We start from the raw sequence: 55939 nt of genomic DNA, 5'->3' as shown, positions 1-55939 counted from the left end.
GCCTAGAGATTTTTGCAGGGCGATCCATGACAGCGTGAGCGCCGCCCTTCCCCGGACGAGGTCGGTTGCCGCTTGCTCCTGTTTGCGAAGCGTGCGATTTAAGTCGGCGTGCGAGATCACTCCGCTGGCAAATCGTTGTCGATCGAGATCGGCTGCGCCATCTGCCTGGGACTTGATCTGCGCGAACGCCACAAGGGCAGAGCGCTGCTGGCCAAAGCGCGACAACGCACGCTCGGCGTCCTGAAGTGCAGAAAGCACTGTCTGTCGATAGTTGGCAACTGCCTCGGCACGTACGGCGCTCGCCTGATCGACCGCGGCATCGACCCTACCGAAATCGAGGAAGTTCCACTGCAGCTGCGGTATAGCGAGAATTGACGGGTTGCTGACATCAAATAGATCGTCTGGTGATGTTCCGCCGAGTCCCAAGATACCCATGAATGACAGTTTCGGAAATCGTGCAGCCTCCGCAACACCGATCCGAGCCGTTGCTGCCGCCAGGCTACGTTCGGCCGCGCGGATGTCGGGCCGACGTGCGACAAGGTTTGAGGGGTCGCCCACGGCGACCTGTTCCGGCGGGAGGGGAACATCGAATATCTGTTTCAGCGCTTCGTCCGTTGTCCCGGGGAACTGTCCAGCGAGAATGGCAAGCGCATCGAGCAATACCGCCGTGTCAGCTTCGGCCTCGGCGAGCTGCGACTTGAGCAACTCGAGCTCGGCATTTGCATTGCCGAGAGGGAACAGGGGCAAAACGCCTTGCTGATACCGTTGATAGGTTAGCGAGAGGATTTGCTGCTGCAACTCGCACTCTGTTCGAAACGCTTTGGCTCGAAACTGAGCCTCGCGCAGGTTGACATAGGCATTGGCAACTTCGGCGGTCAGCTGGACCTTGGCATCCTCCACATTGGCAACCGCTGCCGCTGCCTGAGCGTTGCCGGCCTCGATCCGTCGCTGCGTTCCTCCTGCGAAATCCAGCTCCCAATTGGCGTTGAGCCCGAGATTGTAGACACTGAGGCCGTCATCCGCCTTTCCCTTCGGACTAGCAGGCGCGCTCGCCGAAGGCGGGGCACTGTTCTGAATATCAAGGCCTGGCAAGCGGCCCTGAATAGCCGTCGCCTGGGTTCCAAGCGTCGGAAACCTTCCGGCCTTCTCCTGTCTCACGGATGCCCGCGCCTGCGCGATCCGGGCTTGCGCAGCCTGAAGCGAAGGGTTGTCCGATAAAGAGGCCTCGATTAGCCTGGTCAATTGCGGATCGTTCAAAAGGAGCCACCACTCTGCCAGCTCGGGCTCGGTATCGCTGACGTTATCGCCGGCACGGACAAAGCCGTCATTTCGGTTCGCCGAGTATACTACCGGAGGCCCGGCGTAGTCTGGGCCCGCGACACAACCGGTCAGCAGAGACAAGGCGAGAAGCGATATTATAGATTTTCTTATCATGTCAGGCTCAGTGCATCGAAAGGGAAACATTCTTGGGAAGCGGCTTCAAAAAGATGACCAAAGGAACGGTCATCAAGGTCAAGACGCCCATCGCCAGAAACACATCATTGTACGTCATTACGAACGCGTCCCGCTGGATGGTCCGGCCTAGCATAGACATGGCACCCTCCATCCCGCCGAATCTTTTCGCGAGTTCATCAAGATAAATCTGGAGCGAAACACTGTTGGCATTCAGCGTCTCTTCCATGCGCCGACTATGGTGCCAGATCCGCTGGTCCTGAAACGAAGCCAGTCCGGCCAAAGCGAAAGATCCTCCGAGATTTCGAGCGGCGTTAAAAATGCCAGAGGCATCGCCAGCATCTGTTTTTGCCACTGAGGCTACGGTAGCCTGGTTCAGGAACATCATGGACAGAATCATGCCAACACCGCGAATAAGCTGGCTTTCGATGAATACGGCGCCCCCGGATTCCGCGGTGAGGCTTATGCTGACGAAACAGCTGGCCGCCATCAGAAGCATACCAACTCCGACGGCAATGCGGATGTGGAGCCTGCGGATCATGAAGGGCAGGATCGGCATAAGCACAAAGGCCGGAATACCCATCCAAAATATAACGAGCCCGGTTTGAAAAGCGTTATAAGCCGATATGATCGCAAGAAATTGGGGAATGACGTAGGTCGAACCATACATCACCATTCCCAGGGCGAGAGCCATCACCGCAACGCTTCCGAATTGGCGATTGAGAAGGAGGCGGAGTTTCAGGACGGGCTTCGATGCATTTAGCTGCCCGTAGATCAGTAAAGCGAAACCGATAACGGCAATGAGTGCCAACCAGCGAATTAGCGCGGATTCAAACCACTCCTCGCGATGCCCCTCCTCCAGCAACACAGTCAAAGCGCCCAACCCCAGAATCAGGCCGACAATGCCCGCCCAATCAGCTTCTGTCAGATACTCCCACTTCGGCTCTTCGTGAGGTAGCCCGGCAAATAGCAGCAGCAACAGCACAGCGCAGATTGGAACGTTGACAAAGAAGGCATAGTGCCAGCTCAAATTTTCGGTCAGCCAGCCACCGATCAGCGGCCCCATGACCGGACCCAGAATCACTGTCATGCCGAACAGCGCCATGCCGATCGGCTGTTGATGAGGCGGCAATCTTTTGGCGACGATGGTCATAGCAGTTGGTATCAGCGCACCGCCCATGAAACCCTGACCCGTGCGACCGATGATCATGGTCGTGAGGTCGGTCGCTATACCGCAAAGAATTGAGAAGCCGGTGAACGCGGAAACCGCAATGATGAGTAGAGTTCGCAGTCCAAAAAGTCGTTCAAGCCAGGCGCTAAGCGGAATTACCACAATTTCGGCAACGAGAAATGCGGTGGCAATCCACGTGCCCTCGGTGCCGCTGGCTCCGATTTCGCCCTGGATCACCGGAAGCGCGGAATTAACGATCGAGATATCGAGTGTTGCAAGCATGGCGCCCAGGGCACCCGCTGCGACCGCTATCCACGCGGTGATATCGGCATTCCGCCTGTCTGCAGTCGGAGTACCAGAGGCGCTGTTCGATGCCAACTCGGCGGTCATTTGGCGGTACTCGAGATTTCTTTCAACTCTCCGGCAGCGTCTCGCGTGTCGACGATTGCCACGACCGACATGCCCGGGATGAGCAGACGACGCACTTTAGGCGAGGCTTTGATCGCGATACGAACCGTTATCCGCTGAACAATCTTGGTGAAATTCCCGGTAGCGTTTTCGGGCGGCAGGATCGAAAATTCTGCGCCGGTGCCGGGCGAGATGCTCTCAACGCGTCCGGCAATCTCAAAGTCGGGAAGTGCGTCGACCTCGAGCCTGACCGGTTGCCCCGCCCGCAAAAGGCCGACCTGCGTCTCCTTGAAATTAGCGAGGACGTAGATTTCGTTCACCGGAACAACTGTCATCAATCGCTGACCGGGCTGGACGAATTGGCCGACTCTTACTGTTAGATCGCCAACGCGACCTCCCTTGCTGGCTCGCAGCAGAGTCGATGTGACATCTAGGTCGGCCGCTTCCAGCTGCGCGCGGGCCGCGTCAGCTTGGGCTTCGGCCTGGTCGATCTGTTTAAACAAGGTGGCCCTCCGACCGCTGGCGGCAGAGACTGCTGCCTGGGCAGCAACAAAGTCGGCGCGCGCTTGCTGCGCCTGTGTCTCATATTGTTGAAGCTTTTCTCGCGGCTCCGCACCGGTCGCGGCGAGGGGGCGATACCTCGCTACCTGCTCATTGGCGAGGTCGAGCGCCGCGCGCTTGGCGGCGAGTTGGGCCCGCGCCTGTCGAATCGCTGAGTCCTGTTCGGTTACTTGCGAGCGGATTGTGTCGGCGCCGGCCAGCGTCACCGCGATCTGCGCACGCGCCTGTTGCGCCTGGGCTTCATAATCTTGCATATCCAGTTGCACGAGCGCCTCGCCGGGACTGACCCGCCCGTTCTCAGAGACGAGCACCGCGTCCACGTATCCGGCCACTTTTGATGAAACCACAACGCTGTCGGCCGCGACATAGGCGTTGTCGGTCGATTGCATGTACTGCCCATAGGTGACATGCCTGTAATACCACCAACCACCTGCAATGAGCGCAGCAGTTATGGCTACAATGAGGATGAGGCGAAATTTGGGTTGCGATTTCAGGATGGATGCGGGCGCGCGATTCTGCTCCCGCTCATTTGGTTCGTCGATCATCTGCCTCTTTCGAAGGATTTTGGACATGTGCTAAGTCGCTTCATGGCGTGGCGTAGACCGTTCCCTCCAGTTAGTAAAATCGTTTAGTAATTTGAGTTTTGGCATTCTGACGAAACGGACTAGGCAGCGGTATGAACGCAAATCTCGACACAATGCCGCAACCACGGCTTCGCGAAGGCGCCCTCACCGACGACGACCGTATGCTATATTTGATGGACGAGATTAGTCGGGGGGCGAGGCGCGCTTACGACGCACGGATTGCCAAGATTGGCCTCAATCAGACGCAGTGGCGCATCATCGGACAACTTCTTCGCGAACCATCTTTGACGCAGGCCGGAATTGCCAAGCGACTGGAGCTGGAATCCGCCACGATAGGTCAAGCCGTCGCTGGACTTTGTGGGAAAGGATTGATGGAAAGGCGACGAGCCAAATTGGACGGCCGGGCATGGCAGCTCATTCTGACCGAGGAGCTCGACAGGTTGTTGCCCCAACTGAGAGAATCCGCGGACGGGCTGCATAGGATCCTATGGCGGAACGCCACGCGCGAAGAAAAACGGACGTTGCTGAATATTCTTGTGCGGATTGCGTCGAATCTCGATCAGAGCCGGACCAATGCGGAATAGGACATATGCCTAGGTTCCGAGATAAACCGATAGGAGACATCTCACGCGCCGCCGAGATAGGGCAGATACTTGTCCGGCACGGCGCCAAAAGCCTGGCGGGCGCGCTCGGAGTCGTTCGGCATCCGGCCAACTCAATCGATCCAGGTGAATTTCGCCCGACGGCGGTGGTCGCACTCCTGCGTGACATTGGTCCGGTCGGAATAAAGCTAGGACAGCTATGCGGTTCCGATTACCGAGATCAAGCAACTCAATGATCGGATCGAGGGCGACACCGAGATCGAGCGTCTGCAAGAGCAAAGCGCTCATCCTTATGTTGAAACAAGAACCCTCTACCTCGACATGCGCCAACGACAAATCGTCTCGTTAAGGGGCAAAGGCAGGGACGGCACTGCCGGGTTCCAAGCCGAAACCACGCTCAGCCAACCCGAGAGGTTTACCGATCCCGAAACACCTACCGCCGCCGAACCCACTGAACATGAAACGCCGCCGCCGGTGGGTCCGGCTCCCCACCCCTAGCATTAATTTTGCAAATTCGAGGGGCAGGAGCCAATGTCCCCATGTCGCTCGCGAGAGGCGCAAGCTTCCGCCCTGCGTACGCCGGACGTATGTCGCACCCATCCCTCGCCGAGGCCTGCTATTGGCGCATGAATTCGGCGTCGAAGAGCCTCCTTCGGGCACTCCGACGCCGCGATTTTCATGTGGCAAATTTTTACCCAGATAGATTAGGACAGCTAAATCATTAGAATTTTGCGCCGATCGCGACACCATAACGCCGCGGATCAAGAGTGTAGATATTCGTAAAATTGCCGGAAGATGCATCGGTGACATAAAGTCCGGTAACTGAGTTGCTATCGAAGATATTCTGAACGAACCCCCGGACAAACCAGCGCTCGTCGGCACCATTCAACTGCAAAACCGCATTAGCCTGCACGAAAGGTTCGATGCGATTAATCCTGCCGTTGAAGATGTTGCCATATTGCTTCCCGGTCAAGGAAATGTCGGCGCGGGGGACGAGTGTCATACCATTTCCGACCTCTGCCGTGTACTGAACCCCCATCGATGCCTTGACATTCGGCGCTTGGGGCAATGTGTTGCCCTTGATGTTAACCTCGACGCCAGGACTCAAGACCTGGATCCCGCTGTTCGCAGGGATAGCGCTCGCGAGGACACCGCAAATGCCGAACGCGCCGCTGGAGGCGATATTGCCGTCCGAAGGAAATTCCTGCGGTGCGCGAAGGCCGATAGCCGTATTTACACCCGCAACGAACGCATCAGCAACGCCAGGCCCAGGTCCCGTGACAGCGCAGTGCGCACCATTGCTGATGTCCTTGATAATCACGGCATTAGGATCCCCGCCGCCCGGATCACGCGGATTGGAGAAGAATTGATCGCCAGCGACCTTGGCATTGAGATAGCTGAAGGACAGATTGATAAGCCAGTTCGGGTCCGGCCTGATGACAGACTCCAGTTCGACACCCCAGATATTGGCGTCAACCGTGTCATTGACAGACGTTCTTGCCACGATGCGGCTGAGTTGCAGTCCACTATATTTGTAGTAAAATGCGGTGGCATTCAGTTGAAGCGCGCCGTTTGCGAAGACGTTCTTGGAGCCGATCTCGAATGCATCGATCGATTCAGAGCCGAAACTCTCGCTGACGGCGAAAATCGGAGAAAGCGGAGGATTGATCCCGCCGGATTTGTAACCCCTCGAGTAAGATGCATAGAGCGAATTGTCCGGCGTAACCTTGAAGGCCAGAACTGCTCGTCCGGTAATTTCGTCGAAGCCTACTTCGCGAAACTGGGCGAGTTGTTGGCCCGGCGTCCCCGGGTCGGCGTCGAAAAGTCCAGACGGCCCGATGAGAGGCGTTATCGGGGTATCGAACGGATCTCCATCATTGGCATAAGGGTTCAAGAAACTGATCAGCGTCGTACGCGCCGCCACATCCTTCTTGTCATTGTTGTAACGCAGTCCCCCGGTCAACGTCAGCCGGTCACTTAGATCGAAATAGACCTCGCCGAAAATGCCATAGCTCTCGAGATTCGATTCCAGCGAGTTGTTCCGATACATCGACGTCGCGAAATAGGATGGCGGAAGGCCGCCCGACAAGGAGCCGAATGAACCCAATATGGCACTGGCGTAATCGAGCGCAAACGAGTTCACATAATAGCTATTGTCGGTGGTTTTTGATTTCGCATAAATTCCCCCCAACAGGAAATTGAACGGCCCGTCGAAGTCACTCGTAAGGATGAGCTCTCCGCTCCACGATTCGCGTTGTTCCGAAGATCGATCGAAAGAAAGCGGCGTTTCGGAACACAGCGAGTTCCCTTCAAAAGCGCCTCTGCTTCCATCATCATTATCCGAGGTGCACAGCACACCCTGCGGACCGACCGGCATTAGAGCGCCGGCAATCGGCGAAAAATAGGCCGAAGAGCCGGGAATGAAGGCTGGCGCCGGCGGAGCAAGGCCGGTCGGCAATCCGTTAGCCGCAAAAAAGGCCAGCGTATTGAGCGCCGGGGCGAAACCGGCACGGCTTTGAATTCCAAGAAAATAGTCCTGCCTGGAATCGACTTCAGTATCCTGATAAATTCCGGTGGCCGTCAGGGTCATCGCGCCGAATTTTTGCTCAAGGCGCGCCTGCACCTGAAGCTCTTCGGCAAAATAGAAGGGCGTATAGGCTGTGTTGACGACACGCACATCCCCAGGCTCCTGAAAACCGGAAAACCCATCAGGGCCATAAAGGCTGCCAAGGCCGAGCACGGCGGGTATGCCCTGAATGGCGAAGAACTCGGAAGAACTGAGCGTCGCACCGACCGTTGAATTTGCGTTAGTGGTATCGAAATCACGTCGGTTGTTCAGGCATCCGAGCACGCCCAATGGATCGCGTTGGCACGTTTGTTTCTGGTTTCTGAGGCGCGTGTCCTTTTCCCGAAAATAATAGCCCATGAAATCGATCGTCGTATCAGGACCAGGTTCGAAACGAAGTGAGCCTCGCAACGCATAAAGGTCCCGAGCGTCGATGTCCGATCCATCATAGAGATTCGTCGTATAACCGTCGCGGTTCACATATATGCCCGCCAGCCTCACGCCGATCATATCTCCGATCGGGACGTTGACCATGCCCCGCGCTTCGATGCTGTTGAAATTGCCATACTCGAATTGCGTTTCAGCCTCGAAATGGGAGAGTTTGGGTTTCGCGGTCACAACATTCACGACACCGGAGGTCGCATTCCGGCCGAACAGGGTGCCTTGAGGTCCGCGAAGGACTTCAATCCTTTCCAGGTCGAAATATTCGGTCTCGAACAGGCGTGTTCCGAACAAGGGTGATCCATTGACATGGATTGCGGTCGCAGCATCGCAGGTGACGCCGACGCACAGGTCGCCAACGCCGCGAATAGTGAATGAAGCTGAGGTGAAATTGCCTTTCGAGAAAGATACATTGGGCAACGTCAGCTGCAAATCCGAGGCATTTTCGATCTGTTGGCTTTCAAGCGCCTCAGCACTGAATGCGCTGACAGCGATCGGCACGTCTTGCAAGCTTTGCGCCTGACGTTGCGCCGTCACGACGATGACATCGTTACCGCCATCGGGCTCTTCGGCTATGGCTTCCTGAGCATTTGAGACCTGTGGCAACGCCATCAGGACGGCGCTTGCCAACCAATAGGCTTTGTTATTCATCACCCTTCTCTCCCTGTCTCGAGTTTTTTTGTTTCTTGCGCGAACCCGTCCTTTTCCCCGATTGTCGATGTTCAAAAATGGGGCAGCTCGCCAAGCTGCCCCGAGTTTGAGGAGTGGCCAGATGGAGATTTCCGGAGAGGAAAAGATTCTCGCCACCCAACTGGAAGCTGAGCAGTTTTTCGGTGTTTGGTAAAGAACTTTATTATGTCACTTTATTATATTGCTGGGACTGTGGGAGGTGTGCCATCTCAGATCCGAAGAAATCAGTTTATACATCCGATGCTTGCTGTCGGCGCTTCAGCCATGGCGCGGTCGAGCGCGAGCCGACGATTTTTGGATGCTGCTGCGGTACGGCATGCCTGATCCGGAGCGCATGACCCGCGAGGTCCAAGGCTGGGTAGCAGTGCAAAAGGCCGGGCTCTGATCCCAGCTGCTGGAAACCAGAGGGTCAAGATAGATCACTGCATGGGCGACGTCCGAAGCTTCACTCGCCTGCGTACCCTCCATGATGTGGATAAGCTCGCTTTCTTTGTCAGCCTCACGCATCGTGCCGAATGACGCGCTTTCCTGCGGCACCTCTCGCCGGTACGCAAAAAACGCTGGGTTGTTTATGCCAAGGCGCCGCTCGCTGGTCCCGAGGCGGTGCTCTCCTTTCTGTCCCGCGACACCCACCGCGTTGCGATATCGAACAAGCCATACGCTAGATACCACCGCACCCACAGCAGGATCAGTGAGTCCTCAAACGGACGACCCTTGAACACAATCTCCACCCCCGATATTTCCCGCCGTGGCCGCCATTACCTAGGTTGACCAAACTTTGCGACAGAATCGAACGCAGGCGGCGAGCGCCAGGATCGCCATCAGCAATCGGCGGCTAGGCGACATAGGCGCCCCTGCCGCTGGCGATCAACCGCCCATCCTGGTCCTCGATTCGGGTTTCGGCGACGCTCAAGTGCTTGCCGAGCTTGACCACCCGGCCAGTCGCGCGGAGCGGGCCCGTGGTCGCCGGGCGGTGAAAATCGACGCGCATGTCAGCGGTAGCGCGGGCCGAGCCGCCTAGTGCATTGATCGCGTAGAGTCCGGTGAGATCGATAAGGGCGGAAAGTATGCCGCCGTGCGCCGAACCGATCATCGGGTTGGAGACAATTTCATCACGCCACGGCATTTCGAGGATCAACGCGTCAGCGGTCACAGCAACAATATTTAGCCCGAGCCAGCGATGGAACGGGGCGACGAGCAGCATTTTGCGCAAGACATCCAGTTGTGGAAACGATGGCTTGTCGGTCATTCTCCCCCCTTACGCGCATGGGTGCGGACCAGGAAATCCACGATTGCTTCACCAAAGAGATCGTTTTGGTCGCCGACTACCATGTGCGTTGCATCAGCAATATCGGTGTATTCAGCATGGGGAACCAGATCGCGGAAATGGGCCACGGCCCCCGGCGAGACGAGGTCGCTCGATCCACCGCGGACGAGATGAACTGGAAGGGTCAGCCTTCGCGCGGCTTCGCTGAGTTCTACCCTGCCATAGCCAGAACCTTCGCTTTGATCTTCGTCCTGGCGCAAGATTCCAGTCACAAACGCAGGGTCCCAGTGCCAGTAATAACGACCATCCGCCTTTTGCCGCAGGTAACGCCGCAAGCCGGGCGAAGCGGTGCGGCTTGGGCGGTGGGGAAGATACTCCGAGATCACGCGCGCCGCCTCGAGAGGCGAGGCGAACCCCGTGCCAGCATGGGCTGCCATAAAATCTATGACGTGCGCGACACCGGCAGACTCCAGTTGCGGGGTCACGTCGACTAAAGTGAGCGACGCAAATGCGTTCGGGGCGAGTTCGCCTTCGGCCAGGATTCCCGCCAGGCCGCCCAGCGAAGCGCCTACCAGTGCAGGCTTGCGATTCATTGCGCTGGCAATGGCCGCCAAATCGCGAGCAAAGTCTGCAATCGCGTAGGCCCCGTCTCGGGCCCATGCACTATCGCCGTGGCCGCGCAGGTCGAGGGCAATTGCCCGAAACCCGCTTTCCATCAGGAGATTCGTAATCTTTTTCCAGGCCCATCGGGTCTGGCCACCACCGTGCGCCAGCAAGACCGGCAATCCTTCGGCAGGGCCTTCGACGCTGGCTGCGATCCTGTGCCCGCCGTGGCCAACTAGTGTCAAATCTGCAATCATGATTATATCTTACTGTAATATCTTTTACAGTAAACACTTTTCATACACCCCTGGATGCGTTAGTTGTTGGTCCCATGAGAGATAGAGAGGCAGGTAAGGGATATCTCACAGAGGCGGACGAGCTCGTTTTCTTGCTCGAGGAGGTCCCCCGCAAACTGCGCAAGCTTTTCGACGCAGCGACAATCAACTTCGGCCTGTCCCGCACCCAGTGGCGCGCGCTCGCATATATCTGCCGGACGCCTGGCCTCACCCAAACTGAACTGGCTAAGCACCTCGAAATGGAACGAGCCAGCGTCGGGCACGTGATCGATCAGTTGGAAACAGCGGCCTTCGTCGAGCGCCGCTCCGCAGAAGGCAACCGCAGGGTCTGGGCGCTGCACTTGCTTCCCAACGCGATCGAAATTCTCCCAACACTGCGCGAGGCAGCCGACAGGATCTACGAAAGGGTTCTCACCGGGATTTCCGAAGAACAGGCGACCACAGTGAAGGACATGCTCGCGATTATGTCTTCGAACCTCGAAGACTGAAGCCAGCCCTCGACGCATCACCAAGGCGAGGCTCAGCAGCGCAGGTCAACCTGAGTCAGGCACCGAGCGTGCTCAACGGCTGCGAAACAGGACCATAGCCAGCGTCGGGCGGTATTATCAGGACACGCTCACCATTCTCGATAGAGACCTCGGGTAGCACCGTAACCAGTCGGCGCTTCCGCGCGCGCGAAAGGCAATCCTGCGCGCTTTCCGCCTCGGCGAGCAGCTTCAGATTCATCAAGGTAGGAAAAATGATGGTCCTCTCGCCCACTGCTGCCAGTCGGATCGCCTCGGATGGTGAGATCCATTCCGCATCGACAGTCTCGCGCCCATCGCACGCCGCCACTTGCCCCGCCGGAGCGCTCATCGCGTAGAACCAGGTGTCAAACCGCTTTGGCATCATGGTCGGGGTAATCCACCGGGCGAAGATAGCGAGCTCGTCCAGCCTGAGGTGGACACCCAGTTTGCGAACAACATCAAAGAAAGCGACATCGCCGGCGTCGACCGCGCGTCGCACCGACGCATCGCACGGGTCCTCGAAAGGAGCGCCTTGGGCGGTCTGCGCCAGCAGAATGCCAGTTTCCTCGAACGCTTCGCGGACCGCCCCGATCCGCAAGGCTCGCTGGACCGGGTCCAGTTCTTCCCATCCAATTGCATGTTCGACCCAGCGCTCGTCGGCGTCGCCGTCATGGGTTTTGCCTCCGGGAAAAACCAAGGCGCCGGATGCAAAGTCGATCTGATGATGACGTTTGACCATCAGGACTTGGAACTCGGGCTGGTCGCGTACCAGAAGCACGGTCGCTGCGGGCTTCGGCTCGGGAATCTTCGGCGCATTGGTCATTTCTGTCTCCTTGGCTCTATCCGCATCGACACGCGTTGGCGTGTTCGCAATTCAGTTGATCCTTGTCCTGACCATTCGCCTCGAAGGTTCACTTTTCGATCAGACACCTTTGGACCACTCTTCGATGACAGCGCGCAAGGCAGCGATAAAGGCCAGAGGCTGGTCGAGCATCAAGTGATGTCTCGCTTCGGGAACTGCGATGATCGGGATGTCCTTCCCTCCCAGTTCACGCAAGTACTGGTGTGAATCCGGCGTGAAGAGCTGGCTCTTCTCGCCATGGATAATCGCTTTTCGACCAGGCGCGGAGACCAAGCGAGGGCCAATGTCAAGCCACAAGCGGTGTGAATTGTCGCGTTCGAAAACAGCGGGTGAGAACTTCCACGTCCAGTCAGTGCCTTCACGGCGCAGCGCATGATAGGCCATGTAATCCATCAGAAATGGTTCACCCACCGGCTGGGGCGGGGAAAGAACATACCGCTCGCGGGCACTCAGGAAATCCGGATGGCGGCGATGAGGCCGGTGGGGATCACCCGAGCCGGGGCTGGGACGGCCATCGCCCCAATACCTTCTTAATTCCGACGGGCGCAGAACCATCATGTCGCAGATCACCGCCCCGCCAAAGGTGGCCGGGGCGAGTTCGAGGGCATTCAGCGCCACTGCGGAACCGAAACTGTGAGCGGCGACGATGGGTTTTTGGTCATGATCGAGAAGGCCCAACGCTTCGGCAACCCCAATCATCTCGCGTCCGCGCGCCGCCATGTCGCAGTTCGGGCGCACGTCACTATCGCCCATGCCCGAGAGGTCATAGGCGATCACGTGGTAATCGCGGGCGAGAAACGGGGCGACAAACGCGAAGCAGCGGGCGTGCGAAAGGAAGCCATGGGTCATCAGCACCGGCGGCGCGGCCGAATTGCCCCAGCGGAAGTAGTGCATGCTCACGCCATCGACCGTTACGAACCCTTCCTCGCGCGGAACAGCCATAGCATCGACAAACCAGCCTGGCAGGACCGACGGGTCGGGCGCCCATTCCGGCACGATATCGGATGTGGCCAAGTTCATAGGTCGTGGTTCCTCGTTCATGCCAGCGTGAAGCCGCGGTATCCGTCCGCTGCCACTTCGTCGCAGATCATGGCGAAGCCAACGACGCTTGGATAATTGAGCAACTGGCGCGGCTTGCCCGGAATGTTGTCGCCCATGTACCAGGACTTTGCCCGGGGAAAGAGCGTCATGGCCCCGATGGCTGCAACGCTCTCGGTCCATTCGCGCTCCGCGGCTATGTCCGCCTCGAAACGCGTGAAGTTGTCTTCGCGCAGCTTCACCAGAAAGTCGCGGACCCAATCGCCCTGGATTTCTGCCGCGGTCGGACCGTTGGAAAAGCCCGAAGGACTGAGCGGTCCGTAAAGATAGGCCATGTTGGGAAATCCATGCACGGAATAGCCAAGATAAGCGGTCACCTCGTCATGCCAGGCAGTGGACATGCTGCGACCGTCCCGCCCCCTGATCCCGATTTGCGTCAGCCCGCCGCGTCCAGCGTCGAAGCCGGTGGCAAACACGATCAGCTCGCATTCAATCAACCCATCGGCGGTTTCGATCCCCTCGGGCACGATCCGCTGAATCGGCGCGTGCGCGAGATCGACTAGCGTGACATTGTCCTGGCCAAAGATCTCGTAATAGTTCCGCTCGAGTGAAGGACGCTTGGTTCCAAAGGGGTGCGGCGGCTCACTCGGCGCCAGCATCTCGTGCAAGGCCGGATTGGCAATCCGCGCCCTGGTCTTGTCGCGCCAAAAATCGTAGGCATGACGGTTGGCACGCTCGTCGGTCAGCAGATCTGCAAAATTGGCGTACCAGAAACGCAGACCGCCGGCCTGCCACTGCTGCTCGAACAGACGGTGCCGTTCTTCCTCGTCGACTTCGAGCGCCGAAGCGTCGATTCTGCCCGTATCGAAGCCACCGCCAGTCTGGAGACGGGCAGCAAAGATCGCCGGGTAATCTGCTTTCTCCCGCTTCTGCTGTTCAACAGTCAGCGATTCCTGCCGCATCGGCAGCGCGAGAATCGGCGTGCGCTGTAGCAAGGAGACCTGAGCCGCTTCTGCTGCGGCTTCCTGCGCCACCTGGACACCGCTGGCTCCGGTGCCGACGATTGCTACCTTACGTCCGGCCATGGACAGCCCTTGCTGCGGCCAGTGGGCCGTGTGGTGCCATTCGCCCGCAAAGGTCTCCAGTCCGGCGATTTCGGGCACATAGGCCTTTGCGGCAAACCCGAGACAGGGCAGCAGAAAGCGCGCAGTGATCGTTTCGCCGCTTCCGGTCGTGACCCGCCACTTGCGCTGACCTTCATCCCACTCGGCGCCCGCCATACGCGCCCCCATGGTCATGTGGGGCCAAAGCCCAAGTCGGTCACAGACATGGCGGAAATAGTCGCGCAGCTCGCGCCATCCGGGATAGCGTTCGCTCCAGGTCCAGTCGCGCCAAAGTTCGGGCAGCGAAAGCTCGTACAGCGGAACCTGCGAATCGACGCGCGCGCCGGGGTAGCAATTCCAGTACCAGATGCCGCCCGGCTCTTCGGCCGCGTCGATCAACCTCGCGTCGAAGCCGGCCTCGCGCAGGCGGTGAAGCAGATAGACCCCGCTGAAGCCGGCACCAACGATCAGCGCCTCGCAGTCACTAACCGCCCCTCCGCTCGTGCCGTCGCTCACGCCGCCGCGCCCTGACCTATCGCGAAGTCTCTAACTGCGGCGTAGTCGGCCTTGCCGTTTGACGCCCGCAGCGCGATACCGGCCCGATAGACAGCCTTGGGGGTCTTGTAACCGGCCAGCTGTTGGCGAACATGGGCCTTGAGCCCAGCCTCGTCGAGCGCGGCATCGTCCTCCAGGCGAACCACTGCAGTCACGGCCTGGCCCCATTTCTCGTGTGGCACGCCAATGACGAGAGCATCGGCCACAGACGGGTGGGTCTTGAGCACTTCCTCGACTTCTTCGGGATAGACCTTTTCCCCGGCGGTGTTGATGCAGACGCTGCCCCGGCCGAGCAGGGTCAGGCTGCCGTCAGCCTCCACCCGGCACCAGTCGCCGGGGATCGAGTAGCGCACGCCGCCGATAGTCCGGAACGTTTTCGCAGACTTTTCCGGATCCTTGTAATAGCCCATTGGAATGGCACCCTTTCGGGCAATGAAGCCAGGGATCCCGCTGCCGGCTTTCACCTTTGCATCGCTTTCGTCGAACACGTCGCAATGCTCGCCGATCATGAATTTGGCGGTCTGGACGGACCCGTGCTCGGTGGTCACCGACAAGCCATAGCCTAGCCCCTCTGATGCACCGAAGGCGTCCATCAGCGCCACCTGCGGAATGTGCCGGATCAGCCCATCCTTGACCTCGCGGCTCCACATCACTCCTGACGAAAGGATCGAGATCAGACTCGATGTGTCGTAGCTCCGGGGTGCATTGTCGAGCGCAGCAAGCAGCGGTTTGGCGAAAGCATCGCCGACGATTGCGACCGACTGCACCCGGTGCGTCTCGACAACGCGCCATAACTCGTCGGCATCGAACGACGGGTTCTCAAGCGTTACGATGCAGCCTCCTCCCATCAGCGTGCCAAGGGCAGAGAGGAGACCTGTTCCATGCATCATCGGACAGGCGGGGAGGAACACCCGGCCAGGTCCGTCAGTACGGATCATTGCGACGGTTTCGTCCATGTCCTGCGGCGCTGGACCAAGCAGGCCGGCAGAATCGAGCTGCGCCCTCCGCAGGTCATCATGGCGCCACATCACCCCCTTGGGCATGCCGGTGGTGCCACCTGTGTAGATGAACAGCATGTCGCCGGGCGAACGGGCAATACCCTGCGGCGAACCGTCGCCTTGCGCCGCCAACGCCTCGTAGGGTTCGGCAAACCGCGCGATCACCGCCGGATCGCCGATTTCGACAAAGATCCGGGCCTTCCCCAGCCGGTCCTTCAATTCGACAATGCAATCGCGGAATTCGCTGCTGTAGACGATCGCCTCCGCATCGGAATCATCGAAGATGTAAAGCACCTCGTCCGGTTTGTAGCGGTAGTTGATATTGACGTGGGTCAGCCGGGCCTTGAAACAGGCGGCCATCGACTCGCCGTATTCCGGCCGGTTGCGCATGTAGAAGGCAACCTTGGCCCCGGGTTCAAGCCCCCTAGCGCGCAGCGCGCGGGCAAGGTTGTTGGACCGCGCGGCCATTTCAGGCCAGTTGATCCGCCGATCTCCGTGGATCAGCGCCGGAGCATCTGGCGGAAGCGCCGGTTCGATCGCATCCAGAATGTCGCCGAAATTCCACTCGGTCATTTATTTCTCTCCCGACCTGCCGACTATATCGTTGCGGTGAATCCCTGTAGCTGTGCTGCCTCGGACCTTACTCGCTCCGGCCCGCCAAGAACTTGACGGTCGAATCCGATCCGCTTGAACCAGAAGTGCAGTCCAAGCAGGTCGGTAAAGCCCATCCCGCCGTGCACCTCCGTCGAGGTTCGCGCCACGAAGCGGTGAACGTCGCCAGTGAGCGATTTTGCGTGGCAGGCCACCAGCGCCGCCTCGTCGGGAATGGCGTCGAAGGCATGCGCAGCATACCACACCAGCGCCCGGCACGGTTCGTGCCGAGCGGCCATTTCCGCGCACATGTGCTTGACCGCCTGGAAGCTGCCGATGACCCGCCCGAACTGCTCGCGCTCACCGGCATAGGCGACAGCCTTCTCGATCATCGCTTCGCCCGCCCCGAGACTGTCCGCAGCAAGCAAGACCCGCCCGGCATCGCGCATCCGCCGCGCAGCCAGGCCGCCATCATCGGCAAGGGGTTCGGCCATTGCGCCGGTCAGCCGTAACTCGCCGACGCTGCGGGTCGCATCGATGGTCTGCAAGGCGATCCGTTCGACTCCGGTCGCTGCGGTGGCAAGCAGATGAAGCCTCCCCGAATCATCGGCGACAATGAAATGATCCGCCCCCGCAAAATCTAACGCGAACAGCGCGGTGCCGGTCAGTATGCCGCCTTCGGCCCGGACTCTCGCTCCGTCGCGCTCCTCGACAATGCCCGCGATCGCGACACCGAAGCGTACCGCGCCGGAAGCAATCCGGGGCAGCCATTCAGCCTGCTGCGTGGCCGAGCCCGCCAGCATCAGCGCCAGCGGGGCGAGCACGCTGCGCGCCAGGAACGGTGCAGGGGCCACAGCCCGGCCAAGCTGCTCGGCCACCACCGCTGCATCGAGCAGCGTCATCCCTAGCCCGCCATGCACTTCGGGCACCAACAGGGCGGTCAGCCCGATATCATGTAGCGCAGCCATGACTTGATCGCTGATCGCGCTGCCTGTTTCCGAACAGGAGCGCACATGATCGAGCGGGCAGGTTTCCGCAAGGCAGCGCCCGACCGTGTCCCTGAGCATTGCTTGTTCCGGGGAAAGACCGAAATCCATCAGGCGACTTCCTTCCGGCTCTGGGCGGCGTCCAGCGCAAGACGCGGCTCGCGCGGCATGTTGAGGCCGCGTTCGGCGATGATGTTCTTCTGGATCTGCGCGGTGCCGCCGCCGATGATCAGCCCCAGCTGGAACATATAGTTCCATTGCCAGACGCCGCCCTCGCGCTCACGCGGGCTTTCGGCATAGAGGATGCCCATTTCGCCCATCGCGTCGATCGCCAGTGCCGAGATCTGGTGTGCCAGTTCGCAGCTCTGCAGCTTGACAATCAGCTTGGCCATACCCCCTGATTCACCCTTGAGCTGGTTCGAAAGCACGCGCATCCCGTTGTATTTCATCGCCGCCACTTCCGCCTGCAGAGCGACAAGACGGTCGCGAAGCACGGGATTGTCAATAGCGCGAGCGGACCCGATCTGCTCCTCCTGCATCAGCCTGATCAGCGCCAACAGGCGGTTTTCCAGCGCATCAGGATCGCCAAGCATACCGCGCTCGTGGCCGAGCGTCGCATTGGCGACGAACCAGCCCTGGCCGCGCTGGCCGACGATCTGATCGACCGGCACCCGCACGTCGGTGAAGAACGTCTCGTTGAATTCAGCGTGCCCGGTCATTGTCTTGAGCGGGCGAACCTCGATCCCCGGCAAGTCCATCGAGAAGATCAGATAAGAAATGCCCGCGTGCTTGGGTGCCTCGGTCTCGGTCCGCACCAGGCAGAAAATCATGTCGGCCTGCCGCGCGGTGCTGGTCCAGATCTTCTGTCCATTGATCACGAAGTGGCCGTTTTCCTCGCGCGCGCTAGTGCGCAGGCTGGCCAGATCCGAGCCCGCGCCAGGTTCCGAATAGCCCTGGCACCAGACGATCTCACCGCGCAGGGTGGGTTCGATCCAGCGGCGCTTCTGCTCCTCGGTGCCGAGTTCGAGCAGGGTCGGAACCAGCATCGAGACGCCCTGGTTGGACAGCCCCCCAGGCACGCAAGCACGGGCAAATTCCTCGGCGATGATCCGCGCTTCAAGGATGTCTGGCTCAGCGCCGTAGCCGCCATATTCGCGCGGAATGGTCCGCGCGGTGTAGCCATGTTCCAGCAGCAGATTCTGCCAGGCGACCGCGTCGGTCGTCGGGCGCGCCGCACGCTGTGCCGATTCCGGCGCACGCTTGCCATTGCGGGCCAGAAAATCGCGCACATCGTCGCGGAAGCGCTCGTATTCGGGGCCATATTCGAGGTTCATGGCGCGTGCGCTCCACTCGCGGTCGGCCGGAACACCGGCAGCCGAAAATCGTCCCCCACCGGCTCGAAGGTCAGTTCGACCGGCATGTCGAGTTTGACTCGGTCCTGAGGGCATTCGATCAGCCGGGTCGCCATGCGCACCCCTTCCTCCAGCTCGACCACGGCCGCAATGAACGGGATTTCGTGGGCAAATGCCGGGTGCAGGGCCTGGTGCGTGACGGTCCACGTGAACAACGTGCCCCTGCCGGTGCTGGGCTCCCAGGCGAACTCGGGAGAACCGCAGCGGGCGCACATGTAGCGCGGCAGATGGCGCCAGGTGCCGCAAGAGGAGCAACGCTGGAAATGCAGCTGGCCATCCTGGCACAGCCGCCAGAATTCCTGCTCTACGGGGTCCTGCGGACGCGGACGCGGCTTCGCTGGCGGGGTTTGAGCCTCATGCCGCTGCTTGGGAGGAAGTTCTGCATCGTGGCTCATGTGAACCTCCGCAAGATGGCGATGCTGCCGTCGCCCAGATCGCCCCAGCCCGTGACCAAGCCGGTCTGGGCGTTCTCGACCTGCCGATCGCCGCAGTTGTGACGCAGCTGTCGGACCGCCTCGACCACATGATTGAGGCCCCAGACATGCGCCTCACTGAGCAACCCGCCGTGAGTGTTTAGCGGATAGCGCCCACCAAGTTCAATTTGTCCGTCCCGGACGAAATCGAGTTGCCCTCCTGGCTCGCAGTAACCCAGAGCTTCGAGCTGCAGCAGCACGACGTAGGTGAAACAGTCGTAGATCTGCAGGAAGTCCATGTTCTCACGGGTAACTCCGGCCATCTCGAAGGCTTTCGGAGCGGCGTAGGAAAGCCCGATCTTGAACGGATCGGGACGCGAGGGAATGTCGTCGGCCGGATATGGGTGCCCTTCCGCAGCCCCGGCAATCGTCACCGGCACGTGGGGCATGTCACGCGCCTTGTCGATGCGCGAGACCACCACCGCGCAGGCTCCGTCGGTTTCAAGGCAACAGTCGTAGAGCCGGAATGGCTCGGAAATCCAGCGTGATGTGGCGTAGGTGTCCCAGTCGAGTGGACGACCGCAGGTGAAGGCCTTGGGGTTTAGCTGGGCGTGCTTGCGACAGGCCAGCGCCACCGCGCCCATCGCCTCTGGTCCGACCCCGAACAGCTGGGAGTGACGTGTCGCCAGCCAGGCATACATCTGCACCGGCAGAAAAACCCCATAGGGGATATAATAGCCTTGGATCGTGTTGGTGAGCGTGGTCATGTTCATCGACCGCGTCGCCGGCGCGCCGGGCTTGGGGCGCAGCGCGGAGAACCCGTTCCAACCAAGGGTGACAAGGACATGGTCGCACAGGCCCGCGGCGATAGCCATGGCCGCGTTTTGCAACGCAGTCGTCGGACTTGCACCGCCCATGTGGACCGTCGCGGCATAACGCAGCACATCGATCCCAAGGTTGGCGGCCAACTCCTCGGACGTCGTATAAATGGGCGGCGGGATCATGCCGTCGATATCGCCCGGCTTCAATCCCGCGTCGGCGATCGCGCGGCGCGAGGCTTCCAGCATCATGTCGACCGCGCTGCGTTCGGTGCCCTTGACGAAATCTGTCTCGCCAATTCCAGTAATTGCGGCTTTGTCGGAAAATCCGGTCATGCGCGTCGCGCCTGGATCAGCGGAAACGGCTGGCAAGCGCGAGTGCACGTTCGGCTTCGGAAACCAGATCGGCCATTACTGCGGCGGCGGGGCGCACCGCGTGGATCAGACCGATCCCCTGTCCGGCGAAGCCGGGCAGGATATCCTTGCGCCTGGCCTCGATTCCGGCAGCCATGACCGGGCCCGAAATCATCGACTGATAAGGCATTGGCAACGGTTCCTTGCCCGCGTCAACCCAGGCGTCGGCCCATTTGTTGCGGATCATCCGCGCCGGCTTGCCGGTAATCGAGCGGCTGACCACGGTATCGGCATCTCCGCCCTCGACGATCGCTTCTTTTTGGAAGTCCTCGATGCCCGCTTCTTCGGTGGCAAGGAACGCGGTGCCGACCCAGGCCCCTTCCGCGCCCAGCATGAAGGCCGCGGCCACCCCGCGTCCGTCGGAAATACCGCCCGCGCCCAGCACCGGCACCCGGTCGCCCACAGCATCGACCACCTGCGGGATCAGCGAGATTGTCCCGATCGGTGAATTGTGTCCGCCACCGTCATGGCCTTGGGCGACGATCACGTCGATTCCGCTTTCGACCACCTGCTGCGCGTGCTTGACCTTGCCGACCACGGCCATGACGATCGTACCGTTGGCATGGAGACGGTCCATCCACGGGCCGGGATTGCCAAGGCCGGCGGCATAGACCGGCACCTTCTCCTCGATCACCACTTCCATCTGCGCTTCGAAGAACTCCTTCGAGAACATCGGCGGGCCGCTCTCGGCATCGCGTCCGCCAATCGCACGCCTTGCCGCCTCGCCGTCAGCCCTCACCAGCCCTTCGCGGGCCATGAAATCCTCAGCAAACTGGCGATATTCGGCCGCCAGCCCCATCGGATCGGCGGGCGCGGCACCGCTTTGCGGGGACTTGCCCAAGCGCACAGAGGCCGGCAGCAGGGTATCGACCCCAAACGGCTTATCGGTCAGTTCGCGGGTTTGGCGAATCCATTCGCGCAGTCGCTCGGGCGCGCAGGCTGCGGCGCCCAGAACGCCTAGCCCACCGGCATTGGAAACCGCAGCCGCCAGCGCTGGAACGCTTGCACCACCCATTCCGGCCAGGACGATCGGGTATTCGATTTTCAGCAGATCACAAATGCGGCTGGTCAAGGCCATTGTCTCTCTCCCCTTCAGGCTTCCCGGTTTGCGTTCCCCCAGCGGACCTTTTGCGCGAGCAATGCAGGACTGCGCTCTGCCAGATATTGGGTCGATCCATCGGTCAGTCGTTCCATCTGGCGCCGAGCACCCACAGCATCGCGCATCCGCACGGCTTGCAGCACGCGACCGAGGCACCGCAACTGGGTTTCGCGCTCCTGCGCCGAATAGCCCAGACCTTCCGACATGCTGCGGGTCAGCAGGTGCAAAGCGGAGACCAACAGACCGAAGGTCGAGTTTCCGCTGGCCCAGCCCAGCAGATCGTGAAACCGACGATTGGTTTCCTCGAATTCCGGACCGTCCCGCTCGCGCTCGAGCCGCGCGAGGCAAGCCTCGAGCGCAGCAAGATCGGCGACGGTGGCCATTTCCGCGGCCCGCGCCGCAACCGTCGGGGCAATCGCTTCGCGCAGTTCGAGCAGGGCTCGAAGGTCGGTATCCATGAATTGCAGAATCAGCGCCATCGAACTGGCGAAATCGGCTGTCTGCGGACGGGTTATAACCGGCCCACCGCCCCGACCCTGAGTGAGATGAATCACACCCTGCAATTCGAGAAAACGCAGAGCCTCGCGCAGCGTGGCGCGTGCCACATCATAGCGCGCCAGCATGGCGTCCTCGTGGGGAAGCCGGTCACCCGGTCCCTGCGCATTGCTCTCGATATCGTCGACAATCTCGCGGGCTAGCACCAGGGCGCGCTTGGCCTTGGTCTGGCCAAAGTTTGCGGCAGGCTCCGCTGCGAGGACAGGGCTTGGGCTGGATTTCATAAAACTCTGATAAGAATTAATCGAAATGCTGTCAATGCTCCTGCATAAACTGCCACACACTGGAGGTTTCTGGATAAACTCTTATACTATTTGTTGACGAATCGGCGGTCTGCCCTTAATCCAGCCCAAGAGCAGACCGAGATGAGGGAGGTGACCATGACCACTCAAACAATTCCGCAGGAACTGGACGGTGCCGAGCTTGCCCGGGCTGTTGCCGACATCCCTCTTGCGGAAATCGACGTTGCTCGCCCCAGCCTGTTCCAGAGCGACAAGGTCGGGACCTTCTTCGAGCGGCTGCGACGTGAGGATCCGGTCCACTACTGCGCCGAAAGCACCTATGGCGCCTACTGGTCGATCACCCGATACAACGACATCATGGCGGTCGATACCAATCACAAGGTGTTTTCATCCGAAGCCAAGCTGGGCGGAATTGCGATCCAAGACATGCACAGCGACCAGAGCAATCTCGAACTCGAGATGTTCATCGCCATGGACCAGCCCAAGCATGACGCGCAGCGCAAGGCGGTCACTCCGGCAGTGGCGCCTTCGAACCTGCTGCTGCTCGAGCCCGTGATCCGCGAACGTGCCGGAGAAATTCTTGATTCGTTGCCGGTCGGTGAGGAGATCGACTGGGTCAAAAGCGTTTCGGTCGAATTGACCACCATGACGCTGGCGACCCTGTTCGACTTTCCCTGGGATGAGCGGGCACGCTTGACCCGCTGGTCCGATATCACGACAGCGATACCGGGGGCAGGAATAGTCGATACCTACGAACAGCGCCGCGAAGAGCTTATCGAGTGTGCGATGTATTTCAAAGGACTCTGGGACCAGCGGATCGACCAGCCAGGGGGTAACGACCTGATCTCTATGATGGCGAATTCGCCCGCCACGCGCGAAATGCCGTTCCTCGAATTCCTGGGTAACCTGCTGCTCCTGATCGTGGGCGGAAACGACACGACCCGCAATTCGATCAGCGGCGGCGTCATGGCCCTGAACCGGCATCCGGATCAGTATGATAAATTGCGCAGCGACCCAGTTCTGATCGGCAACATGATCCCCGAAATCATCCGCTGGCAGACCCCGCTTACCCATATGCGCCGAACCGCGCTGGAAGACAGCGAAATCGGCGGAAAGCGCATTGCCAAGGGCGACAAGGTCGTCATGTGGTATCTTTCGGGCAACCGCGACGAAACGGTGATCGACCGCCCCGAAGAATTCATCATCGACCGGAAGAATCCGCGCCAACACCTTTCGTTCGGCTATGGCATCCATCGCTGCATGGGCAACCGCCTTGCCGAATTGCAGCTTCGGATTATCTGGGAAGAAATCCAGAAGCGCTTCCACTTCGTGGAGGTCGTTGGCGAGCCTGAGCGACTGCTTTCCAATCTCGTTCGCGGCATCACCCGCCTGCCGGTCAAACTTCACGCGCATTGATTTGCGGGCCAAGGGAAAGTTGCAGTTCTATGGTCAAGGTCACCTTTGTTACCCACGATGGTTACAGGTTCCCCGTTGAAATCGCATCCGGTATGACGGCGCGCGAAGCGGCACTGTTCAACAATGTTCCGGGAATCGACGGCGATTGTGGTGGCCAATGCGCTTGTGCCACATGTCACGTCCATGTCGATCCAACGTGGATCGACCGGGTCGGATGCCTTGCCGATGGCAGCATGGAGGCCGATTTGCTTCAGTTTGCCGAAGGGACCACGGAAGAAAGTCGGCTGGCTTGCCAGATCACGCTTGACGATCGGCTTGACGGGCTTGTGCTCCACGTTCCGGAGCAGCAGTACTAACCCAAGGGTGGCCGGCACCCTTCGCCCGCGTCTTGCAGGCGCGCCCTATCGTAGTTAGCCAGCGCTGCTTGCATTTCAGCCGCCATGCTTCGGTGAACCTTGCATGCCAGTTGGGGCGTCCCGGCGACCGGAGCCTGGACGCAGTGTCGGCCGAGGGCCGGCCAACCCATCTGGCTCCTCGCAAGAACCGACGCAATATCATCGGCTATCGAGGGGTTTTCAATCGTCTCTGGAATGTTCAGGGGCACTTGATCGACAATCTTGCGCATGAGATTGCGCAGGATCCTCCCCGATCACGTCTTCGGCCGTTAATCCACCACATGGTCCGTCTTCAAGGCCGCGATTGCGCCTAGCTCGTCGCGAACCGCCTTGATTGCCTGTTGAATCAAGGCCGCGTCATCGGCAAATCCCCCTCGTGCAACTATAAACGCGACCGGGACCATGCCTTTGACCGAATCTTGCGCGCCGATCACCGCGCATTCGGCGACGCCGTTCTGGCGGGCGACGATTTCTTCCACCTGCCCCGTCGAGAGGCGGTGCCCGGCGACATTGATGATATCGCCAGTCCGGCCCCTGATGTGAAGAAATCCGGCGTTGTCACGATAGCTGGCATCGCCGGTTTCGTAACAGCCTGGGAACCCCGCGAAATTGCGGTCGAAGGCTGCCAGGTTGTTCCAAAGGGTTCGGAAAGCGCCAGGTGGCAGGGGGGATTTCTCTCGGTGCGCGAGCGCCAAATCGGCCGGAACGGCCGGTGATGACGGACGGTTTGCTGCAACAGTATCAGGTAGCACTTCACCGACTGATCACCCCGCGTTTGGCGGTCAACCTGCAAGCTGCCGACGGCTAAGCCAGGCTTATCGTGCGCAGGCGCCGCGCGTTTGGAGGACGTCGGGCGGTAATCAGCCGCGACACCTATAGCGCGCTGGTTCACTGGGCCGAGTGAGCTCCCCCATTTTCTCCCCGACGTCCCGGTCAGCGATCATACACAGCAGCCACGACCGCAGACGAGGCGTCGACGCCTAGAAGCTGCCCGGGTATCTGGTCGGGCGGACCAGCAATATATTCGAACCTGCCTATCAGCCAGTCGACCGAATCGATAAAGTGAGCAGCCGGCCCGATTTTGCCATCGCAATGTTCCCGGCCACCTGTGCAGAGCGGGGGGCTCGCTTGATCGCGGAATCAAAGTCACCAAGTTGACCCCGCCGACATTTATTCTTCAGGCTTGCGCCGATCCTGTCGGCCCGATTTGCAACAGCATAGTCTATGCGCGAGCGCTAGACGAGGGAAGCATTCCAGCAGAAGTCCATCTCTTTGCCAACGGGGGTCACGTCTTCGCGATGCGCCCGCTGGGTCAACCCGTCGAGAGTTGGCCGACGCTCGTGTAAGATTGGCTCAAGGACACGGGGCTTCTTAAGTAATTGGGGCGAGCAATTGTGCTCGATGAGCGCGCCTGGCCCTCATCTCCCCGGAATGTTCGCTACTCAGGCAAATCGCTGGTCTTGGCCGATTGGAGATCGCGGGGTTTCTGGCTGATACCAAGCGAAAGCCGACATCGGTTTGAGCTCCGGGGTATCTTTTGGCGCTGCCGTACAATTATCGGTCGGCTTGCGACGCTATCCGCGCCGTGCGACCCAGAAGAGCTCTTCCTTTCAGGAAAACAGAGATCTTCATCTGACGCCCGCACGGTTTCGATCGCGCGGGCGTCTTTTTTTGGCGCACAGCCGCCAACGGTTTGGACGAACACATATGGGCGGTCACGCCTGACCGACGCGAGGATAACGCCGCAGACGCTCAGCGCCGCCGCCGTTCCGTCGCAAATCCACGATCGGTCGCGATAAAACGCTCGATCATCGGCACCGCGATCTTTTCCGGCGCCATAGGCGCCGCGAGGCCATTGGCTTTGGCATGCACCTCGGCATAGACGAGCAATTCGCGATGAAGAACTCCCGGCAATTCGATCAACAGCTTCACGGGCTTGTCGTCGGCGATCGGGCCCAGCCTGAGTTTGCTCATGGTGCCGCCCCCGCCGCCGGTTCAAGGATCAGATCGCGTGTGACAAGGACCCGCAAAGCGAAGCCGGGGCGGATCGTGAGGGTTGGCGGGATATTCATCTGGCGCTCGACGAGCCGCCGTCCCGATTGGTTGACCGTATCCTGGGACCCCTCGCGAAGCGCCCGCACGAGCGCATCATCCCCGTCCGAGCCAAGTTCGGCACCGACGCCGAGCAAGGTCGAGACGAGCGCCGCGCGCAGCATCGACCCCCAATGATGGTCGGTGCGATCGGCGAGCCCCGCCATGCCCTGCGCATCGGCGCCGGGCTGACGATCGAGCCGGATCGATCGGCCACCGGGCAGGATCAGCCGGTTCCAGGCCAGCAAGACGCGTTCCTGCCCCACGGATATCTTGCTGTCATAGTCGCCGATCAGCCGGGCACCCTGCGGAATGAGGAGAATGCGACCGGTCATCGTCAACGACAAGCGCCTGACCGAACGGGTGGATTTCTGGCTGAAGCTCGAGGACCGCCTGATCCGCGAACTTGCGATCGACAAGACGCTGCGCACGCCGGTGAATTTCATTGTCCACACCTTGCAGGAAGTGAACGACGGGCTCGCGCATGGACGCTATTTCTTCATGGATGTCGCGAAGGACGGCATCGCGCTTTACGAATATGACGAGAAGGAATTGCACAAGCCGAAGCCGAAGACGACCGAGCAGGCGCTGGCGATGGCGCGGGAATATTTTGCGGAATGGATTCCGGCCGCCGACGATTTTTCAGAAAGTGCGAACCACCTGATTGCAAAGGGGCGATATAAGCGCGCAGCATTTTTGATGCACCAGGCTACCGAAAGCTTATATCATTGCGTCCTTCTGGTCTGCACCTTCTACACCCCACATGTTCACAACCTCGGCTTTCTGCGCACCCAAGCCGAGCGAATCGACATGCGGCTGGTCGATGCCTGGCCGCGCGAAACGCGGGCAGACCGCGCGCGCTTCGAGAAGCTGAAGGAAGCCTACGTGAAGGCGCGCTACTCTAAGCATTATCGCATCACCGAGGAAGAGCTTCTTTGGCTCGGTGGCCGCGTCGAGGATCTTGGCCGCGCGGTACACGCGATCTGCTCAGAGCGTATTGCCGAGCTTGAGGAACGAAGCCAACCGGCTTGATCCTCGGAGGCTAGTTGGGCCGCATTCAGCTCTTATCAGTGCAACGAACCCACAATCCCAACGACACCCAATGGCGATGTCGGCGTCTCTTACTTATGGCCTCTGAAGCACCTGAAGCGTTCTCGGCCGTCAACCGTCTGCTCCGCGATGTTCGCGTTCGTACATTCGTCGCCGCGTGTCGAGCCGTCCTGGCAATCGGCGACGACCTTCCGAGCCTCATCGATATGCGCCTCGAAATATTGTGTGCTGCGCGGCTCGCTTTTGCCGCAGGCATCGAGACATAGCCGAGCAGAACGACGCTCATATATCGCATTTCATTCTCCACTTTGACCGGTGGGAGAAGATCATACCCGCAGCGTGGAGCGTGGAGCGTGGAGCGTGGAGCGTGGAGAGGAGAACTGGACCCAAAATCGAACGTAATTTTGTCTGCTTCGCGCCCGATCTCGGCCATTCCGGGATCGTTTAGCCTGTGCTTGAAAGCGGATATTCGGTTCCGAGCAATTGTGACCGGCCTGCGCCTCATCTTGGCGGTTGCCGCCGGAGATCAGGGTTCTCAGGATCTGCCGTTCTGGTGCTACTCACGATTGCCAAAGTTGCGCTTGATAATGTCAAAACTGTCCACTTCTTCTTGCTCCTCATCAAGGCGGGCTGGGCGGACCACCGCTTCGAGATGCAATAGAGAAATAGTGAAGTCATATTGATCGGAGGTAAGAGCAAATTCCTCACATGGTTCGGCGAACCATACTTCGCCGTCATGGGCCATTTCTCCCCGGCTGCGTTCAAGAAATTCCGGCTGTGCTGCGAGCGACGATGCGGGAACCGGGATTGGGGGCCGTCCCACCGTCTTGAAATAGGCGCCGGTACGCAGAGCCGGAGAGCTTGATCGCGACCATAGGATGAAGCCTTCGCGGGCGACGACCATTACCGATCGCCGCGTTGTATATTGAAGCCAGCGCAGGGTTGCCGCTACTAAGGATACTCCATACCGCTCTGCGCAGCCGCTGAGATCGTCCAGTCCGGGTTTGGCGCGGGCGTCGATCTGGCGACGAAAATCGTCGAGAGGCATGAGAAGGGTTGCCGCAAATTCGTTCGCCTGCGCCTCGATTTGGCGATATTCACTTTCCCAGCGCATCATATCCTGCTGGCCGCATTCAAGACCGTCAGGGAAGCGCAATCGGTGCAAAAGATAGTGACCGAATTCGTGCGCGATGGTGAAGTTGATCCGGCCAGGCGATGTGATTGCGCTGTTGTATATTATGCCCCAGCCTTTCTTGCCGGGCGGTGCTTTATAGAGTGCTCCGTCAAAGTTCGGCAAACTGTCGCCGACGACTAGCGAAACGGGATCATCCGGGAAGCGATGACGTGAGTATTCCTTCGCTAACTCTGCTACCGTTACAGGAAATCTCTCGCCCGCTGCGCCGTGAACGCCGTTAAGTAGCAGCGTCAACGTATTCGCCCAACGCTGCGGCGAGAAGCCTTCTGTCATGCATCATCGCCCCACAATTTGACCATCTGCCTTATCTTTTCCTTCGTGGCGGAATCCATTTTTCGGTATTGGCGATAAAACTGCGCGTCGGCAGCTTCTTCCTTGCTGACTTCCTCGCCTTCATCGAGCAGAAATTCGATTGTCGTGTCGAGTTTTTCAGCGATTTTCGCTAGCTTCTCAGCTGAAGGCCTCGGGGGATTCTTGTTCTCGAGTTCCCATATGTAGCTTTTGCTGGACTCGCTGAGTTCGGCGAGCTTGTCGAGTGTGTAGCCCTTTTCTTTCCGTAGTTTCCGGATCTTGTCTCCAAGGATGTTCGGCAAGCGGCGGCTCCTGACTAGCTTGTTCGGTGTAGGCGTATTTTATGTCCTTGACAGCGGATTGGCAACGTGAGATTTGTTCGGAGTAGAGGTACTAAATATACCTCTCATCGCAAATCGGAGTTGAACATGGATACGAATAAAAAGGACCAGCCCGGCAACGGCAACGGCAACGGCAACGGCAACGGCCATGACGACGATCATGGTCAGGGCGGGCACAACAGGACGACGATCATCGTCAACACCCGCGAGAAGGAAGTCGAGGGCAAGATCGTGACCTACGACCAGATCGTTGCCCTCGCGTTCGAGAACCCGCCCACCGGCGCGAATATCGAGATCACCGTCGCCTATCGCGACGGCCCCGGTCCCGAGAAGGAAGGCACGCTCCAGCCGGGCGGTTCGACGCGCATCAAGAAGGACATGATTTTCGATGTCACCGCCACTGACAAGTCGTAATCCCGACCTCGCCCGTCTCGTGCAGGATGGCTATGAGCTGGCCATCCTGCACAACCATATCGTCATTTCCGGCGTGCCCTATGTGAACAGCAAGGGCGAGGTTCGCCTCGGCACGCTGGTGTCGGACATGAGTAATATTTCCGGCGACATCACTGTTTCCCCGATTACGAACGGGAAACACGTTGCCATGTGGGCTGGCGAACATCCCTGTGACAGCAGCGGCAAGCCGCTGGAGCATATGCGCCACGCCAGCGGTGATCAGGTGCTCGGCCCCGGCCTCACCGTGAACCATTCCTTCTCGAAGAAGCCGAGCGCGGGCTACCGCGACTATCACCACAAAATGACGACCTATGTAGACATGATCGAACGCCACGCGCGTGAGCTTGATCCGAACGTCACGGCGCGCACGCACCGCTTCGTGGAAAGTGACGATGCGCAATCGCCGTTTCACTATCCCGATACGGCTTCAGGGCGCGTCGGCATCACCAATGTGATGCGTAAGCTCGAACTGGCGCGGATTGGAATCTTCGGAGTCGGCGGCACCGGCTCCTATGTTCTGGACCTCGTGGCCAAAACGCCGGTGCGGGAGATTGCTATTTTCGACGGCGATACCTTCCTTCAGCACAATGCCTTCCGTGCGCCGGGCGCGCCGTCCGCCGACGAACTCAGGGAGTTGCCCAAGAAGGTGGACTATCTCGCGAGCATCTATTCCAAGATGCACCGCGGCATCGTGCCCCATGACTTTCCCATCGCAGAGGACACGATCGACAAGATCGGTGCGTTCGATTTTGCGTTCATCTGCATGGATCCCGGCACGCCCAAGCAGCTGCTCGTGGAATATTTCGAACGGCAGGGCGTCCCCTTCGTCGATGTCGGCATGGGAATTGAGTTGATCGACGATGGTCTGACGGGACTGGTGCGCGTCACCACCAGCACACCGGATCAGCGCGACCATGTGCGCGACAACCGCCGCATCTCCTTCAAGGACGGCGGCAAGGACAATATCTATGCGAAGAACATCCAGATCGCCGATCTGAATGCGCTGAATGCCGCGCTTGCCGTCATCCGTTGGAAGAAGCATTTTGGCTTCTACAGGACCGACCCCAAACTCGAACATCATGCCAATTACGCGGTCAGCGGCAACGTCATCATCAATGAGGACAAGACATGAGCCGTGCGGCCTACCCGCCCGAGATCGCCAAGAACTTCCCGGTCGAACTTGCGGCCCTCGCCGGCTATGCCCAGCACCGCCCCAATCTCGGCAATTACGAAGGGCAATGCCCATCGATCCTGCTGCAGGACGAACGGCCTGCGCATATCGGAGCGATCGACGCGCTCCGTCCCGACCAGGCCGACGCCGTGTCCGAATTCGCTGCCGCGGAAAGGAACGGACAATGAGCCCTGGCGTCGCGTCGCTGTCCGATCTCGTGCGCTCCTCGCTGCGCCTTCGCCCGGACCGCATCCCGATCGGCGAGGTGCGCGGCGCCGAAGCGCTGGATCTCCTGAAAGCATGGGGCACCGGTCATCCTGGCGGCGTTGGCACGATCCACGCCGGCAGCGCGCTCGGCGCGCTCCGCCGCATGGAGCAACTGATCCAGGAGGCCGTGGTCACCGTACTCGACGAACTCAATCGGCAGGCCTTCGGCTATCGTTGGTCGTCGCGCGCCATCATGCTCGACAAGACCGATGCCACGAAGTTGCTCACCAAGATCCGGCGGCAATGGTTCGCGAAGCGCAAGTCGGTCGCCGCGATCCTCAAGGAGGTGATGACCAACGAGGCGTCGGTCCTGCTGGATACCGATGCCTCGAACAAGGCGGCCGACGCCGACCTGGCGCTGCAGGAACTTGGCGCCGACGAGGCCGGTATTGCCTATGTGACCGCGACGATCACCGTCTGGGATCGCGATCCAGCGGTTGCTGCCGAGAAGCTCCGCCTCGTCGAAAAGATCGTCCAGAGCCGTGACTTCACTTGCACGGTCGAAGGCGTGAACGCGCTCGAAGCCTGGTTCGGGAGCCTGCCCGGCCATGTCTATGCGAATGTGCGCCAACCCCCGGTGTCCACCCTCAATCTTGCCCACCTCATTCCTCTGTCAGCGGTGTGGGCGGGGGCGGAACGGGACGAGCATTTCGGCGAAGTCCCCTTGCTTTACGGCAAGACCGAAGGCTCGACCCCGTTCCGCCTAACTCTCCATGTCGGCGACGTCGGCCATATGCTCGTCGTCGGGCCGACCGGCGCCGGCAAGTCGGTGCTGCTCGCGTTGATGGCGCTCCAGTTTCGTCGGTATGCGGGCAGCCAGATCTTTGCCTTCGACTATGGCGGTTCGATCCGCGCCGCCGCGATGGCGATGGGCGGCGATTGGCAGGATCTCGGCGGCGCGCTCCATGAGGCCGGCAGCGCGGGATCGGTCGCACTCCAGCCGCTCGCGCGGATCGACGAGGCCGCCGAGCGGGCATGGGCTGCAGAGTGGCTCGCGGCGCTGCTCGCGGGCGAAGGCGTTGCGGTCGACCCGGCCGCGAAGGAGCATCTCTGGTCGGCGCTGACCTCGCTCGCGACCGCGCCGGTCGCCGAGCGCACGCTCACCGGCCTTGCGGTGCTGCTCCAGTCGCGGAGCCGTTCGAGAGCGCCGAGCGCCTTCATGCGCCTGCTTCGCCTTACATCCTCCAGGCCGGAAGCCTCATTCCGGCCGCGCTAATCACCGGGATCAGGTCCGACCTTCCCGGACAGGTCACGGCGCAGGTGACCCAGAATGTCTATGATAGCCCGATCAGGAGATCGAAATCCGAGCGATAGCCCTTGGCGGTGTGCGGCTCATCGACCCAGCCGCCGCGCGCATAGCTGCCGTACAAGATGATCTTGTCGATCCGGCCCTTCTTCTTCCAGCCCATCGTGCCGAGCGCGATCGCATCCTCGAATTCTTCGAAGATGATCGCCTTCACGCGCTCGAGCTCGCGCTGCTTGTTCGCCGGGAGATGATCGAGATCGGTTCGCATGACTGTTCTCACCTGTGTAATTTCGCTTGGCCGTTGGCAAGCGCCGTCAGATCCAAATCGACACCTCAGCCGGCCTCCTTGATCCGAAAATCCCAGACCGGGATGCCGAACGCCCGCGCCTTGTCGACGAGATTGTCCTGGATGCCGGTGCCCGAGAAAACGATCAGCCCGGTGGGCATCGCGTCGATCAGCCGCTCGTTGCGCTTGAACGGGGCAGCCTTCTTGTCGCGATTCCAGTCGGGGCGGAAGGCGACCTGCGGCACGCCGCGGGTACCGCGCGCCGCGAGATAGGCGGCGACCAACGTGTCACCGACAGGCTTCGCCGCCGCCCAGAGGCGCCGCGCCGCGACAGGCGTCCCCGCCGGCGTCTTGCGAGCACGCGGCGATCGAGAGCCGAACGACGTCGGCAATGGCAGGCTCAAAAACCGGCGGGCTTCGGCAAGCGTTTCGCGCATTGCGCCATGGCCGCACCTTGCAGCGATGATGTCGAGCAGGTCGCCATGCTCGCCGCTCGCCGCATCGGTCCATTTGCCGACCTGCGCCCGCGTGTCGCCTGCCGCCGACAGCAGGACATAGAGGCTGCGGCCCGGCGCATTGTGGACGTCGCCGACGAGCCAGTAGCGGCCTTCGCGGCGACCGTTCGAGAGATAGCGGCGGCAGACGGCCTCGGCGTTTTCGGCCAGCCGGCGCACGATGTCGGAAATGCTGTCCATGGGGGCTCCTCGGCGACGGACGCGGCGCAAGGCCGATCGTCCAGGATCGGCCCGCCCGCGCATACGGCGCCGACAGCCCCTGCCGGCAGAAGACCGGGGGATGCCACAATCGACGCGCCGATTTCAAGAAGATGCAGTAGCGACCGGCATGATGCCGTCCGCCCCCGCGCGAGTAAAACGGGGCGACCGAAGCCGCCCCGTTCGTCGTCATTCGGCCGCGACGGGCAATGTGTCCCAGTCGTCGTCGCCGTCGCCACCGTCCCGATCGACGGTCCCGTCCGCCTCGGTGCCGTCAGTGTCAGCCTCGGACGCGGCGACTTCGTTTTCGACGGCGTGGGTTTCCCGGACCAATACCTCGGCGGCCGACACGTCTTCAACAGGCGTCTCTTCGCCAGACTCCTGTTCGACCGGGGTGCGCAGCGGCTCGGGCAGCCAGTCCGATTGCTCGAGCAGCGTCTCCGCTTCGCGGACCATGTCGGGCTTCTTGAGATGATCGATCATACCCGCAAATTCCGCCCCGCGCGCTTCGGTGACATCGGCCAAAATGCGCGCCTTCGTGACATGGCGGAAATAGCCGTCACCGGTCGCACGCCATCCCGCCGCGATCGGGTCGAGCGCCACGACGCGCGCGAGGACATGGCTGTGGGCCACGCGGCCCGCGATGTCGCTGCGCGCGGACTGACCCGGGTCGATCTGCGCATTGACCGACAGCGACGCGCAATGGGCGAACAGGCTCGCCTGCTCGTTCGCGTCGAGCGCGATGAGCGCGTCCCACAGCTCGGCTTCGGCCTGCGGCAACCGCTCGCGCCATGCCGCATGCCGCGCATCGATCGACCGCGCCGGCCCACTGTCGCGAAGGCCTTCGGGCGGATTGGAGAAATAGACCTCCGCGACCCGCAGTCCGAGACAGGATGCGTGGCTGTGGCGATAGAAGAGCGACAGCACGAACGCGTGGAGGACGGCGCCGAACGCCAGCTGCGGATTTTGCGCGAAGGCATCCTGCAACGCGAGCGTCCGCCAGGCGGTGAGGTCGGCGACGAGACGATCGGGCAAAGGCTTGAGCCCTTCGTCTTCGACCGGCTCGACGTCGCCGCCGCGGGTTTCAACATGCGGAACGCCCGCATCGCCCTCGCCGTCATCGACCGGCCCCTCGCCTGCGGGATTTTGGTCGCCGTCGGCCTCCTCGTCGACCGGCTCGTCCTCGGGCCGCACGAAACCCCGATCGACGCGGATCGTTCCGTCATAATCGATCGACACGAATACCCCCGCTAAGCCGACTTCGGCCTCCTTGAAGATTTTCGGGCGATCAACCAGCGCGCCGATCTCAGCCTCGATTGCCTCGAGCCTCGCGTGAACCTCTTCGGGCACTTCGGGCTCCTCGGACCATTTATCCGATAGCGCATCGGCCTCGGCTTCGAGCGCGGCGACCCTGGCTTCTTCGTCCTCAGTCATCGCGACCTCGGTGCTTTCAAGCCAGCGCAAGCCCCGCGCCGCACCGTGGGGCAAATCGATCGTGGTCTGCACCCATCTCCAGCCTTCTTCACCAATGCGCTGGCCGATCGCCGTGAGCTTTTCGTCGACGAGCCGGTCGAGCAGCGGCGGATCGGTGAGCCAGCCGCCGTCATCGGCCTCGAACAGGTCGCGCACGATACTGCCGCCCGCCGCGACATAGGCATCGACGCTGACAAATCGGACCCGCTTGAAGCCGACGAGCAAGCCGAAGCCGGTGAACAATGCGCGCGACGACAAGCTGATGACCTTCTGGCGGACCTGGTTCACCAATCCCGCCCAGCGCTGCCTGATCCCGATCACAGCCTTCGCCGAGGCCGAAGGCGAGAAGGGCCGCATGACGCGCACTTGGCTCAGCGTCACCGACCAGCCGCTCGCCGCATGTGCAGGCCTCTGGCGACCGACCGACGAGTGGGGCGACTGCTATACGATGGTGATGGTCGATGCGACCGAGGAGCTTTTCGACATCCACGACCGCATGCCGGTCATCCTCCATGCAGCGGATCATGACGCGTGGCTGCACGCGCCCTCCGAAGAGGCCATGAAGCTGGTCGCCAAATATCCCGCCGAGCGGCTCGCGGTCGCACGCACTGACATCCCCTGGTTCAGCCGCAAACCGCCCGCCGCCGAGGCCCCGACGCTTCTGTAGCGCCGCTAAAAACACGACCCGCAGAGTTCGCCGGTCGCCGCCCAATCCGTGCCAAGAAATCGCGCCGCCCCGGCACGAAACAACTGCGAACATAACCTGTGTTAAATCAGGAAACCGTAGCGTTAACGGGGCCTTGACTCTCCTGCCGGGCGAGGTAGCTAGAGCTCCTCTTTTCAATCTTCGATGCGACCTAGAAGATTCGGGGAAGGGGGCGACTTTCGATGTGGCTCCTGTGATATCGAAAGCCGGAAGGGCCTCGTCGAAAGACGGGCCCTTTTTCGCATGTCCTACAATATCCGGCAGTGTCATGCTCCTGCCATGACCCGCGAATCGAAATGGAAAGGTCGCGCGATAGCGATTGAATTTTGGCTCCTCTCGGCCTTGGTCGCAGGATCGTTCATCGCCGGCCTCAATCGCTATGCCGTCATCCCGATCGTGATCGACGATGCGGCGCTTGCGACGCTGAAGGTCTCCGGCCGTTTTCATCTCAGCGAAACCGATAGCTTCGCCGCAAGGATCGCCAGCCTTTTCGACCTAAGGGTCGAACGGAAGGCAGACGCAATCCATCTTCGCCGCCGATAATTTTTCAGCCCGAGACTAAGGAGCCCCGTTTCGCTCCGTCAACGTAGAGTTCGATACCCTTCTGGCTGCGCATCAAATAAGCGACGTGAACGGTTTTACCCGGCAGCGCATCCTCGGGGGCCACGAGCCATGGATGGGCGGGGCCCTCCGCCTCGATTTCCGTCAGAATATCGTTAGCTATTCCCGCGCCATAATAGCGCGCAAGATGGATACCGCCGTTCCGCCGGTAACGATTCCAAGCATAGCGGAGGACCGTCATCCGGTCGGCACCCGTCACCAAGCATATGTCGCGAAGGGTATCACCAAGGCCAAGACGAGGTCCCTCGGCCAGGTAGCGGTCGAGAAACGGGACCGCGCTATGGATGCTGCAGAATATCCCGTCGCCTCCATTTCCGGAAAAATGAGCATCGATCGCAACTCCCTGCGACAGGCGGCCGTGGATCGCTTCGTTTGTCAGTTTTCCGATCGACGCGACCGGCCAAGGATGATGGGGCGACGGCGCGCGCGTCGCATCGACATCGTCGAGCTGCCGGGGCATCTCGTGCAAGTCGAGGCCAAGCGCTTCGGTCAACGAGCGGGCATATCTACGCTCGTCACCATCGGAGTCTGGCCCGAAGAGCGTTAGGCAGCTGAGTCGGCTTGCTCGTGCTGCCGCAGCCGCAGCCACGATTGACGAGTCGAGACCCCCTGAGACACCAAGCAGAATTGAGGGAAAGCATTCGGCCCAAGCGCCGACGCAGTCGGTGATTGTATCACGGAGACTGGCAGCAGCCTCGGGGAGGGCCATTTTTTGTGCCGGCGCGACATGGTGCCAAGGTGTCCACCAGCTTTCCGTCCTGATGTCGCTTTGGCCGACCACGAGACATTCACCCGCGATCAGTTCATCGACGCCTTCGATGCATGTGCGGCGACCTCGAGCGTCCCCGCTCGCCAGAAGTCTTGCCACCTCCCGAAAATCCACCCGGCCCGGCCCGGGCTTGGCGAGCTCGGTGATGTCACCAGCTATCGTTACAGCCGCGTCGCCGCACCAAACGTAGCAAGGCATGATTCCGGAAGGATCGCGCAAGACCAGGATCCGGCCATCGGCGCTTTCGTGAACCAGTACATAGCCGCCCCAATAGTCGGCAAGCAACCTGCGGCCGCGATCCGCCAGCAGCGTTTCGCTCCCGATCTCCTCCAGGCTTGTGACGCGCCGACTCGGAGTTCCCCGCCTGAAGAGATGGCCGATGAGGACGGTATGCTCATCGATCGCCACGTATGGCTCGCTCGCCCAAATCTGAAGATCGGCGCGCGCAAGCAGTCGCGGCCTCGTTGGCCTGCCACAATCAAAGGCCGATCCAGGCCGCCGCGGGACATGGATGTGGAACCCTCCGGCCATCAGATCGCGAAGATCGGCTGATAATGGAGGACGATATCGAGGGGGTCAGTCAGCACAGTATCGCCGACTTGCACCCAGCAATGCGCCGCGAAAGGCATGGTAACGCCGAAGACTAGGATCGATGCGCAACCATGCGCGAAGAGAAGCCGCTTCATCGCGATGCCGCGGGCGAGGCATTGATCGGCGGCGGGCAGATAGCGAGCAGCGCGCAAAAGGGCTGCGGTATGGCCCGCGCAAATTTCAGGATCGGCCGAAGCTGCGCCCGGAAAGTCTGAGTGTAGTCTGCCAATGAGGTGAGCGAGGTCATGTCGACGCAGGTCAAGCCTCGCCCGGATCTGCGCTGTCAGACTGGCGACCGTTGCACCAACGGTGCCTTGCGGCAGCGGGCCGTCGACGAGGCTCCGAGTGGCTGGACGAATTTGCTGTCCTAGAGGGCTAGCCGGGCGGCTCGCCGACGATATCAACCCTTCGCTTTGTAGCTGCTCGAAATCCCGTGCCGAGGCCTTTCCCGCCGCAAAGCGCTCGAAACTCTGCGCCTGGCTGCCGCTCAACATGAAATAGCGATCGCGCGGCAGGTCGAAGAACAGTATGATGTTTTCGAATTGGCGGAAATAGAGCCCGGGGCGTAGCATAAGGGTCATAGATGGGGACCTGACGGTCGGCGTGCCGCCAACCGGCGGCACGCCGCTCGCAGTTAGTCGTCGGGCGTGATGCCGCCCGAGAACAGGAAATGATCACCCGTGGCTTCGTCGCGCGGGCCAACCGGCTCGATTCCGCGGGTTTCGGCGCTGATCGCACCGAGTTCGATCAGTTCATCATTGGTATGCAGTTCCTTCATGGCAAGTTTCCTTTCCAAACAAGCGACCGGATGAGTCGCAATGAGAAAGTTATGCCTGCATGAAATCGGCCGCTATTTAATAATCTGATTATTATCGTCGGTCGGTTACTCAAAAAAAGGTGACCGAGCCAAGGAAACGTGCGTCGAGAGCTCGCACCGCCACCTTTAGCATACGCCTGGACATACGTGGCGGACCCCGGTCACTCGCCCGAGATAATTGTGGGCGTTCGCCCATTCTTGGACTTGGCAGTGCATTTCGCAACGCGAACTAGATCCGAATATGGATGCTTTTGCTTACGCAACGCTGTCGTGTGGCGCCGTCATTGCTTTGCCAAGGGCGGCAAATCGGCTAGTTTTGCCAGATGGAAATCCGTCATGAACATCTGGAAGGCGAAGATATCGCCCTGTTCGGAGATTATCGGCCTTGGTGGTATCACAAGGAGCAAGGCGGCGACGGATCAAATTATCCGCTTCACAGTAGTCGCATACTCGATCTCAAAGATGGCAACGCCCGAGGAATCGACTATTTCTGCGAGTATATCGCGCCGCGTATGAAGCACTATCCTTTTGTGGCGGCCGTGCCGTCGCATGACCCGGGAAATTCGTCATCAGGAATCCGGGTGCTCGCTGCCAAATTGGAAGCGGCTGGCGATTGCAAGGATGTGAGTAACCTGCTGGTGCGACATACGAAAATCCAGAAGCTGGCTGCGGGCGGCAACCGCAGTATCGATGTACACTTGGGTTCTATTGCAGTGGCTGACCCGCAGGCAATCAAGGACCAACGTGTCCTGATGATCGATGACGTCTTGACGACGGGCTATTCCCTGCTCGCCTGCCGAAAACTGTTGCTCGCGGCCGGAGCCGATTTCGTCAAATGCGCGGCGCTTGGCCGGACGACGTATTGAGCCGATCGAGTACATCTTCGATGTGCTCGAGGATGACGCACTTTTCATAAGGAAGAAACCGTTCCGGCCATGAGAGGCGCGTATCCTCCACGACCGACTTGGCGATGAACAACCAGCGACCGAGGCGCTGGCATTCGGCACTTTGATGAAGCGTGCCAGAGGTGTCAGAGGCTTCGATTACCACCGTCGCGTCCGACACTGCAGCCATCAGCCGATTACGTTCGGGAAAGTTGGATTTGAATGTGCGCACGCCGGCCGGAAACTGCGAGATGAGCAGGTGGTCCTGGTATATTTGTTCCTGGAGTGCGGCATTCTTCGCCGGATAGGCCTTGTTGATCGGCGTACCGATGACGGCCGCAACGCGGCCACCGGCCCTGATGGCGGCAGTCAGCGCCTCGGTATCGACACCTTCCGCAAGGCCCGAGACAACCGCGACGCCTGCCGAAGCCAGCCCTTTTGCCAGCTTTCGCGCACGCGCTGCACCTTCGGGCGACACCTTGCGGGTTCCGACAATCGCGACAGCCGGCGCCGTCAGGAAATCCAGATTACCTGAGTAAAAGATATCCTTCGACCGGTCAGGCTCGCTGCTTCCGAACATGAGGTCGAGTTGCTTCGTTTCAAATGGCGCGCCGCCGCGCCCCGCGAGGATATCCGCGAGATTCGCGCGTTTAACGTCTTCGGGCGGCCTGTAAGACACCGACAACTCGCTTTGGGTGTGCCTCGTCGAACCCCGATCCGAACGCTGATGCATGAGCGGCACGTTCATAACCTGCAAAAACTACAGGATTCAGCCATTAGATTCAAGCGGTTAGGCGAAAGACAAAATGACTCGAAATCAGCGGCTTAGCTGCTTGACCAACGGGGTCGCGCCTCGCCGCCGCTGAAACCGACACCGCCCTAGACGGACCGAATGATGCCGCCGAGGAAATGACATTGGTGGCGGATGGCGCACCCGACAGGATTCGAACCTGTGACCTTCGCCTTCGGAGGGCGACACTCTATCCAGCTGAGCTACGGGTGCTTCGGGGCGGTGCCTAGCCGGTCGAACGGGCATCGGTCAACGGATTCGATGCGGAGGCCTGCCGGAGCACACCCTACGCTGCCATTTTACCTCTCTCGCTGTGATACTACACAGTATGCTTACGCGCTGCTTACGCGAGCGAAACTCACCAATGGGCTGAGTGCACTTCCACTGGGAAATCACTGCAATTTCAGAGATTTATATTGGCGTCTACACGGAGCAAAAGGGCTTGACCCCTGCCTTCGGAGGGCAGCGCTCTATCCAGCTGAGCTACGGGTGCCGGTAGAGCGCGGCCTCTAGCAAGAGCTTCGCTTGCCAGCAATGGCCTATCGACCGCGCGGCGCGGATATGCGAAGCGGCGTCGGGGTCGCGATGCGGCGGCCGGTGCGGGGACGGTGATGGCGGATACGAACCAGGGCTGGCCGATGGCCGCCGATCTTTATGGCGAACTGCAACTCGAAACGACGCCGCCGGCCGCGCGGCGGTGGCACGATTATTTCCCCGGCGCCTTTGCGACCGCGATCGCGGCGCTCGCCGCTGCGTGGCTCGCCGATCATTATGGCGCCCCGCTTGTTCTGATGGGGCTGCTCATCGGCCTCGCGATGAGTTTTCTGTCGCAGGACAAGCGCACCCACGCCGGGCTCGACCTGATGTCGCAGACCGCGCTGCGGATCGGCATTGTCCTCGTCGGCGCGCGGATCACCGCCGAACAGCTCGTCGAACTGGGGCCGCTGCCCTTTGCGCTGCTCGTCGTCATCATGCTCGCGGTCATCCTGATCACCGTCGCGAGCGCGCGACTGTTCCGGCAGGACAGTCACGCCGCGCTGCTCGCGGGCGGCGCGACCGCCATCTGCGGCGCGTCGGCGGCGCTCGCGCTCTATTCGCTGATCGGTGACAAGCGCGTCGACCAAGCGCGCTTCACGCTGACGCTGGTCGGCATCACGGTCGCGAGCGCGCTGGCCATGTCGCTCTATCCCATTCTCGCCGCCGAAATCGGTCTGACCGACACGCAGGCCGGCTTTCTGATCGGCGCGTCGATCCATGACGTCGCGCAGGCGATCGGCGGCGGCTTTTCCTTTTCGCCGCAAGCGGGAGAGGTCGCGACGATCGTCAAGCTGACCCGTGTCGCGCTGCTCGCCCCGATGCTGATGCTCGTCGCCATGTGGCTCGGCCGCGCCGGCGACGCGCCCGCCGGAAAGCGCAAGATCCCGCTGCGCCTGCCGTGGTTCATCACCGGCTTTCTGCTGATCGCCGCGATCAATTCGATCGTCGCGATTCCGAAACCGGTGCAGGGCGCGGCGGCGACCGGGGCGCAGGCGCTGCTATTGCTCGCGATCGTCGCGACGGCGATGAAGGCACGGCTTGCGCTGCTGCTCGATCAGGGGTGGCGCAGCTTCGCGCCGATCATCGTCGCGACGCTGACCAGCTTTCTGCTGTCGCTTGCCGCCGCCGTCAGCTTGTGACGCCGTGACGTCACGGCGGTGTAGCTGAGGCTCAGCCTTTCGGGAGCGCCCAGCTGACGGTCAATTGCGTCGCGCGGCGCGGAATGTCGAGCTTCGCCTCGCTGAAATTGACCTTTTCGTTCGGCGGCAGCATCCGCACCGGCGGCTTGATCGTCCAGCTATAGACGATCGTCCCCTGCGCATCGCGCAGTTCGGCGAGGATCGGCGGCACGCGCTGTTCGCGATCGGTCGGGTTGATGATGACCCCGCTCGCCGCGAAATAGATGGTGCCGTCGGGCAGTTCGCGGTGATCCTGATTGGGCGGCAGCTCGATCACCAGATCGGGTTCGTCGGCCATCCCCGGAATGCCTAGACCCTGCGCCCAGCCGGGCAGGCCGAACCAGTACAACGCCCCGGTCGCGCCGATCATCAGCAGCGCGGCGGCAGCGGCAATCATCGTCCAGCGCTTGGCGGGATTGCGCCGGGCGCGGCGGAAGGGCAGCGGCGGCTCGGCCTCGCTGGCCGGAATGACGCGCGGCTCGGCCTCGGTCACCGCAAAGGCCTGCGGCGGCGGCGGCGCGGACTCTTCGACCACGGGCGGCGCGGCCGGTTCGCGATCGACTGCGGGCGGGGCGGATACAGACGAGGGGGCGGACGGCGCGGGCTCGGGCGCCGAAACCGGCTCCGGGTCCGGCGGCGCTGCAGGCACGGGCGCCGCCGGGGCCGCTGCAGCGGGTTCTTGGAACCAGCTATGACGGCAACTGGCACAGCGCACCGTTCGGCCATTGGGTCCGATCGCCGTGTCGGGGACGACATAGCGCGTATGGCAGGACGGGCAGGACAGGATCATGGGGTCTCTCTAAACACGCTGATTCGCGGTGTTGCAAGCGCCGCGTGCGCCGGGTGTGCCGGCAAGGCATGGCGGGCGCCGGTCGAAAAGCCGACGCTTGGCGCTTGTCCTCGCGAAACAGCCGTGCGACAGGCAGCGACATGAGCGGCGGGGCTCCCCTTTTCGACCGGCACCAAGGCGCATCGCGGCGCGCGATGGTGGCGTCATGACGGCGACCGCCCCCGGCCGACCCGGCGGCGCAATGGTCGAATTCGACGGCGTCGGCCTGCGCTACGGGCCCGATGCCGAGACTTTGTCCGACATCAGTTTCAACCTTCAGCCCGGCAGCTTCTATTTCCTGACCGGCGCGTCGGGCGCGGGCAAGACCTCGCTGCTCAAGATGCTTTACCTCGCGCAGCGGCCGAGCCGCGGCATCGTGCGCCTGTTCGGCGAGGATCTGGGGACGATGCCGCGCCAGCGCCTGCCCGGCTTTCGCCGCCGCATCGGCGTCGTATTCCAGGACTTCCGGCTGATCCCGCATTTGAGCGCGCGCGACAATATCGCGCTGCCGCTGCGCATCGCCGGGGTCAGCGAGGAGGATCTGTCGGGCCCGGTGGGCGAGATGCTGAGCTGGATCGGGCTGAGCGAACGCGCGCACGCCTTTCCCCCGACGCTGTCGGGCGGCGAGCAACAGCGGGTCGCGATCGCGCGCGCGGTGATCGCCCGCCCGCAACTGCTCGTCGCCGACGAACCGACGGGTAACGTCGATCCCGAGATGGCAATGCGCCTGCTGGGCTTGTTCGAGGCGCTCAACCGCCTCGGCACCACGGTCGTCGTCGCGACCCACGACATCCACCTGATCAGCCGCATCGACAATGCCCAGATGATGCGGCTCGAAAAGGGGCGGCTGTCCGATCCCACCGGCGCGCTGCGCTATCCGCCGAACCGCGCCTAGGATGGAAGGCCGATGATCTTCGCGCGCGTTCCCGTCCAGCATCGCCGCCTGCTTCCCGATCGCCGCCTGTCGGGCCCGACACCGTGGGTCATCGCGATCCTGATGATGCTCACCCTGCTGGCCGCCGCGGGCGGCGTCGGCCTTGCGCGGTCGGCGGATGCGATCGGCGAGGCAATTGCGGGGCGCGTCACGGTGCAGATCGTTACCGCCAATCCCGTGCTGCGCGCAGAGCAGGCGGCGGCGCTGCGCCGCGCGGCGGCTGCACAACCGTTCGTGCGATCGGCGCGCGCGGTCAATCCGGCCGAGTTGCAGGCGACGCTCGGCCAATGGTTCGGCACCGCCGACGGCGACGATCCGGTGCTGCGCTCGCTGCCGATGCCGGCGCTCGTCGATGTCGATTTCGTCGGCGAGGATCGGTCGGGCCATATGGGCCAGTTGCGTGCGCTCGTCGCCCGCGAGGCACCGGGCGCGCGCGTCATCCCGCATGCCGATTGGCTCGGCCCCGTCGCGCGGTTGATCCGCTCGCTCGCCTGGATCGCGGGCGGTCTCGTTATCCTGATGACGCTCGCCAGCGCCGCGGTGGTCATCATGACGGCACGTGCCGCGCTGGGCACCCATTATGCGACGATCGAGATGCTGCACCTGATCGGCGCGACCGACCAGCAGATCGCCCGCCTGTTCCAGCGCCGCATCACGATCGATACGGCTTATGGTGTCGCGCTCGGTACCGCGGTGGCCGCCGCCATCCTGCTGCTGATCGGCTGGCAATGGTCGCGCGTGACATCGGGACTTGCCGCGACCGCGTCGCTCGGGCCGATCGGCTGGGCGCTCTTGCTGGCGCTGCCGCTATTGGCTATCGCGCTCGCGGCACTGACGGCGCGGCAGACCCTGCTCGCCGCGCTCAAGAAGATTTTATGATCAAACGGCTGATCTCTCTCCTGTTCCTGGCCTGGGTGCTGGGCTTCGCGTGGTTCGCGCTGCTCTTGCCGCTGCCCGCGGGCGACCAGACGACCGACGCGATCGTCGTGCTGACCGGCGGCCCCGGCCGGATCGACCGCGGGCTGGAACTGCTCGAGGCGGGGCGCGCCAAGCGGCTCCTGATCAGCGGCGTCGCGCGCGAAGTGAAGCCGAAGGAACTCGCTGCCGAATATAAACGACCGCAAAAGCTGTTCGATTGCTGTGTCGCGCTGGGCTTCGAAGCCGAGGATACACGCTCGAACGCGACCGAGGTCGCGAGCTGGGTTGCGCGGCGCAACTACAAGAGCGTCCGGCTTGTCACCACCGACTGGCACATGCGCCGCGCCGAATATGAACTCGGCCGCGCGATGGACAAGAAGGTGACGATCCTTCCCGATGCGGTGCGCAGCCAGCCGAGCTTTTCGACGCTGTTTCGCGAATATCACAAATATCTGGCCGGTCTGGCGGGCGGCCTGCTCGGGCTGTGAGCTATGCCGTCGCCCTCGTGCGTTCGATCCTGTTCTGGATCGCCTTCGTCCTGATGAGCAGCATCTGCTCGATCGGCGCGATCGTCACGCTGCCGATCTCGCACCATGCGACGCGCGGGTTCGTGCGCGCCTGGGCGAAGTTCCATCGGCTGATCTGCCGCTTCATCCTGGGGCACCGCGTGATCGTCGAGGGCGAGATGCCCGACATCCCCGTCCTCTATGTCTTCAAGCATGAGGGCGCGTTCGAGACGATCGAACAGCCGATGCTGTTCAAATGGCCCGCGGTCTTCGCCAAGGAACAATTATTCTCGATCCCCGTCTGGGGACAGGCGGCGCGCTTTTACGGGCTGATCCCGGTCGACCGCGACGGCGGCGGCAAGGCGATGCGCGCGATGCTGAACGCGGCCAAGGCGGCGCTTGCGATCGGTCGCCCGCTTGTGCTGTTCGCCGAAGGCACGCGCGTGCCGCACGGCAAGGCGCCACCGCTGCGGTCGGGCTTCGCGGGTGTCTATCGCATGCTGGGCGTCCCCGTGATTCCCGTCGCCGTCAACAGCGGCATCGCCTATCCGCCGCACCGCTGGGTCAAATGGCCGGGCACCATCACCTATCGCATCGGCGACACCATCCCCGCCGGCCTGCCGCGCGAGGAAGCCGAAGAACGCGTCTGGCGCGCGATCAACGCGCTCAACCCGCCCGAAGCGCTGCTGGAAAAGCCGGCCGAGCAATAGGAATAACGGTCGTCGCCCCGCCTTCGCGGGGGCGACGGTCAGTGTTTGCGCCCGAAATCGGGGGCTGCATCGTCCTGCCCCTGCTCGATGATCGAACGGCGGATCGCCCGCGTCCGCGTGAACCAGTCTTCGAGCCGGTCGCCGTCGCCGCGGCGGATCGCCTGCTGGAGCGCCGTCAGATCCTCGTTGAAGCGCTGCAGCGTCGCGAGCACCGCGTCGCGGTTCGCAAGGAACACGTCGCGCCACATCACCGGGTCACTCGCCGCGATGCGCGTGAAATCGCGAAAACCGCCCGCCGAATATTTGATGACCTCGCTCTCGGTCACTTCCTCCAGCTCGCTGGCGGTGCCGACGATCGTATAGGCGATCAGGTGCGGCAGATGGCTTGTCACCGCCAGCACCATGTCGTGATGCGCCGCGTCCATCGTCTCGACCTTCGCGCCGAGCGCCTGCCACAGTCCCGTCACCGCGGCGACCGCATCGGCGGGCGCGTCCGGCGCCGGGGTGACGATGCACCAGCGACCATCGAACAGCGTCGCAAAGCCCGCGGCCGGGCCGCTGTTCTCGGTTCCCGCGACGGGATGGGCGGGCACGACGACATGGCCGGGCAGTGCAGCGCGCAGCGCGGCGCCGACCCCTGCCTTCGACGATCCGACGTCCGAAATGATCGCGTGCGCGGACAGGCCCGGCGCGATCGCCGCGGCGGCCTCCGCCATACGCCCCACCGGCACCGCCAGAATCACCAGATCGGCGCCCTCCACCGCCTCCGCCGCATCGTCGCTCACCGCGTCGCAAAAGCCGAGCGCCCGCGCTTCGGCGCGGACATCGGGATCGGCATCATGGCCGGTCACCGCCACATCGGGCAGCTTCGCCTTGAGCGCGCGCGCCACCGACGATCCGATCAGGCCCAGCCCGACGATCGCAACCCGCCCGATCGCGCGCGCCATGCCGGTCAGCCCGCGGCGATCGCGGCGCGGATCGCCGCCGCGAGCCCGCGCGTCTCGTCTTCGGTGCCGATCGTCATGCGCAGCGCCTGCGGGATGCCCTGTCCGGGCAGCCAGCGGACGATATAGCCCGCCTCCATCAGCCGGTTGTAGACCGTCTCGGCACTGATCGCGCCTTCGAACAGCACGAGCAGGAAATTGGTCGCCGACGGGACGATACGCAGCCCGTGGTTACCCAGGCTTTCGATCTCGCCCGCCAGCCAGGCGCGCCATTTCGCATTATGCGCGCGGCTGCGCGCGACGAAATCATCATCGGCCAGCGCCGCGACCGCCGCCGCCTGTCCGGCGCGCGTGACGTTGAAGGGCAGGCGAATACGGTGCAGCGCCGAAATCACTTCGGCGCTCGCATAGCCCCAGCCGATCCGCTCGGCCGCCAGCCCGTGGATCTTGGAAAAGGTGCGCGTGACGAAGACATTGGGCGCTTTTTTCGCCAGTTCGAGGCCGCCATCATCCTGATCGGCATCCAGATATTCGGCATAGGCCTGGTCGATCACGAACAGCAGGTCGCCGGGCAGGCCGGCGTGGATACGCGCGACCTCTTCCTTCGTCGCGAGCGTCCCGGTCGGATTGTTCGGATTGGCGAGATAGACGACGCGGGTCTTGTCGGTCACCGCGGCGAGCAGCGCATCGACATCGGTCGCATAGTCGCGATCGTCGGCTTCGACCGGCACCGCGCCAACCCGCCGGGCCGCAATCTCGTATACCGAGAACCCGTAGCGGACATACAGGATTTCGTCGCCTTCGCCGGCATAGACGCCGGCCGCGAGGTGAAGCAGTTCGTCCGACCCGTTGCCGCAGATGACGCGCGCCGGATCGAGCCCGAACTTCGCCGCGATCGCCGCGCGCAGCACGTCGGCGCCCGGATCGGGATAGCGCGAGAGCGCGTCGGCGGCGGCCTGCGACGCCCGAAAGGCTTCGCGCGCCTTGTCGCCGGTGCCGAGCGGATTTTCATTCGCCGAAAGCTTGATCAGCGGCCGGCCGTCGGCGCCCGCCGACTTGCCGGGCACATAGGGGGCGATGCCGCTGATCCACGGCTTGGGGGCGAGGGTTTTGCTGTCACCGGTCATGCGGCGCCGTTTAACGGCTGTGCGCGCCGAGTCCAGTACGTTGACAGCCTTCGCGCACCGGCCTAGCGCCCCGGAAAGCATGGCGAGCCTCCTCCACCAGATCCGGCACCAGAGCGTGACGATCGACCGGCCCCTGCCGCTCGACAGCGGCCAGGCGTTGCCGTCGGTGACGATCGCCTATCAAAGCTATGGCACGCTCAATGCCGACCGGTCGAACGCGGTGCTCGTCTGCCACGCGCTGACCGGCGACCAATATGTCGCGAGCGACCACCCGGCGACGGGCAAGCCGGGCTGGTGGGCGCGCATGGTCGGCCCCGGCAAGCCCGTCGACACCGACCGCTATTTCGTCCTTTGCGCCAACGTCCTCGGCAGTTGCATGGGGACGAGCGGGCCGGCGACCCCCGATGCGGCCACCGGCGCACCGCTCGGCATGGCCTTTCCCGTCATCACGATCGCCGACATGGTACGCGCGCAGGCGATGCTGCTCGACCATCTGGGGATTGCGCGGCTTCATGCCGTCATCGGCGGATCGATGGGCGGAATGCAGACGCTCGGCTGGGCCGCGGCCTATCCCGAGCGGCTGGCGTCCGCGGTGGTGATCGCAAGCGCCGCGCGCCATTCGGCGCAGAATATCGCCTTTCACGAGGTGGGGCGGCAGGCGATCATGGCCGATCCCGACTGGCAGGACGGCCAATATTACGGCAGCGACCGCGCCCCGACCAAAGGGCTGTCGGTCGCGCGCATGGCGGCGCACATCACCTATTTGTCCGAAGCCGGGCTGACCGAAAAATTCGGCCGCCGGCTGCAGGCGCGCGATGCCAAGAGCTTCGGCTTCGACGCCGATTTCCAGGTCGAATCCTATCTGCGCCATCAGGGGCTGGCCTTTACCGACCGCTTTGACGCCAACGCCTATCTCTACATCACGCGCGCGATGGACTATTTCGACCTCGCCGAACCGTACGATGGGCGGCTCGCCGGCGCATTCGCCAAGGCGCGCGACGTGCGCTTCACGCTCGTCAGCTTCGATACCGACTGGCTCTATCCGACCAGCGAATCGCGCCGCGTCGTCCAGGCGCTGCAAAGCGTCGGCGCGGCGGCAAGCTTCGTCGAACTGTCGGCACCGTTCGGCCACGACAGCTTCCTGCTCGACGTCCCGGCGCTCGACCGCCTCGTCGCCGGTGCGCTGCGGAACGGCGGCTGAGCATGGCGCTGCGTCCCGACCTTGCGATCATCGCCGGCGCGGTGCCGGCGGCCACCCGCGTCCTTGACGTCGGCTGCGGCGACGGCGACCTGATCGCGGCGCTCCGCGACAAGGGCGTCGATGCGCGCGGACTCGAAATCGATGCGGCCAACGTCACCGCGGCGATCGCGCGCGGCCAATCGGTGGTGCAGGGCGATGCGAACCACGACCTTGCCGATTATCCCGACGATGCGTTCGATTATGCGATCCTGTCGCAGACGCTGCAGACGACCGAGCGCCCCGACCGCGTCATTGCCGAACTGCTGCGCATCGCCCCGCGCGCCTTCGTCAGCTTTCCCAATTTCGCGCATTGGCGCGTGCGGCTCGCGCTCTTGTGGAACGGGCGGATGCCGGTGACGCGCCTGCTGCCCGTCGCATGGTATGAAACGCCGAACATCCACCATGTCACCGTCGCCGATTTTCGCGACCTGGTGCGCGCACGCGGGATCGGCGTCGAGGCGGCTTGGTATCTGTCGGGCGACAAGCCGACCAGCGCCGCCGCCGCAACCTGGCGCGCCGAACATGCGATCTTCCTGATCTCGCGCGTCTGAGCCGCGAAGGCGCGGCATCAAGAAGCCCGGGACATTCTTTCTATTCCGCTGTCGATGCCCTGTAGCGCGCCATATGGGGTATGAAATCCATCTTTCCGATGACCAAACCCGCATTGCGCAGCAAGGCATAGGCCATCGTGACATGAAAGTAGAAGTTCGGAAGGATCCAGTCGCGGATGTCTTCCTCCGCCGACATCAGGAAGCGCACGCCATTGGGCAAGGTCAGGTCGACGAGGGCATCGGCGTCGGCCCATTCGGCAGGGCCGGTTTGTTCGACCAGCAAGCGAATCGCAGAAATTCGTTGGCGCACCTCGGCGAGCGACCGGTAGGCTACCTCTTCGAGCGGTAGCGCCTGTCCGCCGACTTGATTGAGCGCCAACACCACCTGATTGAGGGCAACTCGGAACTGCAGTTCGAGCGGAAACATGTCGTCGGTCAATTTGTCCGCGAGCACGTCATCGGACACTCCGGCATCGATGGCCTTGCCGGCGAGGTGATCGAGCGTGCCCAGCATGTTGGCGAAGGTCATCCGGGCGGATTGCGCGTAAGTCATGACGATCCTTTATGGCGAACGGTGCCAGACGCTAGAACATCGGCGCGGGCCGTCAATCGCAACGCCCGGCAATGTCATTGTTTTCGGCGAATATTGCCGTCGCCAGTCCGCATCAATCCTTCTTCCTGAGCCCGTTCGCCAGCATGTCGTTGGCGATCCGGGCGACGTCGGCGATGTCGGCGCTTTCGTCCCACAGGCCATAGCGCATTCCCAGAAAGACGTTCATGCCGGCGATGGCCCAGGCGTGGACCTCGCCCGCATCGGCGCGGATTTCACCGCGCGCCGCGCCATTTTCCAGCCGCTGGCGCATGCGTTCGACCGTGGTTTCATAGTGGCGGCGATAGCTGGCGTAATCGACGAATTCGGCCTCGTCGATGATGCGATAGATTTCCTTGTGCTCGCGCACGAAGCGCAGGAAGGATTCAAGGCCGACGCGTTCGGCGGCGATTTCGTCGGGCGCCGCCTGCACCAGCGGGGTGACATGGTCGCGGAGTTGCTCGCTCATATAGCGGACGAGCGCCTGGAAGATTTCCTCTTTCGAATCGAAATAGGTGTAGAAGCTGCCCAGCGCGGTTCCGGCGCGGCGCGTGATGCCGCTGATCGACGCGTCGTGAAACCCGCGCTCGCCGAATTCGATCGCCGCGGCGTCGAGCAGCTTGCGCAGCGTGCGCCGCCCGCGTTCGGTGCGCGGCGCCTTGTCGGGATTGCCCGGCGCCGCCGTATCGACGGGGCCTGCGCCCCCTTCGCCCGGTGGTGCCGATGATCGCGGCTGATCCATCTTGTGCCTTCCCTCTCCGCCCCGAAAGTCCGGCGGCCCCCTTGCGTGGCCTTTTTGCATCACCGGAGGGCAAAATATAGCCTTCACAACTTCCAAGTTGAAACTTGGTTCAGGTTTCATTATTGGGTGCGGCGCGGCTTGGCAAGGACCGGCCCAAAAAAACGCAAAGGGTGACGAGGGGTCACCCGTCACATGGGAGACACATCATGCGTTCCTTCGCTCGCCCGCTGCGTCGCGCCGTTCTGGCCTCGACCGCGCTCTCGATGATCGCTTTCACCCCTGCTGCCTTCGCTCAGGACGAAGGCGCCAGCTCTGCCGACGACAGCGCCGAAATCATCGTCACCGCCCGTCGGCGCGACGAACGGCTGATCGACGTTCCCGTGGCGGTCACCGCCATTTCAGGCGAAGCGCTTGAAACGCGCGGCGCGATCGACATCACCGATGTCGCGAACATGACGCCGAACACCACGCTCGAAAATTCGCGCGGGACCAATTCGACGCTCACCGCCTTCATCCGCGGCGTCGGCCAGCAGGACCCGGTCCCCGGCTTCGAAGCGGGCATCGGCATCTACCTTGACGACGTCTATCTCAACCGCCCGCAGGCAGCGGTGCTCGACATCTACGACGTCGAGCGGATCGAGGTGCTGCGCGGCCCGCAGGGCACGCTCTATGGCCGCAACACCATCGGCGGTGCGGTCAAATATGTGACGCGCGCGCTCAACCCCGATTCGCCCGAACTGCGCATCCGCGGCACCTATGGCAGCTATAATCAGGCCGATCTGGTCGTCACCGCCAGTGTGCCGATCAACGACATGCTCCGCGTCGGCGGGTCGGTCGCGCGCCTGTCGCGCGGCGGCTTCGGCGACAATCTCAACATCCCCGGCCTCGAAAACTACAACAAGGATGTGTGGGCCGGCCGCGGCACGCTGGAATTCGGCGGCAATGGTGCGCCGGTGCTTATCCGCATCTCGGGCGACTATACCCACGACAAATCATCGCCGCGCAACGGCCACCGCCTGATCCCGGGCCTCTTTTCGGGCGCGCCGGTGCTCGACAATGTCTATGACACCCGCGCCGGGCTCAACGATCCGAAGCAGGACGTCCGGGCCTATGGCCTGGCGATGAATGTCACGGCAAATCTCACCGATACGCTGACGCTGCGTTCGATCAGCGCGTGGCGCAAGGACCGCAGCTTCACCCCGATCGACTTCGACTCGCTGCCGTCGGTCGACGTCGACGTGCCCGCGGTCTACCGCAACGAGCAAATCAGCCAGGAATTCCAGCTGCTCTATGAAGGCGACAAGCTGAAGGGCCTCCTCGGCTTCTATTATCTCGATGCGCAGGCCGCGACGTCGTTCGACGTGTTGCTCGGCCTGACGGGCGCCGCGCTGCCGCCGGCGTTCGGCGGGCCGCTGCCCGGCCTCAACGGCTATACGGCGGGCGACGTGCGGACCAAGACCTGGTCGGTGTTCGGCGATTTCACCTATGATTTCACCGATCAGCTCAGCCTGTCGGTCGGCGGTCGCTACACGAGCGACAATCGCAACGCCTTTGTCTACAAGGCGAACCGCATCACCGGCCTGTCGCCGGAGTTCGGCGGCACGCTGACCCCGATCGCCATCGCGGTGGCGACCAATTTCCGCGGCGAGCGCACCTTCAAGGAATTCACCCCGCGCGCCTCGCTGAGCTTCAAGCCCAATGCGGACAATATGGTCTATGCCTCCTATTCGAAGGGCTTCAAGGGCGGTGGTTTCGATCCGCGCGGTTCGGGCACCTCGGCGCCGATCAGCAACCCGTCGGCGGGCCGCACCTATGACGATATCTACAACTTCCTCGCCTTCGACCCCGAAAAGGTCGACAGCTATGAAATCGGCTACAAGGGATCGCTGCTCGATCGCCGCCTGACGCTCAGCCTCGCCGGTTTCTACATGGACTATAAAGATGTGCAGATTCCGGGGTCGGTCGGCTGCCTCGTCGGCGGGGTGCAGAGCTTCTGCGGCATCACCACCAACGCCGCCAAGGCGCGCCTCCAGGGGGTAGAGGCCGAAACCAATGCAGTGCTTGCGCGCGATTTTGCCGGCGCCGGTTCGGCCATCCGCTTCAACGGATCGCTCGGCTATATCGACGCCAAGTACAAGCGCTTCATCGGCCCCACCGGCACCGATGTCTCCAATATCCGGACCTTCCAGAACACGCCGAAATGGACGGTGTCGGGCACGCTCGCCGCAGGCATTCCGGCGATGGGCGGCAATATCGACGTGTCGACGACGCTGTCCTACCGCAGCCTGACGCACCAGTTCGAAGTGCCGATCCCCGCGCTCGACCAGCCGGGCTACACGCTGTGGGATGCCAGCCTCGTCTGGACCGCGGACAGCGGCAATTATTCGATCGGCCTCCATGGCAAGAATCTGACCGACAAGCGCTACATCACGTCGGGCTACAATTATCAGAATGCGGCGGGCGCCTCGACGCTCGGCCTCGAAGGCATTTTGACCGCCTTCTACGGCAACCCGCGCCAGGTCTTCGTCACCGGCACGGTCAAATTCTGACCTGCCGACGAACAGCCAAAACAAACGGAAAGGGGCGCCCGCTGCGGCGCCCCTTTTCTTTTGGTCGCCGGACAGAGGCTCGGCGGCTCAGGGCAGCGGCGGCGCGCCGGTGGCGGCAACCATGCGTTCGCCATCGATCACGATCGGACTCGCCACGCCGTCGATAAAGGCGCCGTCGGGCCGGATGCGCATGCCGCGCGCCATGACCTGCGGATCGGCGAACACCGCCGCCAGATCGTTGATCGGCCCCGCCGGAACGCCCTCGGCTTCGAGCGCGAGCGACAAAGGCTGCGCGTCCCAGGTCGCGATCCTTGCGGCGAGCAGCGGAATGAGCGCGGCGCGATTGGCGAGCCGCGCCGCATTGGTCACGAAGCGCGGGTCTTCGGCCCATTCGGGTGCGCCGAGGATCGCGCACAGCTTGCGATACTGGCTGTCATTGCCCACCGCGATGACGAGCTGACCGTCGGCGGTCGCGAACAGCTGATAGGGCACGACATTGACATGGGCATTGCCCATCCGCTTGGGCGCGACGCCGCTCGCCAGATAATTGGCGGCCTGATTGGCGAGCACCGCGACCTGGCTGTCGAGCAGTGCCATATCGACATGCGCGCCCGCCCCCGTGGCGTCACGACGCCGCAGCGCCGCCAATATGCCCACGGTCGCATACATGCCGGTGAAGATGTCGGCATAGGCGATCCCCGCCTTTTGCGGCGGCCCGTCGGGTTCACCGGTCAGCGACATGAAGCCGCTCATCGCCTGGACGATGAAATCGTAACCGGCGCGGTGCGCATAGGGGCCGGTCTGGCCGAAGCCGGTGATCGAACAGACGATCAGACGCGGGAAATCGGCGCGCAGCGTCGCAGGGTCGAGCGCATATTTGACGAGTCCGCCGACCTTGTAATTTTCGATGACGACATCGGCTTCGGCGATCAGCGCGCGCACCGCCGCCTGCCCCTCGGCGGTCGCGATGTCGATGGCGACGCTGCGCTTGCCGCGATTGCAGCTGTGATAATAAGCGGCGCCCAGATTTTCGCCCGCCGCGCCGGTGACGAAGGGCGGCCCCCATTGGCGCGTATCGTCGCCAGCGCCGGGGCGCTCGACCTTGACCACCTCGGCGCCGAGGTCGGCGAGCAACTGCCCGCTCCACGGCCCCGCGAGCACGCGCGCCAGTTCGACGACGCGCAGTCCCGCGAGGGGCTTGGCCACCGGCGCCGGCGACGATGCCTCAGGCAAAGGCGCTGATGCCGGTGATCGCACGGCCGAGGATCAGCGCGTGGACGTCATGCGTGCCTTCATAGGTGTTGACGGTTTCCAGATTCACCGCGTGGCGGATCACATGATAATCGGCCGAGATGCCGTTGCCGCCGTGCATGTCGCGCGCCACCCGCGCGATATCGAGCGCCTTGCCGCAATTGTTGCGCTTGAGGAAGCTGATCATGTCAGGCGCGAGATGCCCTTCGTCGATCAGCCGGCCGACGCGCAGCGCCGCCTGGGTGCCGAGCGCGATTTCGGTGAGCATATTGGCAAGTTTCAGCTGGACGATCTGGTTCGCCGCCAGCGGGCGCCCGAACTGCTTGCGGTCGAGCGTATAATTGCGCGCCGCCTCATAGCAGAATTCGGCCGCGCCCATCGCGCCCCAGCCGATGCCGTAGCGCGCGCGGTTGAGGCAGCCGAACGGCCCCTTCAGCCCCGAGACATGCGGCAGCAGCGCGTCTTCGCCGACTTCGACCCCGTCCATCACGATCTCGCCGGTGATCGACGCGCGCAAGCTGACCTTGCCCTCGATCTTCGGTGCCGACAGGCCCTTCATGCCCTTTTCGAGGATGAAGCCGCGGATCGCGCGGTCGTGCGCGTCGGACTTCGCCCACACGACGAAGACGTCGGCGATCGGCGAATTGGTGATCCACATCTTCGCGCCCTTGATCCGGTATCCGCCCGCGATCTTCTCGGCGCGCGTGCGCATCCCGGCGGGGTCGCTGCCGGCGTCGGGTTCGGTCAGGCCGAAGCAGCCGACAAGCTCGCCCGAGGCGAGGCCGGGCAGGAAGCGCATCTTCTGCTCTTCGCTGCCATAGGCATTGATCGGGTGCATCACGAGCGAGCTTTGCACCGAACAGGCCGAGCGATAGCCCGAATCGACGCGCTCGACTTCGCGCGCGATCAGGCCGTAGCTCACATAATTGAGCCCCGCGCCGCCATATTTGGGGTCGATCGTCGCGCCGAGCAGGCCGAGCGCGCCCATTTCCGACATGATCTCGCGGTCGAAGCGTTCGTCGAGAAAAGCCGAGGTGACGCGGGGCAACAGCTCGCCGGTCGCATAGGCGCGCGCCGCATCGCGGACCATCCGCTCCTCTTCCGAAAGCTGCGCGTCGAGCGCGAGAGGATCGAACGGGTCGAGCGCTTCGATGCGCTGCGGATCGGCGAGGGCCATGGGTCAGCTTTCTTCAAAAGCGCGGACCCGTCGATACAGGCCCGCTCAGGAGGTCGGATCGCCCGGCTTGCGGGCCATCGCGGCGGTCGGTCCGTCGCGCGGCTCCAATATCGCCGCGGTCTCGATCAGGTCAAGCGCGCGCCGCGCCTCATGATAGCGGCGCGCCGCGATCAGCCAGTCCTTCGCTTCGGCGGCGCCGGGCATCGCCTGCACCTCCTCGATCGCCTTGTCGACCTGCCCGCCCGCCAGATAGCGGCGCGCGCGATCGAGCCGTTCGGATGCACGCGGCGACTGGGTGCCCGCCGGACGCACGACGAACAATTCGCTGACCTCGCGGCGCAAGCCGGTCCAGAAGCTG

General features: G+C 62.3%; 52 protein-coding genes, 1 tRNA gene and 10 pseudogenes (2 of these 63 cut by a window edge). 23 read left to right on the top strand and 40 right to left on the bottom strand.

The genetic code is table 11. The features are described 5' to 3' along the window. The 3 genes in view from ATE59_RS01140 to ATE59_RS01130 are tightly spaced (at most 40 nt apart) and all read right to left on the bottom strand, a layout consistent with a single transcriptional unit that may run on beyond the window. Nucleotides 1–1401 carry the 5' portion of an efflux transporter outer membrane subunit gene (locus ATE59_RS01140; RefSeq protein WP_082657285.1) on the bottom strand. It extends 30 nt beyond the left edge of the window, so the window shows 1401 of its 1431 coding nt (coding positions 1–1401); its start codon is at nt 1399–1401; its stop codon lies beyond the left edge, outside the window. A 40-nt stretch (nt 1402–1441) separates the two neighbouring features. Then, nucleotides 1442–3013 carry an MDR family MFS transporter gene (locus tag ATE59_RS01135; RefSeq protein WP_156416681.1) on the bottom strand — a complete coding sequence of 524 codons (1572 nt, stop codon included), beginning with the start codon at nt 3011–3013 and terminating at the stop codon, nt 1442–1444. Beyond that, a complete protein-coding gene (locus ATE59_RS01130) occupies nt 3010–4137 on the bottom strand; it encodes an HlyD family secretion protein (RefSeq protein WP_058811268.1) in 1128 nt (375 codons plus the stop codon). Before ATE59_RS01130 ends, ATE59_RS01135 begins: the two co-directional genes overlap by 4 nt. A gap of 131 nt (nt 4138–4268) precedes the next feature. On the opposite strand from ATE59_RS01130, the gene ATE59_RS01125 reads away from it, so the two are divergent. Then, nucleotides 4269–4760, top strand: coding sequence for a MarR family winged helix-turn-helix transcriptional regulator (locus ATE59_RS01125; RefSeq protein ID WP_058810915.1), 492 nt, complete (start codon nt 4269–4271; stop codon nt 4758–4760). A gap of 739 nt (nt 4761–5499) precedes the next feature. On the opposite strand, the gene ATE59_RS01120 is transcribed toward ATE59_RS01125, so the two are convergent. Then, entirely contained in the window at nt 5500–8436 is a 2937-nt protein-coding gene (locus ATE59_RS01120; RefSeq protein ID WP_156416680.1) for a TonB-dependent receptor, read from the bottom strand. A gap of 486 nt (nt 8437–8922) precedes the next feature. Between ATE59_RS01120 and ATE59_RS18360 the strand changes: the two are divergent. Further along, nucleotides 8923–9129, top strand: a pseudogene (locus tag ATE59_RS18360) (transposase); the annotation flags it as partial. Here ATE59_RS18360 and ATE59_RS17965 read toward each other — a convergent pair. The 3 genes and pseudogenes from ATE59_RS17965 to ATE59_RS17420 form a co-directional block, all read right to left on the bottom strand. Beyond that, nucleotides 9126–9200 (bottom strand): annotated as a pseudogene (locus ATE59_RS17965) (IS6 family transposase); the annotation flags it as partial. The pseudogenes ATE59_RS18360 and ATE59_RS17965 overlap by 4 nt on opposite strands. A gap of 110 nt (nt 9201–9310) precedes the next feature. After that, the gene (locus ATE59_RS01115) at nt 9311–9724 is read right to left on the bottom strand and encodes a hotdog fold thioesterase (protein ID WP_058810914.1); all 414 of its coding nucleotides are present in this window, start codon (nt 9722–9724) and stop codon (nt 9311–9313) included. Beyond that, nucleotides 9721–10602, bottom strand: coding sequence for an alpha/beta fold hydrolase (locus ATE59_RS17420; RefSeq protein ID WP_082657248.1), 882 nt, complete (start codon nt 10600–10602; stop codon nt 9721–9723). The genes ATE59_RS01115 and ATE59_RS17420 overlap by 4 nt, the downstream gene beginning before the upstream one ends. A 131-nt stretch (nt 10603–10733) precedes the next feature. On the opposite strand from ATE59_RS17420, the gene ATE59_RS01105 reads away from it, so the two are divergent. Further along, nucleotides 10734–11129, top strand: coding sequence for a MarR family winged helix-turn-helix transcriptional regulator (locus ATE59_RS01105; RefSeq protein WP_231737136.1), 396 nt, complete (start codon nt 10734–10736; stop codon nt 11127–11129). Between the two features lie 55 nt (nt 11130–11184). Here the strand turns inward: ATE59_RS01105 and ATE59_RS01100 are convergent, their stop codons facing one another. From ATE59_RS01100 to ATE59_RS01055, 10 genes are all read right to left on the bottom strand, one after another. After that, the gene (locus ATE59_RS01100; RefSeq protein WP_058810911.1) at nt 11185–11970 is read right to left on the bottom strand and encodes an NUDIX hydrolase; all 786 of its coding nucleotides are present in this window, start codon (nt 11968–11970) and stop codon (nt 11185–11187) included. Nucleotides 11971–12069: 99 nt separating this feature from the next. Beyond that, nucleotides 12070–13029 (bottom strand): alpha/beta fold hydrolase, encoded by a 960-nt coding sequence (locus tag ATE59_RS01095; protein WP_231737135.1) that lies wholly within the window; start codon nt 13027–13029, stop codon nt 12070–12072. A 17-nt stretch (nt 13030–13046) separates the two neighbouring features. After that, the gene (locus ATE59_RS01090) at nt 13047–14666 is read right to left on the bottom strand and encodes a flavin-containing monooxygenase (protein ID WP_058810909.1); all 1620 of its coding nucleotides are present in this window, start codon (nt 14664–14666) and stop codon (nt 13047–13049) included. Beyond that, nucleotides 14663–16276, bottom strand: coding sequence for an acyl-CoA synthetase (locus ATE59_RS01085; protein WP_058810908.1), 1614 nt, complete (start codon nt 16274–16276; stop codon nt 14663–14665). Before ATE59_RS01085 ends, ATE59_RS01090 begins: the two co-directional genes overlap by 4 nt. A 23-nt stretch (nt 16277–16299) precedes the next feature. Continuing rightward, a complete protein-coding gene (locus tag ATE59_RS01080) occupies nt 16300–17391 on the bottom strand; it encodes an acyl-CoA dehydrogenase family protein (RefSeq protein WP_058810907.1) in 1092 nt (363 codons plus the stop codon). Continuing rightward, nucleotides 17391–18614: an acyl-CoA dehydrogenase family protein gene (locus ATE59_RS01075; protein WP_058810906.1), complete on the bottom strand. Its 1224-nt coding sequence runs from the start codon at nt 18612–18614 to the stop codon at nt 17391–17393. Before ATE59_RS01075 ends, ATE59_RS01080 begins: the two co-directional genes overlap by 1 nt. Then, complete coding sequence (locus ATE59_RS01070) at nt 18611–19087, bottom strand: Zn-ribbon domain-containing OB-fold protein (protein ID WP_058810905.1); 477 nt, start codon at nt 19085–19087, stop codon at nt 18611–18613. The genes ATE59_RS01075 and ATE59_RS01070 overlap by 4 nt, the downstream gene beginning before the upstream one ends. Continuing rightward, nucleotides 19084–20259: a thiolase C-terminal domain-containing protein gene (locus tag ATE59_RS01065; RefSeq protein WP_058810904.1), complete on the bottom strand. Its 1176-nt coding sequence runs from the start codon at nt 20257–20259 to the stop codon at nt 19084–19086. The genes ATE59_RS01070 and ATE59_RS01065 overlap by 4 nt, the downstream gene beginning before the upstream one ends. Before the next feature lie 16 nt (nt 20260–20275). Further along, entirely contained in the window at nt 20276–21415 is a 1140-nt protein-coding gene (locus ATE59_RS01060; protein ID WP_058810903.1) for an NAD(P)H-dependent flavin oxidoreductase, read from the bottom strand. A gap of 14 nt (nt 21416–21429) precedes the next feature. Next, nucleotides 21430–22215 carry a FadR/GntR family transcriptional regulator gene (locus tag ATE59_RS01055; protein ID WP_058810902.1) on the bottom strand — a complete coding sequence of 262 codons (786 nt, stop codon included), beginning with the start codon at nt 22213–22215 and terminating at the stop codon, nt 21430–21432. Between the two features lie 156 nt (nt 22216–22371). Between ATE59_RS01055 and ATE59_RS01050 the strand changes: the two genes are divergently transcribed. Both ATE59_RS01050 and ATE59_RS01045 read left to right on the top strand, forming a co-directional pair. Then, nucleotides 22372–23649, top strand: a complete 1278-nt coding sequence (locus ATE59_RS01050) for a cytochrome P450 (RefSeq protein ID WP_058810901.1) — start codon at nt 22372–22374, stop codon at nt 23647–23649. Nucleotides 23650–23678: 29 nt separating this feature from the next. Next, the gene (locus ATE59_RS01045) at nt 23679–24005 is read left to right on the top strand and encodes a 2Fe-2S iron-sulfur cluster-binding protein (protein WP_058810900.1); all 327 of its coding nucleotides are present in this window, start codon (nt 23679–23681) and stop codon (nt 24003–24005) included. A gap of 308 nt (nt 24006–24313) precedes the next feature. Here the strand turns inward: ATE59_RS01045 and ATE59_RS17960 are convergent, their stop codons facing one another. From ATE59_RS17960 to ATE59_RS01025, 3 genes and pseudogenes are all read right to left on the bottom strand, one after another. Further along, a complete protein-coding gene (locus ATE59_RS17960; protein WP_156416679.1) occupies nt 24314–24796 on the bottom strand; it encodes an AMP-binding enzyme in 483 nt (160 codons plus the stop codon). A 1000-nt stretch (nt 24797–25796) separates the two neighbouring features. Continuing rightward, the gene (locus ATE59_RS01030; RefSeq protein WP_058810897.1) at nt 25797–26018 is read right to left on the bottom strand and encodes a DUF2274 domain-containing protein; all 222 of its coding nucleotides are present in this window, start codon (nt 26016–26018) and stop codon (nt 25797–25799) included. Then, nucleotides 26015–26467 (bottom strand): annotated as a pseudogene (locus ATE59_RS01025) (TrbI/VirB10 family protein); the annotation flags it as partial. The pseudogene ATE59_RS01025 and the gene ATE59_RS01030, both read right to left, overlap by 4 nt. On the opposite strand from ATE59_RS01025, the pseudogene ATE59_RS01020 reads away from it, so the two are divergent. Continuing rightward, a pseudogene (locus ATE59_RS01020) lies at nt 26466–27167 on the top strand (HEPN domain-containing protein); the annotation flags it as partial. The pseudogenes ATE59_RS01025 and ATE59_RS01020 overlap by 2 nt on opposite strands. An 89-nt stretch (nt 27168–27256) precedes the next feature. On the opposite strand, the gene ATE59_RS18115 reads toward ATE59_RS01020, so the two are convergent. The 3 genes from ATE59_RS18115 to ATE59_RS01010 form a co-directional block, all read right to left on the bottom strand. Further along, on the bottom strand, nt 27257–27391 hold the full coding sequence (locus ATE59_RS18115; protein WP_231737167.1) for a hypothetical protein: 135 nt from the start codon (nt 27389–27391) through the stop codon (nt 27257–27259). A 350-nt stretch (nt 27392–27741) separates the two neighbouring features. After that, nucleotides 27742–28653 carry an ImmA/IrrE family metallo-endopeptidase gene (locus ATE59_RS01015; RefSeq protein ID WP_058810896.1) on the bottom strand — a complete coding sequence of 304 codons (912 nt, stop codon included), beginning with the start codon at nt 28651–28653 and terminating at the stop codon, nt 27742–27744. Further along, entirely contained in the window at nt 28650–28973 is a 324-nt protein-coding gene (locus ATE59_RS01010) for a helix-turn-helix domain-containing protein (RefSeq protein ID WP_058810895.1), read from the bottom strand. The genes ATE59_RS01015 and ATE59_RS01010 overlap by 4 nt, the downstream gene beginning before the upstream one ends. Nucleotides 28974–29099: 126 nt before the next feature. Here ATE59_RS01010 and ATE59_RS01005 point away from each other — a divergent pair, with 126 nt between their 5' ends. The 6 genes and pseudogenes from ATE59_RS01005 to ATE59_RS18105 all read left to right on the top strand — a co-directional run. Beyond that, nucleotides 29100–29426, top strand: coding sequence for a multiubiquitin domain-containing protein (locus ATE59_RS01005; protein WP_082657246.1), 327 nt, complete (start codon nt 29100–29102; stop codon nt 29424–29426). After that, entirely contained in the window at nt 29401–30597 is a 1197-nt protein-coding gene (locus ATE59_RS01000) for a ThiF family adenylyltransferase (protein WP_058810894.1), read from the top strand. Before ATE59_RS01005 ends, ATE59_RS01000 begins: the two co-directional genes overlap by 26 nt. A gap of 8 nt (nt 30598–30605) precedes the next feature. Further along, nucleotides 30606–30824: pseudogene (locus ATE59_RS00995) on the top strand (phytanoyl-CoA dioxygenase family protein); the annotation flags it as partial. Nucleotides 30825–30829: 5 nt separating this feature from the next. Then, nucleotides 30830–31042: pseudogene (locus ATE59_RS18110) on the top strand (ATPase, T2SS/T4P/T4SS family); the annotation flags it as partial. After that, nucleotides 31040–32065, top strand: a pseudogene (locus tag ATE59_RS00990) (conjugal transfer protein TrbE); the annotation flags it as partial. The pseudogenes ATE59_RS18110 and ATE59_RS00990, both read left to right, overlap by 3 nt. After that, nucleotides 32056–32190: pseudogene (locus ATE59_RS18105) on the top strand (TrbI/VirB10 family protein); the annotation flags it as partial. The pseudogenes ATE59_RS00990 and ATE59_RS18105, both read left to right, overlap by 10 nt. Here the strand turns inward: ATE59_RS18105 and ATE59_RS00985 are convergent. The 3 genes and pseudogenes from ATE59_RS00985 to ATE59_RS00975 all read right to left on the bottom strand — a co-directional run. Beyond that, nucleotides 32190–32417, bottom strand: a pseudogene (locus tag ATE59_RS00985) (nucleotidyltransferase); the annotation flags it as partial. The pseudogenes ATE59_RS18105 and ATE59_RS00985 sit on opposite strands and share 1 nt — an antisense overlap. A gap of 65 nt (nt 32418–32482) precedes the next feature. After that, entirely contained in the window at nt 32483–32872 is a 390-nt protein-coding gene (locus ATE59_RS18355) for a DUF7146 domain-containing protein (protein WP_443029272.1), read from the bottom strand. 465 nt (nt 32873–33337) lie between these two features. After that, nucleotides 33338–34909, bottom strand: a complete 1572-nt coding sequence (locus ATE59_RS00975; RefSeq protein ID WP_156416677.1) for a chromosome partitioning protein ParB — start codon at nt 34907–34909, stop codon at nt 33338–33340. Between ATE59_RS00975 and ATE59_RS00970 the strand changes: the two genes are divergently transcribed. Beyond that, complete coding sequence (locus ATE59_RS00970; RefSeq protein WP_156416676.1) at nt 34884–35288, top strand: SOS response-associated peptidase family protein; 405 nt, start codon at nt 34884–34886, stop codon at nt 35286–35288. The two genes, ATE59_RS00975 and ATE59_RS00970, sit on opposite strands and share 26 nt — an antisense overlap. 318 nt (nt 35289–35606) lie before the next feature. Continuing rightward, nucleotides 35607–35870 carry a hypothetical protein gene (locus ATE59_RS00965; protein ID WP_058810889.1) on the top strand — a complete coding sequence of 88 codons (264 nt, stop codon included), beginning with the start codon at nt 35607–35609 and terminating at the stop codon, nt 35868–35870. Between the two features lie 4 nt (nt 35871–35874). Here ATE59_RS00965 and ATE59_RS17400 read toward each other — a convergent pair whose 3' ends face one another. The 3 genes from ATE59_RS17400 to ATE59_RS17690 form a co-directional block, all read right to left on the bottom strand. Continuing rightward, nucleotides 35875–37125, bottom strand: coding sequence for an asparagine synthase-related protein (locus ATE59_RS17400; RefSeq protein ID WP_197409114.1), 1251 nt, complete (start codon nt 37123–37125; stop codon nt 35875–35877). A gap of 122 nt (nt 37126–37247) precedes the next feature. Beyond that, complete coding sequence (locus ATE59_RS00950) at nt 37248–37889, bottom strand: lasso peptide biosynthesis B2 protein (RefSeq protein ID WP_082657244.1); 642 nt, start codon at nt 37887–37889, stop codon at nt 37248–37250. Nucleotides 37890–37942: 53 nt separating this feature from the next. Continuing rightward, nucleotides 37943–38086, bottom strand: coding sequence for a benenodin family lasso peptide (locus tag ATE59_RS17690; protein ID WP_156416675.1), 144 nt, complete (start codon nt 38084–38086; stop codon nt 37943–37945). 362 nt (nt 38087–38448) lie between these two features. On the opposite strand from ATE59_RS17690, the gene ATE59_RS00945 reads away from it, so the two are divergent. Continuing rightward, nucleotides 38449–38991, top strand: a complete 543-nt coding sequence (locus ATE59_RS00945; protein ID WP_058810885.1) for a ComF family protein — start codon at nt 38449–38451, stop codon at nt 38989–38991. On the opposite strand, the gene ATE59_RS00940 is transcribed toward ATE59_RS00945, so the two are convergent. Then, complete coding sequence (locus tag ATE59_RS00940; protein ID WP_197409113.1) at nt 38957–39757, bottom strand: DNA-processing protein DprA; 801 nt, start codon at nt 39755–39757, stop codon at nt 38957–38959. The two genes, ATE59_RS00945 and ATE59_RS00940, sit on opposite strands and share 35 nt — an antisense overlap. A 178-nt stretch (nt 39758–39935) precedes the next feature. Beyond that, a tRNA-Arg gene (locus tag ATE59_RS00935) sits at nt 39936–40012 on the bottom strand. A 398-nt stretch (nt 40013–40410) separates the two neighbouring features. Between ATE59_RS00935 and ATE59_RS00930 the strand changes: the two genes are divergently transcribed. Continuing rightward, nucleotides 40411–41475, top strand: a complete 1065-nt coding sequence (locus ATE59_RS00930) for a YeiH family protein (RefSeq protein ID WP_058810884.1) — start codon at nt 40411–40413, stop codon at nt 41473–41475. 31 nt (nt 41476–41506) lie between these two features. On the opposite strand, the gene ATE59_RS00925 is transcribed toward ATE59_RS00930, so the two are convergent. Continuing rightward, nucleotides 41507–42049 (bottom strand): hypothetical protein, encoded by a 543-nt coding sequence (locus ATE59_RS00925; protein WP_231737173.1) that lies wholly within the window; start codon nt 42047–42049, stop codon nt 41507–41509. 159 nt (nt 42050–42208) lie between these two features. Further along, nucleotides 42209–42304, bottom strand: a pseudogene (locus ATE59_RS18295) (MJ0042-type zinc finger domain-containing protein); the annotation flags it as partial. A gap of 205 nt (nt 42305–42509) precedes the next feature. On the opposite strand from ATE59_RS18295, the gene ftsE reads away from it, so the two are divergent. Genes ftsE through ATE59_RS00905 form a run of 4 tightly spaced genes read left to right on the top strand, consistent with a single transcriptional unit; the run spans nt 42510 to nt 45411 of the window. Continuing rightward, nucleotides 42510–43238: a cell division ATP-binding protein FtsE gene (ftsE, locus tag ATE59_RS00920; protein WP_058810882.1), complete on the top strand. Its 729-nt coding sequence runs from the start codon at nt 42510–42512 to the stop codon at nt 43236–43238. Nucleotides 43239–43250: 12 nt separating this feature from the next. Beyond that, nucleotides 43251–44156, top strand: coding sequence for a cell division protein FtsX (locus tag ATE59_RS00915; protein WP_058810881.1), 906 nt, complete (start codon nt 43251–43253; stop codon nt 44154–44156). Beyond that, nucleotides 44153–44683, top strand: a complete 531-nt coding sequence (locus ATE59_RS00910) for a YdcF family protein (RefSeq protein WP_058810880.1) — start codon at nt 44153–44155, stop codon at nt 44681–44683. The genes ATE59_RS00915 and ATE59_RS00910 overlap by 4 nt, the downstream gene beginning before the upstream one ends. Then, nucleotides 44680–45411, top strand: coding sequence for a lysophospholipid acyltransferase family protein (locus ATE59_RS00905; RefSeq protein ID WP_058810879.1), 732 nt, complete (start codon nt 44680–44682; stop codon nt 45409–45411). Before ATE59_RS00910 ends, ATE59_RS00905 begins: the two co-directional genes overlap by 4 nt. 38 nt (nt 45412–45449) lie before the next feature. On the opposite strand, the gene ATE59_RS00900 is transcribed toward ATE59_RS00905, so the two are convergent. Both ATE59_RS00900 and hisC read right to left on the bottom strand, forming a co-directional pair. Next, nucleotides 45450–46358, bottom strand: a complete 909-nt coding sequence (locus ATE59_RS00900) for a prephenate/arogenate dehydrogenase family protein (RefSeq protein WP_058810878.1) — start codon at nt 46356–46358, stop codon at nt 45450–45452. A gap of 5 nt (nt 46359–46363) precedes the next feature. Beyond that, complete coding sequence (gene hisC, locus ATE59_RS00895) at nt 46364–47482, bottom strand: histidinol-phosphate transaminase (RefSeq protein ID WP_058810877.1); 1119 nt, start codon at nt 47480–47482, stop codon at nt 46364–46366. Between the two features lie 79 nt (nt 47483–47561). Between hisC and metX the strand changes: the two genes are divergently transcribed. Further along, entirely contained in the window at nt 47562–48683 is a 1122-nt protein-coding gene (gene metX, locus ATE59_RS00890; RefSeq protein ID WP_003042405.1) for a homoserine O-acetyltransferase MetX, read from the top strand. Between the two features lie 2 nt (nt 48684–48685). Then, nucleotides 48686–49273 (top strand): methionine biosynthesis protein MetW, encoded by a 588-nt coding sequence (gene metW, locus ATE59_RS00885; protein ID WP_003042398.1) that lies wholly within the window; start codon nt 48686–48688, stop codon nt 49271–49273. 40 nt (nt 49274–49313) lie between these two features. On the opposite strand, the gene ATE59_RS00880 is transcribed toward metW, so the two are convergent. Beyond that, nucleotides 49314–49826, bottom strand: coding sequence for a DUF1993 family protein (locus tag ATE59_RS00880; RefSeq protein ID WP_058810876.1), 513 nt, complete (start codon nt 49824–49826; stop codon nt 49314–49316). Nucleotides 49827–49938: 112 nt separating this feature from the next. Beyond that, on the bottom strand, nt 49939–50604 hold the full coding sequence (locus tag ATE59_RS00875; protein WP_003042393.1) for a TetR/AcrR family transcriptional regulator: 666 nt from the start codon (nt 50602–50604) through the stop codon (nt 49939–49941). A 206-nt stretch (nt 50605–50810) separates the two neighbouring features. Here ATE59_RS00875 and ATE59_RS00870 point away from each other — a divergent pair, with 206 nt between their 5' ends. Then, nucleotides 50811–53153, top strand: a complete 2343-nt coding sequence (locus ATE59_RS00870) for a TonB-dependent receptor (protein WP_058810875.1) — start codon at nt 50811–50813, stop codon at nt 53151–53153. Between the two features lie 87 nt (nt 53154–53240). On the opposite strand, the gene ATE59_RS00865 is transcribed toward ATE59_RS00870, so the two are convergent. The 3 genes in view from ATE59_RS00865 to ATE59_RS00855 are tightly spaced (at most 45 nt apart) and all read right to left on the bottom strand, a layout consistent with a single transcriptional unit that may run on beyond the window. Continuing rightward, the gene (locus ATE59_RS00865) at nt 53241–54359 is read right to left on the bottom strand and encodes a CaiB/BaiF CoA transferase family protein (protein WP_058810874.1); all 1119 of its coding nucleotides are present in this window, start codon (nt 54357–54359) and stop codon (nt 53241–53243) included. A 19-nt stretch (nt 54360–54378) separates the two neighbouring features. Beyond that, nucleotides 54379–55581, bottom strand: coding sequence for an acyl-CoA dehydrogenase (locus tag ATE59_RS00860; protein WP_058810873.1), 1203 nt, complete (start codon nt 55579–55581; stop codon nt 54379–54381). Nucleotides 55582–55626: 45 nt separating this feature from the next. Beyond that, a protein-coding gene (locus ATE59_RS00855) for a mitofilin family membrane protein (protein ID WP_058810872.1) crosses the window boundary here: on the bottom strand, nt 55627–55939 show its 3' end. 599 nt of this gene lie beyond the right edge of the window; only the last 313 of its 912 coding nucleotides appear in the window; its start codon lies off the right edge, out of view; the stop codon is at nt 55627–55629.

This window comes from Sphingopyxis sp. A083 (assembly GCF_001468495.1).
Lineage (GTDB): Bacteria > Pseudomonadota > Alphaproteobacteria > Sphingomonadales > Sphingomonadaceae > Sphingopyxis > Sphingopyxis terrae.
The sequence above is the reverse complement of the archived record's forward strand: the minus strand, read 5'-3'. Positions and strand labels throughout refer to the sequence as shown.

Coding starts and splice junctions, on each gene's coding strand:
- ATE59_RS00860 (WP_058810873.1), bottom strand. CDS start 55,581: ATGGCCCTCGCCGATCCGCAGCGCATCGAAGCGCTCGACCCGTTCGAT.
- ATE59_RS01005 (WP_082657246.1), top strand. CDS start 29,100: ATGGATACGAATAAAAAGGACCAGCCCGGCAACGGCAACGGCAACGGC.
- ATE59_RS00945 (WP_058810885.1), top strand. CDS start 38,449: ATGGAAATCCGTCATGAACATCTGGAAGGCGAAGATATCGCCCTGTTC.
- ATE59_RS18355 (WP_443029272.1), bottom strand. CDS start 32,872: ATGCGCGAAACGCTTGCCGAAGCCCGCCGGTTTTTGAGCCTGCCATTG.
- ftsE (WP_058810882.1), top strand. CDS start 42,510: ATGACGGCGACCGCCCCCGGCCGACCCGGCGGCGCAATGGTCGAATTC.
- ATE59_RS01095 (WP_231737135.1), bottom strand. CDS start 13,029: ATGAACTTGGCCACATCCGATATCGTGCCGGAATGGGCGCCCGACCCG.
- ATE59_RS00930 (WP_058810884.1), top strand. CDS start 40,411: ATGGCGGATACGAACCAGGGCTGGCCGATGGCCGCCGATCTTTATGGC.
- metX (WP_003042405.1), top strand. CDS start 47,562: ATGGCGAGCCTCCTCCACCAGATCCGGCACCAGAGCGTGACGATCGAC.
- ATE59_RS01125 (WP_058810915.1), top strand. CDS start 4,269: ATGAACGCAAATCTCGACACAATGCCGCAACCACGGCTTCGCGAAGGC.
- ATE59_RS01045 (WP_058810900.1), top strand. CDS start 23,679: ATGGTCAAGGTCACCTTTGTTACCCACGATGGTTACAGGTTCCCCGTT.
- ATE59_RS00970 (WP_156416676.1), top strand. CDS start 34,884: ATGACCTTCTGGCGGACCTGGTTCACCAATCCCGCCCAGCGCTGCCTG.
- ATE59_RS17690 (WP_156416675.1), bottom strand. CDS start 38,086: ATGAAGGAACTGCATACCAATGATGAACTGATCGAACTCGGTGCGATC.
- ATE59_RS01075 (WP_058810906.1), bottom strand. CDS start 18,614: ATGAACCTCGAATATGGCCCCGAATACGAGCGCTTCCGCGACGATGTG.
- ATE59_RS01000 (WP_058810894.1), top strand. CDS start 29,401: ATGTCACCGCCACTGACAAGTCGTAATCCCGACCTCGCCCGTCTCGTG.
- ATE59_RS00880 (WP_058810876.1), bottom strand. CDS start 49,826: ATGACTTACGCGCAATCCGCCCGGATGACCTTCGCCAACATGCTGGGC.
- ATE59_RS01100 (WP_058810911.1), bottom strand. CDS start 11,970: ATGACCAATGCGCCGAAGATTCCCGAGCCGAAGCCCGCAGCGACCGTG.
- ATE59_RS01070 (WP_058810905.1), bottom strand. CDS start 19,087: ATGAGCCACGATGCAGAACTTCCTCCCAAGCAGCGGCATGAGGCTCAA.
- ATE59_RS01050 (WP_058810901.1), top strand. CDS start 22,372: ATGACCACTCAAACAATTCCGCAGGAACTGGACGGTGCCGAGCTTGCC.
- ATE59_RS01065 (WP_058810904.1), bottom strand. CDS start 20,259: ATGACCGGATTTTCCGACAAAGCCGCAATTACTGGAATTGGCGAGACA.
- ATE59_RS01085 (WP_058810908.1), bottom strand. CDS start 16,276: ATGACCGAGTGGAATTTCGGCGACATTCTGGATGCGATCGAACCGGCG.
- ATE59_RS00875 (WP_003042393.1), bottom strand. CDS start 50,604: ATGGATCAGCCGCGATCATCGGCACCACCGGGCGAAGGGGGCGCAGGC.
- ATE59_RS01060 (WP_058810903.1), bottom strand. CDS start 21,415: ATGGCCTTGACCAGCCGCATTTGTGATCTGCTGAAAATCGAATACCCG.
- ATE59_RS01135 (WP_156416681.1), bottom strand. CDS start 3,013: ATGACCGCCGAGTTGGCATCGAACAGCGCCTCTGGTACTCCGACTGCA.
- ATE59_RS01030 (WP_058810897.1), bottom strand. CDS start 26,018: ATGAGCAAACTCAGGCTGGGCCCGATCGCCGACGACAAGCCCGTGAAG.
- ATE59_RS00900 (WP_058810878.1), bottom strand. CDS start 46,358: ATGGCGCGCGCGATCGGGCGGGTTGCGATCGTCGGGCTGGGCCTGATC.
- hisC (WP_058810877.1), bottom strand. CDS start 47,482: ATGACCGGTGACAGCAAAACCCTCGCCCCCAAGCCGTGGATCAGCGGC.
- ATE59_RS00915 (WP_058810881.1), top strand. CDS start 43,251: ATGATCTTCGCGCGCGTTCCCGTCCAGCATCGCCGCCTGCTTCCCGAT.
- ATE59_RS00950 (WP_082657244.1), bottom strand. CDS start 37,889: ATGACCCTTATGCTACGCCCCGGGCTCTATTTCCGCCAATTCGAAAAC.
- ATE59_RS01115 (WP_058810914.1), bottom strand. CDS start 9,724: ATGACCGACAAGCCATCGTTTCCACAACTGGATGTCTTGCGCAAAATG.
- ATE59_RS17420 (WP_082657248.1), bottom strand. CDS start 10,602: ATGATTGCAGATTTGACACTAGTTGGCCACGGCGGGCACAGGATCGCA.
- metW (WP_003042398.1), top strand. CDS start 48,686: ATGGCGCTGCGTCCCGACCTTGCGATCATCGCCGGCGCGGTGCCGGCG.
- ATE59_RS00910 (WP_058810880.1), top strand. CDS start 44,153: ATGATCAAACGGCTGATCTCTCTCCTGTTCCTGGCCTGGGTGCTGGGC.
- ATE59_RS00940 (WP_197409113.1), bottom strand. CDS start 39,757: ATGAACGTGCCGCTCATGCATCAGCGTTCGGATCGGGGTTCGACGAGG.
- ATE59_RS01080 (WP_058810907.1), bottom strand. CDS start 17,391: ATGGATTTCGGTCTTTCCCCGGAACAAGCAATGCTCAGGGACACGGTC.
- ATE59_RS00870 (WP_058810875.1), top strand. CDS start 50,811: ATGCGTTCCTTCGCTCGCCCGCTGCGTCGCGCCGTTCTGGCCTCGACC.
- ATE59_RS01130 (WP_058811268.1), bottom strand. CDS start 4,137: ATGATCGACGAACCAAATGAGCGGGAGCAGAATCGCGCGCCCGCATCC.
- ATE59_RS01055 (WP_058810902.1), bottom strand. CDS start 22,215: ATGAAATCCAGCCCAAGCCCTGTCCTCGCAGCGGAGCCTGCCGCAAAC.
- ATE59_RS00965 (WP_058810889.1), top strand. CDS start 35,607: ATGACCCGCGAATCGAAATGGAAAGGTCGCGCGATAGCGATTGAATTT.
- ATE59_RS01015 (WP_058810896.1), bottom strand. CDS start 28,653: ATGACAGAAGGCTTCTCGCCGCAGCGTTGGGCGAATACGTTGACGCTG.
- ATE59_RS01120 (WP_156416680.1), bottom strand. CDS start 8,436: ATGAATAACAAAGCCTATTGGTTGGCAAGCGCCGTCCTGATGGCGTTG.